This window comes from Pseudomonas sp. SK, from assembly GCF_012975065.1.
GTDB lineage: Bacteria > Pseudomonadota > Gammaproteobacteria > Pseudomonadales > Pseudomonadaceae > Aquipseudomonas > Aquipseudomonas anuradhapurensis.
The window spans coordinates 2,170,370-2,224,181 of record NZ_CP051857.1 but is presented as its reverse complement, the minus strand read 5'-3'; the positions used below and the strand labels follow the sequence as shown (position 1 = coordinate 2,224,181).

58 protein-coding genes and 1 pseudogene are annotated in these 53,812 nt (G+C 63.1%); 33 read left to right on the top strand and 26 right to left on the bottom strand.

The features are described 5' to 3' along the window. Positions 1-5: 5 nt before the first annotated feature. Genes HG549_RS10250 through HG549_RS10235 form a run of 4 tightly spaced genes read right to left on the bottom strand, consistent with a single transcriptional unit; the run spans position 6 to position 6,083 of the window. On the bottom strand, positions 6-1,232 hold the full coding sequence (locus tag HG549_RS10250; protein WP_170029380.1) for a hybrid sensor histidine kinase/response regulator: 1,227 nt from the start codon (positions 1,230-1,232) through the stop codon (positions 6-8). Further along, on the bottom strand, positions 1,226-1,801 hold the full coding sequence (locus tag HG549_RS10245) for a chemotaxis protein CheB (RefSeq protein WP_170029379.1): 576 nt from the start codon (positions 1,799-1,801) through the stop codon (positions 1,226-1,228). Before HG549_RS10245 ends, HG549_RS10250 begins: the two co-directional genes overlap by 7 nt. Continuing rightward, a complete protein-coding gene (locus tag HG549_RS10240) occupies positions 1,798-2,619 on the bottom strand; it encodes a protein-glutamate O-methyltransferase CheR (RefSeq protein WP_170029378.1) in 822 nt (273 codons plus the stop codon). Before HG549_RS10240 ends, HG549_RS10245 begins: the two co-directional genes overlap by 4 nt. Then, on the bottom strand, positions 2,616-6,083 hold the full coding sequence (locus HG549_RS10235) for a response regulator (RefSeq protein WP_170029377.1): 3,468 nt from the start codon (positions 6,081-6,083) through the stop codon (positions 2,616-2,618). The genes HG549_RS10240 and HG549_RS10235 overlap by 4 nt, the downstream gene beginning before the upstream one ends. A gap of 248 nt (positions 6,084-6,331) precedes the next feature. Here HG549_RS10235 and HG549_RS10230 point away from each other — a divergent pair, with 248 nt between their 5' ends. Further along, positions 6,332-6,682, top strand: a complete 351-nt coding sequence (locus HG549_RS10230; protein WP_170029376.1) for a response regulator — start codon at positions 6,332-6,334, stop codon at positions 6,680-6,682. Between the two features lie 70 nt (positions 6,683-6,752). On the opposite strand, the gene cobF is transcribed toward HG549_RS10230, so the two are convergent. Beyond that, on the bottom strand, positions 6,753-7,502 hold the full coding sequence (cobF, locus tag HG549_RS10225; RefSeq protein WP_170029375.1) for a precorrin-6A synthase (deacetylating): 750 nt from the start codon (positions 7,500-7,502) through the stop codon (positions 6,753-6,755). 67 nt (positions 7,503-7,569) lie between these two features. Next, positions 7,570-8,859: an OprD family porin gene (locus HG549_RS10220; protein WP_170029374.1), complete on the bottom strand. Its 1,290-nt coding sequence runs from the start codon at positions 8,857-8,859 to the stop codon at positions 7,570-7,572. 360 nt (positions 8,860-9,219) lie between these two features. On the opposite strand from HG549_RS10220, the gene HG549_RS10215 reads away from it, so the two are divergent. The 3 genes from HG549_RS10215 to HG549_RS10205 all read left to right on the top strand — a co-directional run bounded on the left by HG549_RS10215 (position 9,220) and on the right by HG549_RS10205 (position 10,670). Beyond that, positions 9,220-9,579, top strand: coding sequence for a histone-like nucleoid-structuring protein, MvaT/MvaU family (locus tag HG549_RS10215; protein ID WP_170034136.1), 360 nt, complete (start codon positions 9,220-9,222; stop codon positions 9,577-9,579). Positions 9,580-9,804: 225 nt separating this feature from the next. Next, positions 9,805-10,332 (top strand): lactoylglutathione lyase, encoded by a 528-nt coding sequence (gloA, locus tag HG549_RS10210; protein ID WP_170029373.1) that lies wholly within the window; start codon positions 9,805-9,807, stop codon positions 10,330-10,332. Between the two features lie 95 nt (positions 10,333-10,427). After that, on the top strand, positions 10,428-10,670 hold the full coding sequence (locus tag HG549_RS10205) for a hypothetical protein (protein ID WP_170029372.1): 243 nt from the start codon (positions 10,428-10,430) through the stop codon (positions 10,668-10,670). 64 nt (positions 10,671-10,734) lie between these two features. On the opposite strand, the gene HG549_RS10200 is transcribed toward HG549_RS10205, so the two are convergent. Then, positions 10,735-11,556 (bottom strand): shikimate 5-dehydrogenase, encoded by an 822-nt coding sequence (locus HG549_RS10200; protein WP_170029371.1) that lies wholly within the window; start codon positions 11,554-11,556, stop codon positions 10,735-10,737. Between the two features lie 162 nt (positions 11,557-11,718). Between HG549_RS10200 and HG549_RS10195 the strand changes: the two genes are divergently transcribed. From HG549_RS10195 to HG549_RS10185, 3 genes are all read left to right on the top strand, one after another. Further along, positions 11,719-12,054, top strand: a complete 336-nt coding sequence (locus tag HG549_RS10195; protein WP_170029370.1) for a hypothetical protein — start codon at positions 11,719-11,721, stop codon at positions 12,052-12,054. Positions 12,055-12,147: 93 nt separating this feature from the next. Beyond that, on the top strand, positions 12,148-12,330 hold the full coding sequence (locus tag HG549_RS10190; protein WP_170029369.1) for a hypothetical protein: 183 nt from the start codon (positions 12,148-12,150) through the stop codon (positions 12,328-12,330). Between the two features lie 193 nt (positions 12,331-12,523). Then, positions 12,524-13,342, top strand: a complete 819-nt coding sequence (locus HG549_RS10185) for a LexA family transcriptional regulator (protein ID WP_170034134.1) — start codon at positions 12,524-12,526, stop codon at positions 13,340-13,342. A 37-nt stretch (positions 13,343-13,379) separates the two neighbouring features. Here HG549_RS10185 and HG549_RS10180 read toward each other — a convergent pair whose 3' ends face one another. Further along, positions 13,380-13,691: a DUF1654 domain-containing protein gene (locus HG549_RS10180; RefSeq protein WP_170029368.1), complete on the bottom strand. Its 312-nt coding sequence runs from the start codon at positions 13,689-13,691 to the stop codon at positions 13,380-13,382. A 248-nt stretch (positions 13,692-13,939) separates the two neighbouring features. Here HG549_RS10180 and HG549_RS10175 point away from each other — a divergent pair, with 248 nt between their 5' ends. From HG549_RS10175 to HG549_RS10165, 3 genes are all read left to right on the top strand, one after another. Beyond that, positions 13,940-14,614: a polysaccharide lyase family 7 protein gene (locus HG549_RS10175; RefSeq protein WP_170029367.1), complete on the top strand. Its 675-nt coding sequence runs from the start codon at positions 13,940-13,942 to the stop codon at positions 14,612-14,614. A gap of 169 nt (positions 14,615-14,783) precedes the next feature. Beyond that, entirely contained in the window at positions 14,784-16,478 is a 1,695-nt protein-coding gene (locus HG549_RS10170) for a DUF2599 domain-containing protein (RefSeq protein ID WP_170029366.1), read from the top strand. A gap of 105 nt (positions 16,479-16,583) precedes the next feature. Next, complete coding sequence (locus HG549_RS10165; RefSeq protein WP_170029365.1) at positions 16,584-17,822, top strand: DUF2599 domain-containing protein; 1,239 nt, start codon at positions 16,584-16,586, stop codon at positions 17,820-17,822. Between the two features lie 103 nt (positions 17,823-17,925). On the opposite strand, the gene HG549_RS10160 is transcribed toward HG549_RS10165, so the two are convergent. Further along, positions 17,926-18,990, bottom strand: coding sequence for an SDR family oxidoreductase (locus HG549_RS10160; protein WP_170029364.1), 1,065 nt, complete (start codon positions 18,988-18,990; stop codon positions 17,926-17,928). Between the two features lie 72 nt (positions 18,991-19,062). Here HG549_RS10160 and HG549_RS10155 point away from each other — a divergent pair, with 72 nt between their 5' ends. Beyond that, the gene (locus HG549_RS10155; RefSeq protein ID WP_170029363.1) at positions 19,063-19,467 is read left to right on the top strand and encodes a MerR family transcriptional regulator; all 405 of its coding nucleotides are present in this window, start codon (positions 19,063-19,065) and stop codon (positions 19,465-19,467) included. Positions 19,468-19,508: 41 nt separating this feature from the next. Here the strand turns inward: HG549_RS10155 and HG549_RS10150 are convergent, their stop codons facing one another. Then, positions 19,509-19,877: a hypothetical protein gene (locus HG549_RS10150; protein WP_170029362.1), complete on the bottom strand. Its 369-nt coding sequence runs from the start codon at positions 19,875-19,877 to the stop codon at positions 19,509-19,511. A 306-nt stretch (positions 19,878-20,183) separates the two neighbouring features. On the opposite strand from HG549_RS10150, the gene pbpG reads away from it, so the two are divergent. Next, positions 20,184-21,110, top strand: coding sequence for a D-alanyl-D-alanine endopeptidase (gene pbpG / locus HG549_RS10145; RefSeq protein WP_170029361.1), 927 nt, complete (start codon positions 20,184-20,186; stop codon positions 21,108-21,110). A gap of 169 nt (positions 21,111-21,279) precedes the next feature. Here the strand turns inward: pbpG and HG549_RS10140 are convergent, their stop codons facing one another. Both HG549_RS10140 and HG549_RS10135 read right to left on the bottom strand, forming a co-directional pair. Then, positions 21,280-21,735: a transposase gene (locus tag HG549_RS10140; protein WP_170029360.1), complete on the bottom strand. Its 456-nt coding sequence runs from the start codon at positions 21,733-21,735 to the stop codon at positions 21,280-21,282. A gap of 357 nt (positions 21,736-22,092) precedes the next feature. Then, positions 22,093-22,530 (bottom strand): hypothetical protein, encoded by a 438-nt coding sequence (locus HG549_RS10135; protein WP_170029359.1) that lies wholly within the window; start codon positions 22,528-22,530, stop codon positions 22,093-22,095. Positions 22,531-22,733: 203 nt separating this feature from the next. Here HG549_RS10135 and HG549_RS10130 point away from each other — a divergent pair, with 203 nt between their 5' ends. The 9 genes from HG549_RS10130 (at position 22,734) to HG549_RS10090 (ending at position 30,276) form a co-directional block, all read left to right on the top strand. Continuing rightward, positions 22,734-24,068: a lysine N(6)-hydroxylase/L-ornithine N(5)-oxygenase family protein gene (locus HG549_RS10130; RefSeq protein ID WP_170029358.1), complete on the top strand. Its 1,335-nt coding sequence runs from the start codon at positions 22,734-22,736 to the stop codon at positions 24,066-24,068. Positions 24,069-24,241: 173 nt separating this feature from the next. Then, on the top strand, positions 24,242-25,435 hold the full coding sequence (locus HG549_RS10125) for a PepSY domain-containing protein (protein ID WP_170029357.1): 1,194 nt from the start codon (positions 24,242-24,244) through the stop codon (positions 25,433-25,435). After that, positions 25,432-25,971: a thiamine pyrophosphate-binding protein gene (locus HG549_RS10120; RefSeq protein ID WP_170029356.1), complete on the top strand. Its 540-nt coding sequence runs from the start codon at positions 25,432-25,434 to the stop codon at positions 25,969-25,971. Before HG549_RS10125 ends, HG549_RS10120 begins: the two co-directional genes overlap by 4 nt. Further along, positions 25,968-26,288 carry a hypothetical protein gene (locus HG549_RS10115; RefSeq protein WP_170029355.1) on the top strand — a complete coding sequence of 107 codons (321 nt, stop codon included), beginning with the start codon at positions 25,968-25,970 and terminating at the stop codon, positions 26,286-26,288. Before HG549_RS10120 ends, HG549_RS10115 begins: the two co-directional genes overlap by 4 nt. Further along, the gene (locus HG549_RS10110) at positions 26,285-26,854 is read left to right on the top strand and encodes a DUF6162 family protein (protein ID WP_170029354.1); all 570 of its coding nucleotides are present in this window, start codon (positions 26,285-26,287) and stop codon (positions 26,852-26,854) included. The genes HG549_RS10115 and HG549_RS10110 overlap by 4 nt, the downstream gene beginning before the upstream one ends. 17 nt (positions 26,855-26,871) lie before the next feature. Further along, complete coding sequence (locus tag HG549_RS10105) at positions 26,872-27,774, top strand: metal ABC transporter substrate-binding protein (protein WP_170029353.1); 903 nt, start codon at positions 26,872-26,874, stop codon at positions 27,772-27,774. Continuing rightward, positions 27,771-28,517: a metal ABC transporter ATP-binding protein gene (locus HG549_RS10100; RefSeq protein WP_170029352.1), complete on the top strand. Its 747-nt coding sequence runs from the start codon at positions 27,771-27,773 to the stop codon at positions 28,515-28,517. The genes HG549_RS10105 and HG549_RS10100 overlap by 4 nt, the downstream gene beginning before the upstream one ends. After that, positions 28,517-29,416: a metal ABC transporter permease gene (locus tag HG549_RS10095; protein ID WP_170029351.1), complete on the top strand. Its 900-nt coding sequence runs from the start codon at positions 28,517-28,519 to the stop codon at positions 29,414-29,416. Before HG549_RS10100 ends, HG549_RS10095 begins: the two co-directional genes overlap by 1 nt. Then, positions 29,413-30,276 (top strand): metal ABC transporter solute-binding protein, Zn/Mn family, encoded by an 864-nt coding sequence (locus tag HG549_RS10090; protein WP_170029350.1) that lies wholly within the window; start codon positions 29,413-29,415, stop codon positions 30,274-30,276. Before HG549_RS10095 ends, HG549_RS10090 begins: the two co-directional genes overlap by 4 nt. Before the next feature lie 63 nt (positions 30,277-30,339). On the opposite strand, the gene HG549_RS10085 is transcribed toward HG549_RS10090, so the two are convergent. From HG549_RS10085 to HG549_RS10060, 6 genes are all read right to left on the bottom strand, one after another. Further along, positions 30,340-31,392, bottom strand: a complete 1,053-nt coding sequence (locus tag HG549_RS10085; RefSeq protein ID WP_170029349.1) for a DUF1615 domain-containing protein — start codon at positions 31,390-31,392, stop codon at positions 30,340-30,342. Positions 31,393-31,418: 26 nt separating this feature from the next. After that, positions 31,419-31,970: a hydrolase gene (locus HG549_RS10080; RefSeq protein WP_170029348.1), complete on the bottom strand. Its 552-nt coding sequence runs from the start codon at positions 31,968-31,970 to the stop codon at positions 31,419-31,421. 57 nt (positions 31,971-32,027) lie between these two features. Continuing rightward, complete coding sequence (locus tag HG549_RS10075) at positions 32,028-32,747, bottom strand: thioesterase II family protein (RefSeq protein WP_170029347.1); 720 nt, start codon at positions 32,745-32,747, stop codon at positions 32,028-32,030. After that, positions 32,744-32,965, bottom strand: a complete 222-nt coding sequence (locus HG549_RS10070; RefSeq protein WP_003256222.1) for an MbtH family protein — start codon at positions 32,963-32,965, stop codon at positions 32,744-32,746. The genes HG549_RS10075 and HG549_RS10070 overlap by 4 nt, the downstream gene beginning before the upstream one ends. A 252-nt stretch (positions 32,966-33,217) precedes the next feature. Next, positions 33,218-33,619 (bottom strand): hypothetical protein, encoded by a 402-nt coding sequence (locus HG549_RS10065; protein WP_170029346.1) that lies wholly within the window; start codon positions 33,617-33,619, stop codon positions 33,218-33,220. A 37-nt stretch (positions 33,620-33,656) separates the two neighbouring features. Further along, positions 33,657-34,541: a LysR family transcriptional regulator gene (locus HG549_RS10060; RefSeq protein ID WP_170029345.1), complete on the bottom strand. Its 885-nt coding sequence runs from the start codon at positions 34,539-34,541 to the stop codon at positions 33,657-33,659. A 146-nt stretch (positions 34,542-34,687) separates the two neighbouring features. Here HG549_RS10060 and HG549_RS10055 point away from each other — a divergent pair, with 146 nt between their 5' ends. Further along, entirely contained in the window at positions 34,688-35,707 is a 1,020-nt protein-coding gene (locus tag HG549_RS10055) for an alpha/beta hydrolase (RefSeq protein ID WP_170029344.1), read from the top strand. 40 nt (positions 35,708-35,747) lie between these two features. Here the strand turns inward: HG549_RS10055 and HG549_RS10050 are convergent, their stop codons facing one another. Next, positions 35,748-36,140: a hypothetical protein gene (locus HG549_RS10050; protein WP_256666102.1), complete on the bottom strand. Its 393-nt coding sequence runs from the start codon at positions 36,138-36,140 to the stop codon at positions 35,748-35,750. Then, positions 36,121-37,179 carry a polymorphic toxin type 44 domain-containing protein gene (locus tag HG549_RS10045; RefSeq protein ID WP_170029343.1) on the bottom strand — a complete coding sequence of 353 codons (1,059 nt, stop codon included), beginning with the start codon at positions 37,177-37,179 and terminating at the stop codon, positions 36,121-36,123. Before HG549_RS10045 ends, HG549_RS10050 begins: the two co-directional genes overlap by 20 nt. Before the next feature lie 245 nt (positions 37,180-37,424). Here HG549_RS10045 and HG549_RS10040 point away from each other — a divergent pair. Continuing rightward, positions 37,425-38,142, top strand: a pseudogene (locus tag HG549_RS10040) (pirin family protein). 53 nt (positions 38,143-38,195) lie between these two features. Here HG549_RS10040 and HG549_RS10035 read toward each other — a convergent pair. After that, positions 38,196-38,489 (bottom strand): DUF1330 domain-containing protein, encoded by a 294-nt coding sequence (locus HG549_RS10035; protein ID WP_170029342.1) that lies wholly within the window; start codon positions 38,487-38,489, stop codon positions 38,196-38,198. 78 nt (positions 38,490-38,567) lie between these two features. On the opposite strand from HG549_RS10035, the gene ribBA reads away from it, so the two are divergent. The 7 genes from ribBA (at position 38,568) to HG549_RS10000 (ending at position 47,112) form a co-directional block, all read left to right on the top strand. Continuing rightward, on the top strand, positions 38,568-39,689 hold the full coding sequence (ribBA, locus tag HG549_RS10030; protein ID WP_170029341.1) for a bifunctional 3,4-dihydroxy-2-butanone-4-phosphate synthase/GTP cyclohydrolase II: 1,122 nt from the start codon (positions 38,568-38,570) through the stop codon (positions 39,687-39,689). 334 nt (positions 39,690-40,023) lie between these two features. Continuing rightward, a complete protein-coding gene (locus HG549_RS10025; RefSeq protein ID WP_170029340.1) occupies positions 40,024-41,049 on the top strand; it encodes a polyamine ABC transporter substrate-binding protein in 1,026 nt (341 codons plus the stop codon). Then, positions 41,046-41,963, top strand: coding sequence for an ABC transporter permease (locus HG549_RS10020; protein ID WP_170029339.1), 918 nt, complete (start codon positions 41,046-41,048; stop codon positions 41,961-41,963). Before HG549_RS10025 ends, HG549_RS10020 begins: the two co-directional genes overlap by 4 nt. Positions 41,964-41,969: 6 nt before the next feature. Next, on the top strand, positions 41,970-42,779 hold the full coding sequence (locus HG549_RS10015) for an ABC transporter permease (protein ID WP_170029338.1): 810 nt from the start codon (positions 41,970-41,972) through the stop codon (positions 42,777-42,779). A gap of 19 nt (positions 42,780-42,798) precedes the next feature. After that, a complete protein-coding gene (locus tag HG549_RS10010) occupies positions 42,799-43,947 on the top strand; it encodes an ABC transporter ATP-binding protein (protein ID WP_170029337.1) in 1,149 nt (382 codons plus the stop codon). Between the two features lie 619 nt (positions 43,948-44,566). After that, positions 44,567-45,868 (top strand): substrate-binding domain-containing protein, encoded by a 1,302-nt coding sequence (locus HG549_RS10005; protein WP_170029336.1) that lies wholly within the window; start codon positions 44,567-44,569, stop codon positions 45,866-45,868. Between the two features lie 179 nt (positions 45,869-46,047). Beyond that, positions 46,048-47,112: a TerC family protein gene (locus HG549_RS10000; protein ID WP_170029335.1), complete on the top strand. Its 1,065-nt coding sequence runs from the start codon at positions 46,048-46,050 to the stop codon at positions 47,110-47,112. 46 nt (positions 47,113-47,158) lie between these two features. Here the strand turns inward: HG549_RS10000 and HG549_RS09995 are convergent, their stop codons facing one another. Then, entirely contained in the window at positions 47,159-47,527 is a 369-nt protein-coding gene (locus HG549_RS09995) for a histone-like nucleoid-structuring protein, MvaT/MvaU family (RefSeq protein ID WP_170029334.1), read from the bottom strand. A gap of 170 nt (positions 47,528-47,697) precedes the next feature. Between HG549_RS09995 and HG549_RS09990 the strand changes: the two genes are divergently transcribed. Continuing rightward, on the top strand, positions 47,698-48,492 hold the full coding sequence (locus HG549_RS09990; RefSeq protein ID WP_372241551.1) for an OBAP family protein: 795 nt from the start codon (positions 47,698-47,700) through the stop codon (positions 48,490-48,492). On the opposite strand, the gene HG549_RS09985 is transcribed toward HG549_RS09990, so the two are convergent. After that, entirely contained in the window at positions 48,489-49,712 is a 1,224-nt protein-coding gene (locus tag HG549_RS09985; RefSeq protein WP_170029333.1) for an acyl-CoA dehydrogenase, read from the bottom strand. The genes HG549_RS09990 and HG549_RS09985 overlap by 4 nt on opposite strands. A 139-nt stretch (positions 49,713-49,851) precedes the next feature. Here HG549_RS09985 and HG549_RS09980 point away from each other — a divergent pair, with 139 nt between their 5' ends. Together HG549_RS09980 and HG549_RS09975 are read left to right on the top strand one after the other, a co-directional pair. Then, complete coding sequence (locus HG549_RS09980) at positions 49,852-50,778, top strand: LysR family transcriptional regulator (protein WP_170029332.1); 927 nt, start codon at positions 49,852-49,854, stop codon at positions 50,776-50,778. A gap of 194 nt (positions 50,779-50,972) precedes the next feature. Further along, the gene (locus tag HG549_RS09975) at positions 50,973-52,127 is read left to right on the top strand and encodes a cysteine desulfurase family protein (RefSeq protein WP_170029331.1); all 1,155 of its coding nucleotides are present in this window, start codon (positions 50,973-50,975) and stop codon (positions 52,125-52,127) included. 7 nt (positions 52,128-52,134) lie between these two features. Here the strand turns inward: HG549_RS09975 and HG549_RS09970 are convergent, their stop codons facing one another. The 3 genes from HG549_RS09970 to nfsB all read right to left on the bottom strand — a co-directional run bounded on the left by HG549_RS09970 (position 52,135) and on the right by nfsB (position 53,800). Next, the gene (locus HG549_RS09970) at positions 52,135-52,572 is read right to left on the bottom strand and encodes an RES family NAD+ phosphorylase (protein ID WP_170029330.1); all 438 of its coding nucleotides are present in this window, start codon (positions 52,570-52,572) and stop codon (positions 52,135-52,137) included. Then, positions 52,569-53,018 (bottom strand): antitoxin Xre/MbcA/ParS toxin-binding domain-containing protein, encoded by a 450-nt coding sequence (locus HG549_RS09965; protein ID WP_170029329.1) that lies wholly within the window; start codon positions 53,016-53,018, stop codon positions 52,569-52,571. The genes HG549_RS09970 and HG549_RS09965 overlap by 4 nt, the downstream gene beginning before the upstream one ends. A 128-nt stretch (positions 53,019-53,146) precedes the next feature. Then, positions 53,147-53,800: an oxygen-insensitive NAD(P)H nitroreductase gene (gene nfsB, locus HG549_RS09960; protein ID WP_170029328.1), complete on the bottom strand. Its 654-nt coding sequence runs from the start codon at positions 53,798-53,800 to the stop codon at positions 53,147-53,149. Between the last annotated feature and the right edge of the window lie 12 nt (positions 53,801-53,812).

The window sequence follows — 53,812 nt, the reverse complement described above, 5'->3', positions numbered from 1 at the left end:
CAGGCTCATGCAGAGGTTGCCCGCGCCTGGTCGTTTTGTTGTTCGCAGGCTGCCAGCGGCAACTGCAGGGTGAACGTGGCACCCTTGCCCTCTTCGCTGTCGAGCAGGATACGCCCGCCATGGGCCTGGACGATCTGCTCCGATATGTACAGCCCCAGGCCCAGGCCACCACTGGCCTGCTGGGTAGCCACCCGCTCGAACTGCTGGAAAATGCGCTGCTGGTTGGCCGCGCCAATGCCGATGCCGTGGTCCTGCACCTGTACGCAGGCCAGGCCATCTTCCTCGAACACGCGCACCTGCACCGGTTTGCGCTCACCGTAGCGCAAGGCATTGGACAGCAGGTTGGCCAGCACCTGCTCGATGCGAAACTCGTCCCATTCACCGTGCAGCGGCTCGCAGCGTTGCAGTTCGATGTGGGTATCCAGGGCACTGGCCTGGGCCGCAAAGTTCTCCACCAGGCCACGCACCAGCTGGCCCAGGTCGAACGCCTTGGGCCGCAGCGACAGTTTGCCGGTACGAATGCGCGATACATCGAGCATGTCCTCGACCAGGCGGATCAGGCTGTTGATCTGCCGCTCGTCGCGCTCGACCATGGCCTGCAGCTTGTCGCTGCTGAACGCGGCAAGGTTGCCGCGCGACAGGTGCAGCTTGCGCAGCTGGGTTTCGAGGATCAGCCCGTTGAGCGGGGTGCGCACCTCATGCGACACGATCGACATGAAGTCATCGCGCATGCGCACGGCATGCTCCAGCTCGGCCCGCGCGGTCTGCAACTGCGCCAGCAGCATTTCCTGCTCCTGGCGGCTGCGTTCCAGCGCCTGCAACTGGCGGTCGAGCACCTTGCGCTGGCGGTACAGGTCGACGAACACCGACACCTTGCTCTTCACCGCCAGGGTGTCGAGCGGTTTGTGCAGGAAGTCCACCGCACCGCTTTCATAGCCCTTGAAGGCGTAGTTCATCTCACGCCCGGCGGCAGTGACGAAGACGATGGGGATGTTGCGGGTCTTTTCCGTACCGCGCATCAGCTCGGCCAGCTCGAAGCCGTTCATGCCGGGCATCTGCACATCGAGGATGGCCAGGGCGAACTCATGTTCGAGCAACAGCGACAACGCGACTTCGGCAGACTGGGCCTGGTGCACCTCGCGATCTTCGCCCTGGATCAAGGCGTCGAGGGCCAGCAGGTTTTCCGGCAGGTCATCGACGATCAGCAGTTTGGCGGTGGTGTGGCTTAGCATGCGCTGGATTCCAGGGCAGCGAGCAACTGCTCGATACCACTCAAAGTAAGGATATGGTCGGGCTGGTGCAGGGCCAGGGCAGCCTCCGGCATCAGCGCAACCTGTGCATCGCGAGGGTCCTGGACGATGGTCCGGCCCCCGCTGTTCTTGATATAGGCAAGCCCTGCGGCACCATCTTCATTGGCACCGGTGAGCAGCACGCCAAGCAGGCCGGCACCGTAGGCGTCGGCGGCTGACATGAACAGGAAGTCGATTGCCGGTCGGGAGAAATGCACCGGCGGCTCCTGGCTGAGCGACAAGGTGAAATCGCGTTCCACCGACAGGTGATAACCCGGCCCGGCCACATAGATCTGCCCAGGCCGCAGCAGCTGCTTGTCGCGCGCCTCGCACACTGGCCGATGCAGACGGCGTTGCAGCACTTCGGCCAGCTGGCTGTGGCGGTCATCCGGCAGGTGCAGCACACAGACCACCGGCAGGGCAAAGCCGGCCGGCAACGCGCCGAGCACCTTGAACAGGGCCGTCACCCCGCCTGCCGAGGCGCCGATCACCACCGCGTGCACGCCGTTCATGATTTACGGTAGATCCGTTCGGGCTTGACCAGCGGCTCGAAGCGCTCGGCATAGGCGGAAAAATCCACCGACTCCTTGCTGCCCAACACCAGGAAGCCGCGGTGGCACAGCGACTCGTGGAACAGCCCCAGGGCGCGGTCCTGCAGTACCTTGTCGAAGTAGATCAGGACGTTGCGGCACGACACCAGCTGGGTTTCGGAAAACACGCTGTCGGTGGCCAGGCTATGGTCGGCGAAGGTTACGTTTTCGCGCAGCGAGCTGTCCATGATGGCATTGCCGTAGGCCGCCGTGTAGTAGTCGGAAAAGTCCCGCCGGCCACCGGCCAGGCGGTAGTTTTCAGCGTATTCGTACATGCTCTGCATCGAGTAGATGCCCTGCTTGGCCTTGTCCAGCGAATGCGGGTTGATGTCGGTGGCGTAGATGATGGTGCGCTCCAGCAACCCTTCCTCGCGCAGCAGGATGGCCATCGAATAGACCTCCTCGCCGGTACTGCAGCCGGCAATCCAGACCTTGATCGACGGCCAGGTGCGCAGCAGCGGCACCACCTCGTTGCGCAGCGCCAGGAAGTGCTCCGGGTCGCGGAACATCTCGCTGACCGGGATCGTCAGGTACTGCAGCAACTGCATGAACATGCCGGGGTCGTGCAGCACTCGCTCCTGCAGTGCCGATACCGTCAGGCAATCGAACTGGCGCAGCGCATGCAGGATCCGGCGCTTGATCGAAGCGCCGGAATAGTTGCGGAAATCGTAGCTGTACTTGAGGTAGATGGCCTCGATCAGCAAGCGGATTTCGATGTCGGTGTTACGTTCGCTAGTCAAATTCGCTCCAGTTGCGGCAGCCAGACACGGATCAGCGAGAACAGACGGTCCAGGTCGATCGGTTTGGCCAGGTAATCGTTGGCGCCAGCCTGCAGGCAACGCTGCTGGTCATCCTTCATCGCCTTGGCGGTCACGGCGATGATCGGCAACTTGCGCCACCGCGCTTGCTGGCGGATCAGGCGGGTGGCCTCGAAGCCATCCATTTCCGGCATCATCACGTCCATCAGCACCAGGTCGATGTCATCATGCTGTTCCAGGCGCTCGATGGCTTCACGCCCGTTGCGACCGATCTCGACGATCGCGCCCTTGTGTTCCAGCGCGCTGGTGAGGGCAAAGATGTTGCGCACGTCGTCGTCCACCAGCAACACCTTGCGGCCCTCGAACACCTTGTCGCGGCTGCGCGCAGTCTTGAGCATGCGCTGGCGTTCGTTGGACAACTGCGACTCGACCTTGTGCAGAAACAGCGTCACTTCGTCGAGCAGGCGTTCCGGCGAGCGCGCACCCTTGATGATGATCGAGCGCGAATACTTGAGCAGGTCGGCTTCCTCTTCACGGGTCAGGTTGCGCCCGGTGTACACGATCACCGGCGGGAAGGCGCGGATGTCCTCGGCGGTCATGCGCTTGAGCAGCTCGTTGCCGAGCATGTCCGGCAGCTTGAGGTCGATGATCATGCAGTCGTAGATGTTCTCGCGCAGCAGCGCCAGGGCATCCTTGGCCATGGCCACAGCGGTGATCTCGACATCCTCATCGCCGATCAGCCGGGCAATGCTTTCGCGCTGCAGGTCGTCGTCTTCCACCAGCAGGATGTGCTTGAGCTTCTGGGTCAGCTTGGCTTCCAGGCGAGCGAACACTTCCTTGAGTTCCTCGCGGCTGGTGGGCTTGACCGCATAGCCGACGGCGCCCATGTGCATGGCCGCCTCGACCCGGTCTTCCACGGAAATGATATGCACCGGGATGTGCCGGGTACTGGCCTGCTCCTTCAGGCGTTGCAGCACGGTGAGGCCGGAATGGTCGGGCAGGCGCATGTCCAGCAGGATGGCATCGGGAATGTACTGCATGGCCAGCTCGAAGCCCTCGTCGGCGCCCTGCGCGACCAGGCAGCTGTAACCCAGCTCGTGGGCCAGGTCGAACAGGATCCGGGCGAAGTTCGGTTCATCCTCGATCACCAGGATGCAGCGGTTGGCGAACGGCGCGCGCTCGCGGTCGTCGGCAAACGCCGGGGCCGGGCGTTGTGGCTTGGTCGCCACGGGTGTCGGCGCAGCCGGTGGCAAGGCATCGACCGCCGGGCGCAGGGCGAGCGGTTCGGCGGTCTGTGCCTCACGCTCGTAGCGCTCCGGCAGGATCAGGCTGAACACGCTGCCCTGGCCGAGGCTGCTGTCGACGCTGATCTGCCCTCCCAGCAAATGCGCCAGGTCGCGGGAAATCGACAGCCCCAGGCCGGTGCCGCCATAACGCCGGTTGCTGGTGCCATCGACCTGATGGAAGGCACCGAAGATTGCCTGCTGCTGGTCGGCGGCAATACCGATGCCGCTATCCCGCACGGCAAAGATGATGCCGCTGTCGGGCTGGTAGCCGATGTTCAGGCTGACCTGGCCGCGCTCGGTGAACTTGATCGCGTTGGACAGCAGGTTCTTGAGGATCTGCTCCAGGCGCTGGCGGTCGGTGAACAGGGTGGCCGGCACCTGGGCGTCGGTGGTCACCTCGAAGGCCAGGCCCTTGTGCGCGGCCAACGGCTCGAACATGCCGCGCAGGCCTTCGACCAGGCGCTCCAACTGGGTGGTTTCCGGGCGCACTTCCAGCTTGCCGGCCTCGACCTTGGCGATGTCGAGGATGTCGTTGATCAGGTTGAGCAAGTCGTTGCCGGCCGAGTAGATGGATTCGGCGAACTTGACCTGTTCCTCGCTGAGGTTGCCTGCGACGTTCTCGGCCAGCAGCTTGGCCAGGATCAGCGAACTGTTCAGCGGTGTGCGCAGCTCGTGGGACATGTTGGCGAGGAACTCGGACTTGTACTTGCTCGAACGCTGCAACTCTTCGGCGCGCGCCTGCAGTTGTTCCTGGGCGTGGAGCAGTTCATCGTTCTTGCGGTCCAGCGCCTCGGTGCGCTCGGACAACTGCTCGTTGGTCTGCTCCAGCTCCGCCTGCTGGGTTTCCAGGTGGGCCTGGGACTCCTTGAGCACGCGGGATTGTTCCTCCAGCTCTTCGTTGGCGGTTTTCAGCTCTTCCTGCTGCACCTGCAGCTCTTCGTTCAGTTGCTGGGTTTCGGCCAGCACTTCCTGCAGGCGCTGGCGGTAGCGGGCGCTGTCGATCGAGATACCGATGTTGCCACCAAGCCGTTGCAGCAGTTCCTCGTCACGTGGGAGCAATGGCCGCAGGAAGCCCAGCTCGAGTACGCCATTGACCTGCGAGCCCTCGCCAGCCGGCATCAGCACTGCGCTGAGCGGCAAGCCCCGGCCCAGGCCGGAGCTGAGGTGGAAATAGCCTTCTGGCAAGTTGTCCAGGCGCAGCAGGCGCCCCTCGCGCACGGCCTGGGCCAGCAAACCTTCGTGATCGCCCAGCACCTGCTCGCGGGCCTGTTCTTCGGCATCCAGGCCGTAACAGGCCACCCGCACCAGGTGGCCATGCTCGTCGCGCACGTACATGGCCCCGACCACGCTGCCCAGGTAGCCAGCAAAAAAGCGCAGGATATTGTCACCCAGCATGGACAGGGTCAGCTGGCCCAGTACCTGCTCGGCCAGCTGGGTCTGGCCGTTGCGCAGCCAGGCCTGGTGCTCCAGGTGCTCGGTGGCGCGTTGCTGGGCGTGCAGGTTGGCATCGTAGCTGGCCGACAGCGCCAGCAGGTCACGCCGCCCCAGGTAGGCGAGCAAGGCGCTCAGGCCGACGATGAACAACACGAACGACAGCATGACCGTCACCGTGACACTGCTGACCCGCTCGTTACGGGCCATGCGCAGCTGCTGCTCGGCACTGATCAGGGCATCGAACTCTTTGCGGATCTCATCGGTCAGGCGCTTGCCGCGACCACTGCCGATCGTCGCGCGGTAGTCGCCCTGGCTGCGGCGCTGGGCAATCAGTTCGCTGCCAAAGGCGTTCCAGGCCTGTTGCAAGGCGATCAAGCGGTCAATGCGCTCGACCTGCTGCGGGTTGTCCTCGACCATGCTGCGCAGGCCCTGCAGGCTGCCGAAAATACGCGGTTTGGCCACCTCATAAGGATCGAGAAAAGTCTCGTCGCCGGTGATCAGGAAGCCGCGCATACCGGTCTCCATGTCGATCGACAGCTTGACCGTCTCGTTGGCATTGCCGATGACCCGGTCGGTGTGCTCGACCCACTGCATGGCCGAAAGCAGGTAGTTGATCACCACGACAAAGGCCAAGGCCCCCAACAGGCCCACCCCCAAAGGGAGGCCGACGTTGCGGGTCAACAACTTGCGGAAGCTGCGCTGGTCCATCGAGGCTGCTTGAATCATGTGAAAACGCCCGAGCAAGAAAAGTCCATGAAGAGTGTGGCCGATCAATCGTTGTTGTTATCTGCCACTGCACCGTCCTGTTAAGCGAGTCTAACCAGCTTTAGCGGGTCTGGCAGGGCATTTAGCCAGTATTTGAAGGTGGTGTGCGCCAATCGTTCCATCTGATTGCATGGACCGGTATCCTCGGGAACTTCTGCTGCCACCCGGTGCACAGATTAAAGACATTCCATTTGTACAGGATCAGAACCATGCACCTTCTGGTAGTCGAAGACGACGACATCGTCCGCATGCTGATGGTCGAAGTGCTCGACGAGTCAGGCTATAAGGTCATTCAGGCGGAAAACGCCAGCGCGGCGCTGCGCATCCTCGAAAACCCGGACCAGCCGCTGGCGCTGATGATGACCGACGTGGGGCTGCCGGACATGCGCGGCGAGGCGTTGGCGGCCAAGGCGCGCGAACTGCGGCCGACGCTGCCGGTGTTGTTCGCCAGCGGCTATGCCGAAAGCGTCGATGTACCAGAAGGCATGTACCTGATCAGCAAGCCGTTCAGCATCGACCAGTTGCGCGATCAGGTGATGGCCATCGTGGGCCCGGCTTGAGGTGAGCGCACCCGGCGTTGCAGGCTTGCGCGCAGGCCGCATGGTCTCCAGCTGATGCGGTAGCCGTACCTCACAACTCCCTGCGCAACAGGTAGGTATCCATGATCCAGCCCTTGCGCCCGCGCTGCCGTTCGCGCACCTCGAGGATCTGTGCCTTCACCGCCTGCAACGGCCCGGCAATCAGCACTTCATCTTCGGTCCCCAGATACGCGCCCCAGTAGATCACCAATGCCGGGTCATCGAGCTGGGCAAATGCGCACTGGCCATCGAGCATCACCACCACATTGTCGACACGCCCCTGCGTCGCCAGGCATCGCCCTGGCAGCACCGTCAGCGGTTCACCAATGCGGTTGAGCGGCACCTGGTGACGCGCAGCCAGGGCCTGCACGCTGCTGATGCCGGGAATTACCCGCAGGCGCAGCGCTACGCCGCGCTCGCGGACCAGGTCGAGAATGCGCAAGGTACTGTCATACAAGCCCGGCTCACCCCACAGCAGGAAGGCGCCCACCTCCCCGGCGCCGAGCTCCTGGTCGATCAGTTGCGCGTACAGGGCCGCACGCTGGCGGTGCCAATGCTGTACCGCACCCAGGTAGCCATCGGCGTGCACCGCGCGCGCAGGGTCGGCCACCTGCACCAGGCGGTAGCCCCCCTCGGGCCGGTAACGTTGCAGGATGGCCTTGCGCAGTTGCACCAGCTCATCCTTGTCGCGGCCCTTGTCGAGCACGAAGAACACGCTGGCCTGGCGCAACGCATCGACCGCCTCATAGGTGATCTGACGCGGATCGCCGGGGCCGATGCCGATCAACAACAGGTCTTTCATTGCCCTGCCCTTTGCGTGGACCAGCAGCCATTGTCAGGCGGCTGCCGGTATTTGGCAAAGCAAGCGATCAGAACAGCGAGAAGTTGTAGCTGACGATAACCCGAGTCTCGTCCATGTCACGCGCCCAACGTTCATAGTTGCTGCGGTAAGTGGAATTGCGCAGGCGTACGCTGACATCCTTGAACGTGCCAGTTTGCACCTGGTACTTGAGTTCGCTGTCGCGTTCCCATTCCTTGCCTTCGGCCATACTGCCCGGCACCTTGATACTGTCGCCATTGATGTAACGGGTGAAGAAGGTCAGGCCGGGCACACCCAGGGCTTTGAAGTCATAGTCATAACGCACCTGCCAGGAGCGTTCCTGGGCGGCGGCGAAATCGTTGACCTGGGCATAGTTGACCAGGTATGGGTTGCTGCCATCCAGGTACGGCATGGCGCTGTCGCCATACATACGCTGCCAGCCGGCACTGAGCTTGTGGCCGCCCAGGCTGTAGCCGAGCATGCCGCTGAACGCGCGGTGGTCGATTTCGCCCGCGCGCGCATTGCCGATGTCGTCACTCTTGATCACCCGCAGGTCGGCCGACAGGCTGCCCACCGCCAGCGGCTGGCTGGCCACCAGGCCGAGGAAATGCTGGCGGTAGATGTTGTCCAGCCTGGCCACCTGGTACTGGGCACTGAGCCGCTCGTTAAAACGGTAATCGACACCGGCCAGGTCGAAGTGGTCGGCTTCGATATCACAGGCATAACGCTTGTTCTTGCAATGCACGCGAATATCCTGGCGGTCAGTGGAATCGCGCGCGGTGTACTGGTTCAGGCGTGCCAGGGTGAACTTCAGGTCGCGCAACTCTTCGGAAGTCAGCATGGCGCCATGGAACATGGTCGGCAGCAGACGACCGTCGTTGTATTTGAGCAGCGGCACATCCGGCATCATCGACCCGTACTTGAGTACGGTATTGGACAGCTTGGCCTTGGCGGCCAGGCCCAACTTCGCGTACTGGTCGGCCGAGTGCCGCGGGTCGTGGCCAGAAGACGGCAACAGGCCGCTGTTACTGTCCGCCGGGCTGGAATCCAGTTTGAAACCGAACATGCCCAGTGCATCCACGCCAAACCCTATCGGCCCTTGGCTAAAACCGGACTGCACATTGAGGATGAAGCCTTGTGCCCATTCTTCGCGCTTGGACGCACCCTGGCTGGAACTGCTGTGGCCGTCACGAAAGTCTCGGTTGAAATAGACATTGCGTGCTTCAACCTTGGCACTGCTGTCTTCAAGAAAACCAGCGGCTTGGGCATTGGCACCGGCACACAACAGGAACAGGCCGGCAACACGACGCCCGGGGGCGCGGGGAAAAGGGGCAAACATGCGGGGAAACATCCAGAATCAAGGCGAGTAAATAACCGGTGGCACAGGCTGGCCACGGTATAGCGGCGCGGCCGAAGAATACCCGGCCATCATCAGAAATGATCGCGCAACCGCTCTACAACGCACCATTGGACCATGGTCTAAGCGCCGGACAGGGCCACCGTGAAGAAAAAGCCAAATAACGCACGGGGCACCGGGAAAGTTCCCCGCTTACTTCAAAAAAAGTTAGCAGTTTACCCGGTACCCGTGAATGACTACACTCGATATCAGCGAACAACAGAACCTACCCGTGTGGCCGGCGTTTTTATTTCTTCAATGTTCGTCACGCCCTGCCACCGCCGACGTACAGGAGTGATTACAGTGTCCAGACTTGCAGAGTTTCGTGCTGCCGAAAAAGCGCTCCAGGAACAGATGGCGCAACTGGAAGCGTTGAAAAAGGATGCCGGCCTCAAACGCGAAATCGAATTCGAGCAGAAACTAGTCGGCCTGATGAAAAGCTATGACAAGAGCCTGCGCGATATCATCGCCATCCTCGACCCGAAGGCCGCGCCCCGGGCGCCCAGTGCCGCGCCCAAACAACAACGCCGCCCACGCGTCGTGAAGGTTTACACCAACCCGCACACCGGCGAGCGAATCGAAACCAAAGGCGGTAATCACCGTGGCCTCAAGGCCTGGAAAGAGCAGTACGGAGCCGCCACGGTAGAAAGCTGGGTACGCTGATGAAACGTCCACGCAGACTTCACACTTTTTTCACAACGGCTGGCTCAGTATCGAGACAGCTAAAGGACTAGCGACCCCATCACGCGCCCGCACATGCGGGCCTCTAATTCCAGCGCCCTGCCTTGTGCAGGGCGCTTTCATTTGCGCAATCGGCGCACTGCCGTATCATGGCCAGCCTGTCTGTTTTGCCGGTGCCCTGCGCCCGGCCTTGCCTCAGGAGTTCCCATGAGCCTGCACGATCTGCAAACCCTGCCTGGCGTCACCGCCCAACCGGACGCTGCCACTGCTCAGTTCGTCTTCAACCACACCATGCTACGGGTCAAGGACATCGAAAAGTCCCTGGACTTCTACACCCGCGTGCTGGGCTTCCGCCTGGTGGACAAGCGCGACTTCCCCGAAGCGGCCTTCAGCCTGTACTTCCTGGCCTTGGTCGACCCGGCGCAGATCCCGGCCGATGACGCCGAACGCCACCAGTGGATGAAGTCGATCCCCGGCGTGCTGGAGCTGACCCACAACCACGGTACCGAGAACGATGCCGCGTTCGCCTACCACAACGGCAACACCGACCCGCGCGGTTTTGGCCATATCTGCGTTTCGGTACCGGACGTGCGCGCCGCCTGTGCGCGCTTCGAGGCCCTGGGCGTAGCGTTCCAGAAACGCCTGCAGGATGGCCGCATGAACCACCTGGCCTTCATCAAGGACCCGGACGGTTACTGGGTCGAAGTCATCCAGCCGAGCGAACTCAAGGGCTGAGTTCCTCGCGCTGCGCTCGTCGGGCCGGGAACTCCTGGCCCCTTGCTGTGGTATATGGAGGTAACTGCTTCACATGCCACAGCGAGGTAAGGACGATGCAATCTCTTCACTGTGAATACCGCCAGCACACCATCACCGCCAGCGTGATGCCACACCCCGACTCTCCCCTGCCCTATGCCGCCGGATGCCGGATTACCGACCCAGAAGGGCATACCAGCAAGCGCATGGCGATGCCGATGAAGTTCTTCTCCGACCTGGAGAATGCACAACATGTGTCGCTGGCCCATGGCCGGGCGCTGGTCGACCAGCAACTGGATGAAGGGCACAAGGTGTTCTGATCCTGGTTGGTGCTGTCTTGGCCCTTTCGCCGGCTTACCCGCGAAGGGGCCAGGACAGGCGCAATCAGATATCCCGGGCGTAAGCCACCGCCGCCTCCACCTGCGCCGGCGTCGGTCGCACACCGGTGTACAGCACGAACTGCTCCAGCGCCTGCAGCGCAATCACCTCCAGCCCGGTGATTACCGGTTTACCCAGCGCCTGCGCGCGCCGGATCAATGGTGTCTGCGCCGGCATCGCCACCACGTCGAACACCCGCTCGGCCGCAGCGATGGCGTTTTCGGAAAACGCCAGCTGCTCGGCTTGCGCACCACCTGCCATGCCGATTGGCGTCACGTTGATCAACATCGGTGGGCACAGGTCCTCCAGCTCAGCCACCCAGCGATAGCCACAGACATCCGCCAACTGCCGCCCGGCCTGCTCGTTGCGCGCAACGATGATGCCCTCGGCAAACCCGGCATCGCGCAGCGCACTGGCAACGGCTTTGGCCATGCCACCGCTGCCGCGCAGGGCAAACGCCGTGCGCGGGTCGACCTGGTGCTGCGCCAGCAACTGGCGTACCGCCAGGTAGTCGGTGTTGTACGCCTTCAGATGGCCGTTGGTATTGACCAGGGTATTGACTGACTCGATGGCCGCCGCGGAGGGGTCGACCTCGTCGACCAACGCCATGCAGGCCTCCTTGTACGGCATCGATACGCCGCAGCCGCGGATGCCCAGGGCGCGGATGCCCGCCACTGCTGCCGGCAGGTCATCGGTGCGCATGGCCTTGTAGTAGAAATCCAGGCCCAGCTGCTGGTACAGGTGATTATGGAAGCGCACCCCGAAGGTACCGGGGCGGCCGGCCAGGGAGATGCACAACACGGTATCTCTGCTGGGACTTGTCGACATAACCTGCTCCTTTGTCATAACTGAAACGTTTGTGCAGCGTAACAGAGGCAACCACTGGTCGTCCCTTACACAACCTTTACCGTTTCCCTGTGCTCAGCCGAGCAAGAGTGGGGTCATAGTTAACAGGACCCCACGCTCGGGGTGTCCTTGCGAGGTTGCTTTATGAACCGCCACATTCCTTCAGTCGCCCTGCTGGTCGGTGCCCTGGCCATCAGCGGGCCCGCTGCCGCCCATGGTGGCCATGGCGGCGGTGGTTGGTATGGCCCGGGCCCGCTGCTAGGTGCCGCCGTGGTTGGCGCGGTGGTCGGGGCAACCGTTTATGGCGGGCGCGAGCGTACCGTGTATGTCGAGCGCCAGCCGGTCTACTACGCACCGCCGCCGGTGTACATGCAACCGCCACCACCACCGGTGTACTACCAACCGTACTATGCGCCACCGCCGGGCTACCGCAGCTACTACGGCCCGCCACCGGTGTATTACGGCCCGCCACGCTGGTGAGGGTTGATAGAACTAATGACCACTATCGAGGAAGTTGATTTCAAAGCGCCTCGGCTGCTGCGTATGGTGAAGCCATGTTTACAGGAGGTCCCCATGGCCACTATTCAGATCATGTCCGTTGTCGGCAGTGCCGTCCCCGCTGCGTTGCGTGAACAAGGCCTGCTGGCCTGCTGGTACCTGGTGCGCAACGGCGAAGCCGTTAGTGGCCCGATGCCGAGCCGGGCCTCGGCCCAGGCGCTGATCGAACAGCTGCAACCAGGCACCCTGGTCGCCTGACCCGTATTTGTTGTGCGTTGCTCCCTACGCCTTTCTGGCCCGCCTATTGGCGGGTCTTTTTTTTCCATCGACGCAGGCCGGCTGGCTGTTGTTGCAGGCCTGAATCGGTTTAGCCTGGCGCTAGCCACGGCAGAGAAAATATTTACCTTCAAACCTATTTAGCAACGAGCTAAACACTGGCATGCTTCGCCTCATGGACATCTACGAAATCCGCAAGCACAACCTGGTCAAGCTGATCGGCAACCAGAGAAAAGGCTCCTGTGCAGAACGCTGGGGCATGGCCCCTGCACACCTCAGCCAGATCCTCTCGAACAAGACAGCGAAAAACCTGGGTGATGACGTGGCGCGCAGAATCGAAGGTATCGAGGGCTTGCCCCGCGGGTGGTTCGACACCATGGCGGCAGTTGAGCAGGTACAGGCCGACCTTGCCGACAGCAGGCTGTCCGCAGCTGAGCTGGTCAAGCAGATGCTGGCCAGAAGCGGCAAAGGCATTCCCGAAGAAACCCGGCAACGGCTGCTGGCTGCTGCGGAGGAACCGGTAAAGGCCACGCTGGTCAAGGCTGACCTGGCTCAGCCCGGCCTGGTGGGTGACGAGGTATGGATCGCCCACTATGACGTGCGGGCGGCCATGGGCGGCGGGCAGGTCCCCCACGACTACCCGGAGATGTTCAAGGACGTCCGCGTCAGCCCAAGCCACCTGCGCGAGCTGGGCGTGGAATTCAGCGACCATCACCACCTGAAGATGGTGACCGGCTGGGGCCAGTCGATGGAGCCGACCATCAGGCACCGCGACCCGCTGATCGTGGACGTCAGCATCCGTGAGTTCGTCGGCGATGGCATCTACCTGTTCTGCTGGGGTGACCACCTCTATATCAAGCGGCTGCAGATCGCCGATGAAGAGCATTTCGAAATGATTTCCGACAACTCGCGCCACAAGGACCGCATGGTCCGTCAAGAGGAAACCTACATCCAGGCCAGGGTGCTGCTGGTGTGGAATGCGCACCTGGTATGACGCCAAGCCCGCCTCCTGGCGGGCTTTTTTCTGCAACTCAGAACGGTGCAGCCTCACCCGCCTGCTGCTCTACGGCAAGATCGTCGCGCGCCCCCACGCTGCTACGCGCCCAACGCAGCGTGACACTGTCGTCATCGTTGAAGGCAAGGTCCAACTCAGGCGTTTCGGCCAGCAGGCCCAGCACTTCCTGCCACTCAGCCTCACCATCCGTATCCAGGCGATGGACCACAACCCAACGCTGGGTCTGGGCCAGCGGGTGGTTGATCATCGCTGACACCCGCAGGCTAAGCCGCTCTAACCCGGTCATTTGCTGGCGCTGCTGCAGCGTCGGTTTCATGTGCTTGGACATAGGCTCACTCCAATACCTGTATTTTTGTACAGTATCCGGGTAAAGCATAGCCCACTGCAAAAACCAGCGTAAAGCCCGTTTCCAGGAAAAACCTGACCTGGAGAAGATTTGCCGACGAGCGAAATTAATTTAGCCAAAAGCTATTGACATGAATTTAGCGCACGGCTAATTTTTTTACCGACAGCGGCGCAATAGTCGCTGCCAGCCCCATGGGCACAACCCGTTATCGATTATCAAGGAGTACCTCCATGAGCGTAGACATCAGCAATCTCATCCTTTCCGTTCCGGTGGCCGAATCCTCCACCAGCCTGGTCGCCGACGAGCTCACCGGCAGCGAAGCAATCGCCCAGTATCCAGAATATGTATCCGTGCTGGCCGACGGTTCGGTGCAGCTGTCTGCCCCAACCAAAGGCGCGTCGAGCAAAAGCACCCACCGGACGCGCTGCGAGTGGTCGGAGCCAACCTACTGGACGCTGGCCGGTGCGCCAAACCACTGGAATCGTCAAGTGATGACCCTGACCAAGGTCAACTGGGCGCAGAAGGTGGTCGTGGCGCAGATGCACGTGTACGGCGACGACAGCCCGCCGGTAAAGGTGTTCTGGAGAAAAGGCGATATCACCCTGGGGTTCCGGCAGACCTACAACCAGACCGATCCGGTGAACTCGACAGTGCTCAGGGGCGTACCACTGGGGGCGAAGTTTTCCGTGAGCATCCACGCCACCGCCCAGGGCACCGTCAACGTCACTGCCAGTTGCAACGGGGTGACCGGCAGCTCCGGCGACCTGCCGTTCGACAGCAGCTGGGCGGCGCACCAGTTCGAGTTCCATGGCGGCGTCTACAACCAGGTCGATTACACCGATACGACGCCAGCCGATGATGGCTCGATCTGCATCATCAGCGATCTGTCACTGGTCCATGCCTGAACTTGGCTAGCCGAAAGACGTCCCGATGCCCTGTGCCTGGCGCAGGCAGCACGGGACGTTCTGCGATGAGGTCGGCGTTGTCTGGCAAGCGCATTTGACCGCAAAGAGCCGGCTAACTACGCTGCGGCTACAAGCGTGAACCATTTTTGTGCGACAAGGAGTGTCGGCAATGTACCCGCATGTTCGTTCCCTATTTCTCATCGCCTGTGCCCTGCCCTTCACCCTTAGTGCGCTGGCCGCCCAGGCGCCGCTCGATCCGCAGGAAACCGTCAAGCGCATCAACCGCAACTACAACACCATCAATAACCATTGCCAGGAAGCCGACACCGGCGCCGCACGCGGCCACTACTACTGCAGCGGTGTGACCTTGCGCATGGTCAATGACGGGCCGTTCAACCCCTGGGACTACAGCCCCTATGCGGTCAAGATCGGCGCCACCTCCTATAGCTGGCTGCGCAAGGACCTGAGCACGCGCATTCTCATCCACCCGGCCGGTTTCATCCTGCGCCTGCCCACCGACGCGGTGGCCTTGAAACTGCCGGTGAAGGAGCAGGGTTGGACCTGCATCTACGCCTTCGACGGCGGCACCGGGCCAGAACGCAAATGGTACGGCTGCGGCTTCTTCGACAACCGCGAACCGCCGCGCGCCGCCCAGGGCACCCTGACCAACCGTAATGCCGCGCTGGCCTATGGCACCTGCGCGGAAGCCGGGGTCGCCACCGCCGAGCAGTGGGCACAGAAATACACCGGCGTGTTGAAGGGCCCCATCCAGTACAACCAGTGCTCCTGGAACGCGGAAAAACCGAGTGACTGGAACGCCATGATCAAGGTCCACGAATCGCGCCTGAACCCCACCCGCAAGGACCCCTTCGCCTACAGCGCCCAAGTTACCGAGTTCATGCTCAAGAATGCTTCGGCGAGCAACGATGGCAGCGAGAACATGCAGCACATCGACGCCTTCATCTACAACGTCAACAGCACGCAGAACTTCGCCACCCGCGGTGACGTGGCACCGCCAAAACCGGAAAATGGCCTGAACAGTGCGCGCAACTTCCAGAAGAAACTCCAGGCGCAGGGCTACAGTGTGCCGATCCTGCGGCTGGACTTCAGCAAACCGCCAGAGCAACGCTTCAGCTATGTCGCCGCCGACCAGGCAATCGACCTGTCCGCCGCCGGTGACGGGCAACCGGCGCCAGTGCCAGCCGCGCCGCGCTATATCGCCGCGACCAGCTGGGCCGAGCGCTTCGATCCCGGCAGCAAGAAGAACGAATGGACACTCAACGTCATCCCCACTGCCGAGGGCAAGGCGATCCAGGCCAGCGACCAGGACAGGTTGTACCGGGAATTGTTCGAACTGCGCGGCGCGGACAGCCAGTGGCGCGACAATGAAAAGTCCCCAGGCAGCATGCGCCAGCAACTGGCCTGCCTGGTGCGTAACTACCCGGCCAAGACCGAGTGGAACCTGGAGCCGTTCCGCCCTGCCGTCCCCCCCGAGGCAGCGGCCAAGGCCGGTTGCAATCCTGTGCCAGCGCAAGCGCCCAGTTACATCGCTTCTGCCGATTGGATCAAGCGCTACGACCCCGGCACGCGCCGGCAGGAATGGACCCTGAGCGTGATACCGACCCCGGCGGGGCGCGCCTTGCCCGATGCGCAAGTCGGCGCGCTGTACGACCAGCTGTTCACCCTCAGAGGTGCCGACGGCCAATGGCGCGAGAATGAGACTTCTGCCGGGAGCATGCGCCAGCAATTGAGCTGCGTGCTGGTCAACTACCGGGGCAAGACGCCCTGGAACCTGGAGCCGTTCCGGCCAAGGCTATCCGACAGCGAAACCCGCGCCGCAGGTTGCAACCCGGTCCCGCGCTGACCACTCGACCGTTTGACTGTTCACCTGGCAAGCAAGGAGGTGCAGCCGTACCCGAATGAAGTTGGACCGCAGGTTGTTTTTTGGCTAATCAGGGAGATACAAGCCATGCAAAAACGTTTGAACAGGATTGTCCCGCTACTGACCTTGCCGTTGTTTCTGCACATCACGTCGGCCAACGCCGAGTCCTGCGAAGAGACCCTGAGGCAGGTGGAAAGCCTCTACAACAAAACCGTCGACAGCTGCGGCAACGACCCAGCATCCGACTGTTCCGGCCTGTTGATCAGGGGTACCCACCGCGCCGACCCGGCGAAGGGCCAGCAATGGGACGTATGGAACCCAAGCCCCAAGGCGCGGGAGCTGGGGACCTTTGCCGCCTCCTGGATGCGTGCCGACGGCATCAGCTATGAAGACCCGGGCATGAGCACGCAGAACGGCTACATCATCAAGCCGATCGACCTGGTGCGCGCCCCCGAGACGCCGGTGCATGTGTACTGTGCCTTCCCCAACGACGCCTGGACCGATTTCCGTGATGACCGGGGCTGCGGCAATAACCGCAATACCAGCCAGACCGAGGCCGTTTGCCAGGCCATGGCCCCGCCCATCACCAACGCCAGTGCCTGGGTCGCCCATTTCACCCGGTTCAACAACGACCGCCTGCAGGACCAGCTGCAATGTGGCTTCAACATGCGCAACCCGATGAGCAGCCAGGACCGGGTCAATGCGTTCCGCAACTTCATGGGCGCCCGACGTGTCATCAACACCCGGGAGTTCCAGACCCAGACCGAGCTGCGCCTGGGCAACCCGAAAGATGATGAATTGCCGATCCTGGCGTTTTTCTACAGTGATCAGCGCGGCCTGAACGATGCCCTGGCCAACCAGCGCGACTACAAGAACAAGACCGGCAAGGACCGCAACATCGTCAAGATCAACTTCCCGCGCACGCCCAACGGCAAGGCCAGCTTCTCCTGCACCCAGGCAGCGCCGCTGCCCACGCAGCGGTTCTGCGACAGGTACATTGAGTCCAGCACCTGGGTGCAGCGGCCGGATCCGAAACTGGGGCCGGACACCTGGTCGCTGCAGGTCGTGCCCACCGCGTGCGGCCGGGCGATCAAGGACGACCAGACCGACCGGATGTTCGCCGAGCTGTACAACAAGCACAAGGACGATGCGCAATGGCGGCGCTACAGCGTCAACGGTGGCTCGCTACGTCGCCAGCTGGTGTGCCACCTGGCAGCAAGCTATGACAACAAACCGGTCAGGGACAAACCTGAATGGAACCTTGAGCCGGCGCGCCCGTACGTCGACCAGGCCACGGCCGTAGCGCAGTACTGCAACCCGTATTGAACCGCTGGCCCGGACCTGCCGGTACTGACCGCTATCGGCGGGTTCCAGGCCTTGGTTTTCATGGCATGCGCCAGCTTGACGAGCATGCCCCTAGGGGGTTGGCTCAGCCGGGCAAGTGAGCCATGACGTAGCGCACCGTCCGTTCCAGTGTCTGTGCCATGTCAGGATGCGTTAACCGATACTTGCGCTCCAGGTGCTCGCTCTCGCTCATGTCGAAGCGTTGCGTCTGGATGAAGTTCAATGACTCCGCGCGGATCTCCAAACGGGCGGCCAGCCCGGGAATCGTCGCTAGCCAGCGGAGCAACCCGATCGCGACATGGCGCTGGGGTGGCTTGACCCCCAGCGTTTGCGCCAACTCCTTGAGCAGCCCCTGCAGGTTGGGCGTCTGCTCATGCAGCGCCAGCACCTGTCGGTTGGCCAGCAAAGGGTCGAACGCGACGCAGGTCATCAGCGTCACCAGGTAATCGACGCTGACCATTGGCAACCAGTGCTGGGGGGAACCTGGCAGAGCCTTGAAACGGCCTTGCGCCAGATTGCGAATGAGTTCGACCAGCGGCTGGCCTGCCAGGATGTGCCCACTCTCGCTGTGGCCACACACCGTTGCCGGATGCACCATGGTGTAATCCGCGTGTGCTTCCTGCATGTGGCGGATGACCGCGAAATGCGCTTCGAGCTTGCTGCCTTCGTAGCCACCCACGCGGCGATAGACTGCGCGCCAGTCAGTGCTTCCGGGGCAGTCGTAATCAACCCCGATACCGTCGAGGAAGGCGAGGTTCTGTACCATGTAGCCGCCCACCATCAGCAGGCGGGCGTGCAAGCTCGCCGCCAGCCTGGCGACCCTCAGCGCGCCTTGCACATTGACCGCGCGGGCACGTTCCATCGTCAGCCCCCAGGAGAACTCTGCGGCCAGGTGGAAAACCACCGAGACGCAGGACACGCTCTGCCTGTCTGCCTCGCTGAGCCCAAGCCCGTCCCTGCTGATATCGCCCGCAACGGCATGCAGATTCGCCGGGTTACCGCCCAGCTGGCCGACCTGCTCCCTGAGACGCGCGAGGTGGCCCGGGTTGCGCATCAGCACCCAGGTCTTGTGCCCAGTCGCAGAAAGCCGGGCCAACAGATGTTGCCCGACAAACCCGCTACCGCCTGTAACGAAGCATTCCACAGCCATGACCGAATCCTTGTTTGCATGATCGGCGCAGGCTAAGGTATAGAGCCTGGTCTACAGTCAAGGAATTTCGCTGTGAATGTTGGAGAGTTGGAGCGCCGCAGTGGCATCGGCCGTCACGCATTGCGCTATTACGAAAAGCTCGGGCTTATCGGCGCCCATCGACGGGCCAACAACTACCGCAGTTACAGCGAACAGACCGTTGCTGACCTGCAGTTCATCCAGCTTGCCCAGAGCATGGGGTTTTCACTCGCGGCGATCGGCGACATTTTGGCTGCCAAGCGCGGCAACACCATCGATTGCGCACAAGGCGCAGCCTTGATCGCGGAAAAAATGGCCGAAATCCAGGCGAAGATCATCGACCTGCAAGCCGCCTATGCGTCTCTCGATACGGAACGTAAAAAGCTTGAAGCCAGTGCCATCGCCAAGGGGCTGATGCTGCCGCACCTTGCTCTACAGGGGGCTGCCTCCAGGCAATAAAAAACCCAGCGCAAAGGCTGGGTTCAGGCGTTAGCACTTGCTTATTGGGAAACGCTTCGGCTGTGATGCCAGTACAGGTATGCCAAGCCTACTGGAGCGATGAAAATCGCCATTGACCAGCAAAGCGCCATGGTGAAAACCTTGACCGACAACATGAACAGCGCGTTCACGAAAAAGACGTTATTACCCATGATGAAGCCCACGACGCTTTCGTAGACGAAACGAGAGTACGGGTATAACAAGGTCGAGACGACTGCCATCAGCAGCAGGCCGGGTTTGCCGGTCAGGCCGGTGGGACTATTGGCAGCGAAGCCCAGAATCAACGCCGCGAAAAGCGCGCCGAAGAAAAGCTGGCGGATGTAATAGCTCGGTGTCAAACCGCCAAACGTCATTGCAATGATGCGCCGCATAAGATCCCTCTCAGGCTGGTAACAAAGGCGCAGACTTTACCAGTTACAGAATTCACGGGCAAAGCGGCAAATGGCAACCCGAATTTGATTAGCCAAGGTGGCTGATGGTGCTTCCGAGCGTGCAGAAACTGACTCTCGCCTTATCTTGCCGCGGCACAGGATCGGTACAGGATTAAATTTCCTTCACCTTGCGCCCTTTAGTCATAAGGCATTCGACAGCATTTCAGCCATACTCCAGAATGCAGCGGTTTTTGGGGGAAAACCCTTGCACAGCCAACGACATACCAACTTTTAGTGAGCCTGAACGTGAAAACATCCCTGTCCATCCTCAGCCTGCTGCTGTTGCTCACAGGTACCGCGACCCTCCCGTCGACCGCTGCTGCACAATCCCCGGCCCAGGTTCAACGTGACCCGTCCAAGCTGCACCTGGCTTCAGGCAGCGCTCTGCTGATCGATCTGAACAGCAACCAGGAGTTGTATTCGAACCACGCCGACCGCGTGGTGCCGATCGCCTCGGTGACCAAGCTGATGACCGCCATGGTAGTGCTCGACGCCAAGCAGCCCATGGATGAAATGCTCACCATGACCATCGCCAACAACCCGGAAATGAAAGGCGTGTATTCGCGGGTGCGCCTGGGCAGCCAGCTGGACCGCCGCGAGACCTTGCTGATTACCCTGATGTCGTCGGAAAACCGTGCGGCCAATACCCTGGCCAACCATTACCCGGGTGGCTACCCGGCGTTCATCAAGGCGATGAATGCCAAGGCCCGTAGCCTGGGCATGGCGCACACCCGCTACGTCGAACCGACCGGCCTGTCGACGCAGAACGTGTCCACCGCCCGCGACCTGGCCAAGCTGCTGATGGCCTCGCGCAAGTACCCGATGCTGAGCGAGCTGTCGACCACGCGCGAGAAGACCGTGGCCTTCCGCAAGCCCAACTACACGCTGGGCTTCCGCAATACCGACCATTTGGTGAACAAGAGCAATTGGGACATCAAGCTGACCAAGACCGGCTTCACCAATGAGGCCGGGCACTGCCTGGTGCTGTTGACCCGCATGGACAACCGCCCGGTGGCCATGGTCATCCTCGATGCGTTTGGCAAGTACACCCACTTCGCCGATGCCAGCCGCATGCGCCAGTGGCTGGAAACCGGTGCCGCCAAGCCAGCGCCGGCGGTGGCCATGCAGTACAAGGCAGAGCGGCAGAACAAAGGGCGCCTGGCGGCGGAATGACGGCGCTTGGTGACAGCGCTGGTTGAGCCAAGGGCGCGGGTGTTCGTCGCAAGAGGGACAGCGCCCATCAGATCGAGCGCCGCCCGCGCGGCGCATCGCGGATGAATCCGCTCCTACATTTGTTGCAACGTGCCGAACCTATCAGGCCATGGTTGTCAGCCTTTGGGGATCAGATCCAGATTGCGTCCCAATGCGGGTAGTCTGCGATTCTGTTCACCAAGCCTGCTCTAAGCGGATTGGCAACGATGTACCTGGCGGCCTTGACCACATCTTCGTCCCTGCGTAAGGCGCGGTCATGATAACCGGCTTGCCAGACAGGCGCCGTAATGCTTCCGGTCTTTCGCAAACCGTGGCTCGACCTCGCTTTGAAGCGGCGCATCAGTGTGCTCAGGGTTATTTCTTTCAGTTCGATCAGCCAGTGGACATGGTCAGGCATGACAACCCAGGCCAGTGAATGGCAGCTGTTCTCCTTCTCTACCACACGCAGATTGCGAATCACGATGCGAGCGTATTGAAAATTCAGGAACAGCGGGCGCCGGTTTCGGGTGACGGTGGTGAGCATGTAGAATCTACCGGGTTCTGAGCACCTTCCGCGGCGCAGCAGGCAACCTTTCGGGGAATGCATGACGGTCATCCATGAATGTGCGATTCCCGTTTCAGCCTAGAATTTTCTGCAAAAGGCGGTGAAGCAATATGGTTTGCAGATGTGTCCCCCGACAGGCGACCATGGCGTAACAGGTTCGGCACGTTGCAACAAATGTAGGAGCGGATTTATCCGCGATGCGCCGCGCGGGCGGCGCTCGATCTGATAGGCGCTGCAACTCTCCCGACGTACACCTGGTGGCCCTGACCCGCCCGTAAGCCGGGAACATCAACCTCCCTGAACATTCCCGGATGCCTGGGCGGGCCTCATCGCGGATAAATCCGCTCCTACAACAGCCTCGCGTGAGAAGCCCTGGCCAGGCGGGCGCCGTATCCTGCGTCAGGCCTGGGTACTGACCATCCCACCCGCACTGCTGCCACCGGTGGTCTGCAATGCTTCGAGCAACTGGGCGGTAGCCTGCAGGATTTCACCATTGAGCGTGGAGATACTCGCCTGCCTGGCACTCACGGCGGCCAGTTTGGCCGTTTCTTCCATCGGCTGAGCCATCAACAGGGCCAATTGTTTCTGCTCGTCGGCCAACTGCTTCTGCAGGCGCTTGATCATCTCGCGCAATTGCTTGATATGCGCAGGTTCAGCACTGTCGCTGCTGCTCTCGGCACCTTGGGCTTTGCTGTCAGCGCTGACTTTTGACAGGTCGACCTGAGTGCTGGCTGCCCCGCCCTCTTCGTTCTTCTGCACATCCTGGCTGGCGACCGCCGAGGTGCTGCCCGACACTTGGCCCACGGTGCCGACGCTGATTGCTGCAATGGCGCTCATGTGTTTCTCCCTGCAAGAAAAAATGGGTCCTTGATCTGATCTGCCTATCGGCCGCAAGGCGCAGGTCTTTAGCCCCGGCTTGTTACCAAGCAGCCGGCCGCCGGTAAATTCCCGAGCGTTTGGCTCGTTCCAACCCATGTACCTACGCAGGCGCCGGCTCATCCCGGCGAGCGTCCACCTTCGACCACTATGGAATCGCAGCCATGAGCCAGTCTGCCCCCCCGGAAACTGTCAAGGACTTGATCGGCGTGGGCTTCGGCCCTTCCAACCTGGCCCTGGCCATCGCCCTGGAAGAACTCGCCGAGTCCCAGGGCCATGCCCTCGATGCGCTGTTCATCGACAAGCAGCAGGACTACCGCTGGCACGGCGAAACCCTGGCGACCCAGAGCGAGCTGCAGATCTCGTTCCTCAAGGACCTGGTATCGCTGCGCAACCCCACCAGCCCCTACAGTTTCGTCAACTACCTGCACCAGAAGCAGCGCCTGGCCGACTTCATCAACCTCGGCACCTTCTATCCCTGCCGCCTCGAATACAACGACTACCTGCGCTGGGCCGCCGAGCACTTCGCTACCCAGGCGGTGTATGGCGAGGAGGTGCTGCGCATCGAGCCGGAAGTGCAGGCGGGCCGGGTCGAACACCTGCGCCTGGTGTCGCGTGACATACAAGGGCGCGAATACAGCCGCCGTACCCGTTCGGTGGTGGTCGGTAGCGGCGGCACGCCGAAAATACCGGAGAAGTTCGCCGCCTTTGGCGACGACCCGCGGGTATTCCACCATTCCCGTTACCTCAGCAGCCTGAACCAGCTGCCGTGCACCGCCGGCACACCGATGCGCATCGCCGTGATCGGTTCAGGCCAGAGCGCCGCCGAGGCGTTCATCGACCTCAACGACAGCTACCCATCGGTCAAGGTCGACATGATTCTGCGCGGCTCGGCGCTCAAGCCCGCCGATGACAGCCCGTTCGTCAACGAGATCTTCGCGCCGGGCTACACCGACCTGGTCTACAACGAACCGGCCGACCAGCGCAGCAAGCTGCTCGGCGAATACCACAACACCAACTACTCGGTGGTCGACCTCAACCTGATCGAGCGCATCTACGGCATCCTCTACCGGCAGAAAGTGGCGCACCAGTACCGCCACAACGTGCTGTGCAGGCGCCAGGTGGAAACGGTGCTGGCCACCGGCGAAGGGCTGGAGCTGACCCTGCGCGACCTTGCCACCGGCCAGCAGCAAACCCACCGCTATGACGCCGTGATCCTTGCCACCGGCTACGAGCGCCGCTCGCACCGTGACCTGCTGGCACCGCTGGCCGGCTACCTTGACGATTTTGCGGTCGATCGCAACTACCGTGTGCTGGCCAGCCCCGACCTGCAGGCCTCGGTGTACCTGCAAGGCTTCTGCGAAAACAGCCATGGCCTGAGCGACACCCTGCTCTCGGTGCTGCCGACACGCGCGGCAGAGATCGGCCGCGCGCTGTACCGAGACCTGGCGCAGCTGCACGGCAAACCGCAGGCGGCGGTCGCCCTGACCCGCGCCTGAACCGCTGCTTACCACTGCCTGGCCGGCCCGGCGCAATACGCGCAGGCCGGCCTTGGTGTTTCTGAAACATTTTCTTGCATTTAAAACGGCAGGATTCTGATTCTCATTCGTCCTTATCAGTACAGCCTCTTTGGCTGGGCACACGCTCGACCACCCTTGCAGAAGACTGTCCGATGGCCAAAACCGCGAAAAAATCGAAATCCAGGCTTTGGTTCCTGGTCCACAGCTGGCTCGCCCTGCCGATCTGGTTCTTTGTGCTGATCGTCTGTTTCACCGGCATGCTCGCCGTGGTCAGCCAGGAAATCGTCTGGCTGGCCAATCCGGACGTACGCGCCAACAAGCCCGATGGCGAGGTCGAACGCCTGACTTTCCAGCAAGTGCTGGATGCGTTGCACAGGGCCGAGCCGGACATGCTGGTGGAGCGCCTGAGCCAACCCGACGGTTCGCACTTTGCCGTCAAGGCCGATGTCACCCTGGCGGACGGCAGCCGCCCGACGTTGTACGTAAACCCCTACACCGGCGCAATCCAGGGCAAGACGCCCGACTTCGACTTCGAGGCCTTCACCCGTGCCCTGCACGGCTGGTGGCTGGTGCCATTCACCAATGGCTTCAGCTGGGGCTGGTACCTGGTGTCGCTGCTCGGCCTGCCCATGCTGGCGTCGCTGGTCACCGGCCTGGTGGTGTACAAGAAATTTTGGAAAGGCTTCTTCAAGCCGCTGCGCATCGGCCATGGCTCGCGGATTTTCTGGGGCGACCTGCACCGCCTGGCCGGGGTCTGGTCGATCTGGTTCATTGCGGTCATCTCCATCACCGGTACCTGGTTTCTGATCCAGGCGATCCTGTTCGACAACCACATCACCATTTCCAGCCGCCCGGTGGTGCCGGTGATCGCCCGCGAGGACGTGCCGCAAAGCAGGGATGGCAGCCCGGCACCGCGCATCGACCTGGATGAAGCCGCGCGTATTGCCGGCCTGGCGATCCCGGGGCTGGAGATCAGTTTCATCACCCTGCCAGCCACCGCCTACAGCCATGTCACGCTGGCCGGGCCGGGCTGGTACCCGCTGATGTTCCAGAGTGCTTCGGTGAACCCTTATACGCGCAAGGTCGACAGCCAGTTCCTGCTCAGCGACCGCTCGGCGCTGGAGTTCGTCACCGAATCCATGCGCCCGCTGCATACCGGCGATTTCGGCGGCCTGCCGATCAAGCTGGTGTGGTTCTTCTTCGGTTTGATCCTCACCCTGATGGTGTTCAGCGGCTTGCTGATCTGGACCAGGCGCACCGCCCAGGCCACCGCCGCCGCACTCAAGCGCAGCGAACGCGCGCCGCACCCGGCCCGCCCTGGCAGCGCCGTGGAGGTACGCCCATGAGCAAGGCACACGCGCTGCCCGGCAGCCCGCTGAAGCAGCTGTGGCTGAAGTGGCGCTTTCACCTGAATGTCCTGCTGATTCTCATCCCGCTGGGCTTCATGCCGAAGTACTTCGCCGACGCCAAGCTGTTCCGTGGCGAAGCCGGCCTTGGCGCCAATGTGATCAGCGACATCCAGGTCGGCCCCTACCGCCTCGACCTGGCCGAACTGCGTGACGAGGCCCCCCGCGCCGACGGCCCGGCCGGGTACTTCAAGGTATTCAACGCCTCGTTGTGCAAGGCCTGTATCAAGGAGGTCAAGGCCGCCTACCTGCGCATCGGCAAACCGCGCAGCCTGCGCACCGCCGGCACCATTTTCTTTGGTGCGCCGTACCACATGGGCACGTCGCTGCCCATCCCGCCCCGCACCCGCGCAGACGCGCAGGTCTGGATCACCCTGGAAGGCTGGGACGGCAGCCTGCACCAGGCGTCAGTCCCGCTGGCCCAGGCATCACCCGCCACCGTGGCCTGGCTCGAGAACCAAGGAGGCAAGAAATGAGACACCTGTTGCGCATCCTCGCCCTGCCTGTGCTGGTGCTGGGCGCTGGCCCCGCCCTGGCACACAACCCGATGTGCGAATGCGAAGGACTGGCCGATGGCCAGGTCAAGTGCACCGGGGGCTTCTCGGACGGCAGCGCTGCCCCCGGGGTGACGCTGGATGTAATCGGCTACGACGAACAGGTACTGGTCGGCGGCAAGCTCGGTGAGGACTCGACGCTGACCTTCAAGCGCCCGGACGGCGAGTTCTATGTGCTGTTCGATGCTGGCCCCGGGCATGTGGTGGAAGTCGACCACGCCGACATCGTCCAGCCATGAGCCGCTGCCAAGTGATCCGCCCGGCCGGTGCCGGGCACGAAACCCTCTACGTGCTGCTGGTCAGCCTGCTGATCGTGGCGCTCGCCGCCAGCGTGGTGCTGGTGCGCGGTGAGCGCGAGGACGAACAGGCCATCGCCAGCCACCAGATCGATGCCCGGCGCGACCTCACCGCCGCCGAGCAAGGCCTGTACACCGACCTGCGGGTGGCCTTCGACGAAATCCGCCTGCTGCGTGAAGAAACCGCCGCCGTCCCCAGCGTGAGCGCCCTGGCCGAGGAAGGCCTGCCACCGTTCGTGGCCGACACCGGCAGCCAGCGCCGCGGCAGCCATCAGTGGTCGTGGCTGCAGGCCGGTGCCTACCTGGGTCGCAGCCAGGCCCCGGAAGTAGCCGGCAGCCTGCTATTGATCGTGCCGAGCGACAGCGCTGGCGAGGCGGATGTCTGGCTACGCCGCGACACCATCGCTGTGCCGCCAGGCGACCTCAGCCAGGCCGCACTGATCGCGGCCGGCTGGCGGCAGGTGGTCAGCCATTACGACGCCGGGGTCACCCGCGAACACCGTCACTGAACCCAAGGACTCCGCCCATGTTCCGCTCCGCCCTCGCCCTGCTCCTGGCACTTGCCCTGCCGACACCGGCCCTGGCCGATAACGGCAAGCCGCTGCGCATCGGCATCACCCTGCACCCCTACTACAGTTATGTGCGCAACATCGTCGGCGACAAGGCCGAAGTGGTGCCGTTGATCCCGGCAGGTTTCAACCCGCATGCCTACGAACCCCGGGCGCAAGACATCAAGCGCATCGGCACGCTGGATGTGGTGGTGCTCAACGGCGTCGGCCATGACGATTTTGCCGAGCGCATGATCGCCGCCAGCGAGAAGCCCGCTATCCCGACCATCGAGGCCAACCAGAACGTACCGTTGCTGGCGGCCACCGGCATTGCCGCCCGTGGTGCCGGCAAGGTGGTCAACCCGCACACCTTCCTGTCGATCAGCACCAGCATCGCCCAGGTCAACAATATCGCTCGCGAGCTGGGCAAGCTCGATCCGGACAACGCCCGGCTGTACACGCAAAATGCCCGTGCCTACGCCAAGCGCCTGCGCACCCTGCGGGCCGAAGCCCTGGCCAAGGTCACCGAAGCGCCCGGCGCCAGTTTCCGGGTGGCGACCATCCATGCCGCCTACGACTACCTGGTGCGCGACTTCGGCCTGGAGGTGACGGCCGTGGTCGAGCCAGCCCATGGCATCGAGCCCAGCCCGGCCCAGTTGAAGAAAACCATCGACCAGCTGAAGGCCCTGGATGTGCGAGTGATCTTCTCGGAAATGGACTTCCCGTCGGCCTATGTCGACACCATCCAGCGTGAATCCGGCGTGCGCCTTTATCCGCTCACGCACATCTCCTATGGCGAATACACCCAGGACAAGTACGAAGTGGAAATGCAGCGCAACCTCGACACCGTCGTGCGCGCCATCCAGGAGAACCGCACATGACCGCCGCGGCCAACCTGCTGGCGGCCTGCGGGCCACGCATAGAGTTCGCCGGTATCGACCTGAGGCTGGGCGGCACCCGTATCCTCGACCAGGTCAGCTTCAGCGTGGCCGCCGGCAGCGTGCACGCCATCGTCGGCCCCAACGGCGCTGGCAAGAGCTCGTTGATCAAGACCCTGCTCGGGCAGATGCCGCACCAGGGCCAGTTGACCTTGCACTGGCCCGGAGAACACCAGGTGATCGGTTACGTGCCACAGGCGCTGGAGTTCGACCGTGGCCTGCCAATGACCGTGGACGACTTCATGGCCGCGCTGTGCCAGCGCCGCCCGGCCTTCCTCGGCCTGTCGCGGCAAGTGCAGCCGGCCATCGACGCGGCCCTGGCGCGGGTCGGCATGCTCGACAAGCGCAAGCGGCGCATGGGCGCGCTGTCGGGTGGCGAACGCCAGCGCGTGCTGCTGGCGCAGGGCCTGGTCCCGACGCCGCAGTTGCTGGTGCTGGACGAGCCGATGTCGGCCCTTGATGAAGCCGGTATCCAGGTGTTCGAACAGTTGCTGCGCAGCTGGCGCCAGGCCGGTACCACCGTGCTGTGGATCGAGCACGACCTGCAGGCCGTGCTGCGCCTGAGCGACCGGGTGACCGGCCTGAACCGCCAGGTGCTGTTCGATGCCCCGCCGGCCCAGGCGCTGACCCCGGAGCGCCTGCTGGGGCTGTTCTCCGTTCACCCGCGCAGCGAGGGGCGTGCCTGATGAGTGTTGAATCCTTGCGCCTGCTGGTCCAGGGCTGGGCCACGGCCGGCTACCTGCCCGAGGCACTGGCCTACGGTTTCGTGGTCAACGCCTTGCTGGCAGGCCTGATGATCGGCCCGGTACTGGGCGGCCTGGGTACCCTGGTGGTGGTCAAGCGCTTCGCGTTCTTCTCCGAGGCGGTCGGCCATGCCGCGCTGACCGGCGTGGCCATCGGCATTCTGCTGGGCGAACCCTACACAGGCCCGTACGGCAGCCTGTTCGGCTACTGCCTGCTGTTTGGCCTGCTGCTCAACTTCCTGCGCAACCGTACCGGGCTATCGCCGGACACGCTGATCGGCGTGTTCCTCTCGGTGTCGTTGGCACTCGGCGCCAGCCTGCTGCTGATGCTGGCGGGCAAGATCAATGTGCATATCCTGGAAAATGTCTTGTTCGGCTCGGTGCTGACCGTGAGCGGCCAGGACCTGCTGGTGCTGGGCATCGTCGCGCTGCTGGTGCTGGCCCTGGCCGTGCCCCTGTACAACCGCATCATGTTGGCCAGCTTCAACCCGCAGCTGGCGGCGGTGCGCGGGGTGGCGGTGAAGACCCTGGACTACTTGTTCGTGGTGCTGGTGACCTTGGTGACGGTAGCGGCGGTCAAGGTGATCGGGGCGATCCTGGTCGGGGCACTGCTGGTGATCCCGGCCGCCGCTGCGCGCCTGGTAAGCCAGTCGCTCAAGGGCTTTTTCTTCCTCTCGGTGCTGATCGCCACCCTGAGTACGCTGCTCGGCATCCTGCTGCCGATCGTCTTCGACCTGCCGGTGCCGTCGGGTGCCGCGATCATCCTGGTGGCCGGCATCTGCTTTGCCCTGGCTGCGCTGGCCCGCGCCCTCGTCCCCCACCTGCAAGGAAACCCGGCATGAACCTTAAACGCCTGACCCTGGCGCTGGCCCTGGCCGGCTTGCCATCGCTGTGTTTCGCCACCCAGGTGCTGACCAGCCTGCCGGTCACTCACAGCCTGGCCAGTACTCTGCTCGACGGCACTGCGGTACAGCTCACCCGCGCGGCGCCGGCCAACCTGCCGGCCAGCCGTCAGCCCGCGTATTTCAGCGGACGTGGTGGTACCAACCTGCATGAGGCCGCGCAGCAGGCCGATGCGGTGATCGGCGTGCGTTCGATCTGGCGTGACGACCCGCTGTACCCGATGGCCCGGCGCAGTAATATCCGTATTGTCGAAATCGACGCCGCACGGCCGCTGGACGGCGCGCTGCCAGGCATTGCCGTCACCGGTGACGATGCCTATGGCGCCTACCCGTGGCTGAACCCGAGCAACCTTGGGCGCATGGCCGACGTAATGGCCAACGACCTGGGACGGCTGGCGCCGGAAGCCAAGACGACGATCCAGGGCAACCTGGCCAGGCTCAAGCGCCAGTTGCTGGAACTTGCCGCCAGCAGCCAGACGCGCCTGGCCAAGGCCGACAACCTGACCGTGGTGAACCTGTCGGAGCGCCTGGGCTACCTGGCCAGTGGGCTGAACCTGGATGTGCTGGAGCAACCGCTGCCGGCCGCATGGGATGCCGCCGCGCTGCAGGCGCTGGAGCAGAACCTGAAGACCCAGGAGGTGGCAGTGGTGCTGGACCACCGCCAGCCGGAGCCGGCGGTGGTCGAGGTGATCAGGGCCGCCGGGGCGAAGCTGGTGGTGGTGGAAAGCGACCCTGAAGATGCCTTTGCCGGACTGGAGGCCAGTGTCGACCAGGTGGTGGGCGCACTGAGCGGAGGCTGAAGTGGCCTGTGCCGGCCTGTTCGCGAGTAGAACTGCGCACAGGCTGGCACAGGCGAGCCCCTGCTAACGCTTCATGCAGCGCTGATAGCGCTCATCTACCCGCCCGGCAAACCACGCCGTGGTCAGCTTGCGGGTGATCTTCGGGCTCTTCAGCTCGATCCCCGGCAACACCGCCCGTGGCAGCGGTTTGCCCGCCGCAGCATCGGCCAGGGCGAATACCCCGCGGTACAGGTCGCTGTCCTCGAATGCCAGGCGGTCGCCCTGCTCAAGCTGGCGGCGAATCTGCGGGTTGCGCAACCCGAGTCGGGTACCAAGCTTGCGCGCCGCTTGTTCGGTGGCCCCCGGCATGATCGAGCCCGGTGCAACCAGGTCCCCGTCGAGCGCCAGTGTCACCCCGCTCGCCTTGCTCAGTGCTGCCTGGAAGGCCGCGTTGCGGCTGGCGTACCAGCCCGCATTGAAATCGGCGAAGCGATACAGCTGGCGTTCGTAGTTCGCCGGGTAACCCAGCAAGTGGGCGATGCCGAAATACATGCCGCCACGCCGGGTGAACACCTCCTGGCGGATGCTGCCGGTGTAGCTGTAGGGGTAATCGCGCGCATGCTGTTCGGCAAAGTCGATGCTGACCTGCATCGGCCCGCCGGTATGCACCGGGTTCAACCCATCGAGCAAGGTCTTGCCCAGCGGCACACGGGCGATGACCTCGTCGTACAGTTCGCTCAGCTGCTTCTCGCTGCGCACCGCCTGCAACCGCTGCTGGTAGCTCTTGCCATTGGCCGAAGGGGTCTTCAGCGCCCCATCGACCAGCAGCCTGGGAATATGCAGGCGTGCGGCACGGCGGTCGATTTCCTGGCGGGCAATGCGCCCCAGGTTGGGCACCTGCGGGTCGGCGTTGAAGGTCGACTCCTGCTCGGTCACGGCCAGCACCGCGCACAGGTTGCTCTTGCTCGGGGCAATGCGCTGGGTTTCGAATGCCTGCTGAATGTCCCTGGCCCAGCCCTCGCGGTCCCTGGCCTGGGCGGGCAGCAACCGCAGCAGTTGCGCGCGGACCTTGGCCGGGTCTGCTTCGGGTGCTTGCTCACGGCGCCCGGCGCAACCTTGCAGCAGCGCCAGGGCCATCAGCCCGATCGCCAGTATCCGGCCGTTCAGGGCTGTTCACCGACCAGGTAGGTCTTGCTGATGTGGCGGAACAGCGGGTGCCCGGCACTGCCCATCAGCTCGAACAACACCATCTCGCGGGTCACCACCTGAGCGCCCGCCGCACGCATGCGCGCCAGGCCGGCGGCCTTGCTCGCCGGGGTGCGGCTGTCGCAGGCGTCCTCGACCACGTACACCTGCTTGCCCAGCGCCAGCAGGCCGAGCACGGTCTGCAGCACGCAGACGTGGGTTTCCATGCCACAGACGATCACTTGCTCACGCGCCAGCAGGCTGGCTGGCAGACAGGCGGCGGCCACGCAGGAAAAGTGGCTTTTCTCCACCACCTCGGCGGCGGGCGCCACGGCCAGCAGCTCGGCCAGGGTATGCCCCAGGCCCTTGGGATACTGTTCGGAAATCACCGTCGGCAGCTCCAGCTCGGCAGTTGCGGCCAGCAACCAGCGGGCCCGTGCGCGGGTGCCTGCAGGGTCGCTCATGGCGCCGATGAGCTTCTCCTGGATGTCGACGACCAGCAGCGTCGCCTTGTGTGGATCGATCAGCATTGCCTGCCCCTTGCCTGGAAAAAGGCCTAGCCTCCCCCAGGCAAGCGGTGACGTCAATCAGGCGGAAAGCCGGAGCGGTTCGAGCGATGCGACCAGCGCAGTGAGCACCTGGTCTTCCTGTTCGTGAATGAAGAAGTGCCCCCCCGGGAACATCTGCAGTGAGAATGGCCCATGGGTTTCCTGGCGCCAGGCCTGCAGTTGCTCGTCGCTGGCGCGGTCGTCCACGCCACCCAATACGTGCAGCGGGCACTGCAACGCCGCGCGCTGGCGGTAGGCGTAGGTGCCGCAGAGCAGGAAATCGGCGCGCAGGATGGGCAAGGTCAGGCTCATCAGCTCGGCGTTGGCCAGCACTTCCTCGGGCGTGCCCTGCAGTTCGCGCAATTCGCTGATCAGCTCGGCGTCGCCCTTGGGTTCGCGCCAATTGTTGCGCTCGTAGTCCTCGCGACGGGTCGGCGCAGCGGTTCCACACGCGAACAGGGCCAGCGGCGGCGGGCAACCCAGCGCTTGCAGCTCATGGCTCAGCTCGAAGGCCAGCAGCGCGCCCAGGCTGTGGCCAAGCAGCGCATAAGGGGCACTGGCCGCCAGGCGTTGCTCGGCAGCCAGTTGCCGGGCCAGGGCCTGCAGGTCGGTGTGCAGTGGCTCGGCCATGCGCGCACCGCGCCCGGGCAGTTCGACCGGGCGCACCTGCAGCCACGCTGGCAGCTTGCGCCGCCAGCGGCTGTAGACCATGGCGCTGGCGCCGGAGTACGGCAGGCACAGCAGGTTCAGCGCGGTCACTGGGCAGCGGCTTCGGCCATTTTCTGGCGCAGGCTCAGCGGGCGCATGTCGGTCCAGACTTCGTCGATGTAGGCCAGGCAGTCTTTCTTCAGGCCGCTCTTGCCAACGGCGCGCCAGCCGTTGGGGATGGCCTTGTAGTCGGGCCAGATCGAGTACTGCTCTTCGTGGTTGACCACTACCTGGAACTGGATATCGTCGCGGTCGAAAACGGAAGTCATTGCCTGTCTCCTTGAGTGATGAATGCCCCTGCGCGCGTGGCGCAGGGGAGCTTTGTAGTAGACGTGGCACGCGGTGAAAAAATTAGCGGCCTGGCACGTGTAGGAGCGGCCTTGCGTCGCGATCGGGCGCGCAGCGGCCGCATTCCAGGTCATCCTGACCTGCCAGAACACTGTCGGTTGCAGATATAGCGGCCGCTGCGCGCCCGATCGCGACGCAAGGCCGCTCCTACAAGGACCATGCCTGGCTGGCCCTCAGGTTTCCCGCAGCAAATCATGGCTATCGAGCAGACGGAAGGCAACCTGCGGGTTGCGCTCCAGCCCTCGGCGGATCGCCGCCGGAATCGACTGCCGGGTCTTGCGGCACAGCCCAGGCTGGTCATCCAGTTCGATGACGATGCCACGCATGGTCCGCACTTCGTTGTAACCGGGAGCGATGTGCACGCGGATGCCGAGGTTTTCGTACATTCGTTGCTGCAGGCGTTGCAGGTCTTCCAGGTCCTTGAGGTTTTCCAGGCGTTCGAGCAGGCGCTTTTCCTCCTGACGGGTCAGCAGGAGGATGCGCTGGGCAGCCTGCGGGTGGTCGACCAGCTGTTCGCGGCCGCAATCACAGGCGCCAGGGGGGCAAGGCTGGCGCAAAGGGGGTGCTGTGCTCATGCCAGCAAGCATAGCCCGTAGCAGGCTCTGCAGGTTGTCACAGCTGCACCAACCGCTCGCGCAGGAAGGCCACAAAGCCTTGCACCGGCCGCGCCACCTGCCGGTGCTGTGGGTAGACCGCCGACAGCTGCAACGCCGGCGGGCGCCACTCATCCAGCACGGTCACCAGCCGCCCATCGGCCAACGCCTGCGCAACGATAAAGGTTGGCAGGTAAGTCACACCCATGCCGGCAATCGCGGCATCCCTGAGCAACTCGCCGTTGTTCGCCCGCATGCGCCCGGTCACCTGCAGCGCCTGGGCCTTGCCACCCTGGTGGAACTGCCATTGCACCTGCCGCGCATGCCCGTAAGGCAGGCATTCGTGCCCGGCCAGCTCGCCCGGGCGGCTTGGTACGCCCCGCGCTTGCAGGTACGCCGGGCTTGCGCAGTAAACCCGCTCGACACTCGCAATACGCCGCGCAATCAGGCTGGAGTCCTCCAGCACGCCAATCCGCAGCGCCAGGTCATAGCCCTCGCCGATCAGGTCCACGGCGCGGTCGCTCAAGTCCACCTCCACATCGACCTGCGGGTGCAATTGCAGGAACTCGGTCAGCAGGCAGCCCAGGTGGGCCATGGCGAACGACAGCGGCGCGCTCAGGCGCAAGGTGCCGCGCAAGGCCTGGGCCTGGCCGCTGATGTCATGCTCCACCTGCTGCACCTCGCCCAGCAGGCGCAGCGCCGACTGGTAATAGTGCTGGCCCAGCGGGGTGGCATCCAGGCGCCGCGTGGAGCGGTTGAGCAGGCGCACACCCAGGCGCTCTTCAAGCTGCATCAGCCGCCGGCTGACCGATTGCTTGGACATGCCCAGGCGCTCGGCAGCGGCAGTGAAACTGCCGGCTTCCATCACTTGGGCAAAGATGCGCATGTCTTCGTAAGGGTTCATTGTCTCGCTCTTGGTGACAGTCAAACGCTTTATAGCGGCTTTTTCCCATCAGTGCATCTCCCTAATCTACGCACAGGTCGCAACGATGGCCCGCCAGGCCAGGCAAGACGCCCATTACCAACACTTGCATAGAAAAGGATTCGCTCATGAACATTGTCCACAAAACCCTCGCCGCTTCCCTGCTCGCGCTGTCCGTTTCCAGCGCTTTCGCTGCCGGCAGCCCGGGTGTCGAAAGCCACACCCAGGCGTTCCTCGACGCGTTGCAACAAGGTGGCGGCAAGCCACTGGAACAGCTCAGCCCGAAAGACGCCCGTGCCGTGCTGACCGGCGCCCAGGCTTCGGTCAAGGTCGACCTCTCCGGCATCGAGGTGAAGCAACGCACCATCCAGGCCGATGGCCAGTCGATCACGCTGCAAGTGGTACGCCCGGCCAATGTGCAGGGTGAGCTGCCGGTGTTCATGTTCTTCCACGGCGGCGGCTGGGTGCTCGGCGACTTCCCGACCCACCAGCGGCTGATCCGCGACCTGGTGGTCGGCTCCGGTGCAGTGGCCGTGTATGTCGACTACACCCCGTCGCCGGAAGCGCATTATCCGACGACGATCAACCAGGCCTACGCTGCGACCCGCTGGGTGGCCGAGCATGGCAAGGAAATCGGCGTGGACGGCAAGCGCCTGGCCGTGGCCGGTAACAGCGTCGGCGGCAACATGGCGGCGGTGGTTGCGCTCAAGGCCAAAGAAGCCGGTACCCCGGCGCTGCGCTTCCAGCTGTTGTTGTGGCCGGTCACCGATGCCAGCTTCGAGACTGCTTCCTACAAGCAGTTTGCCGAGGGGCACTTCCTGACCACCGGGATGATGAAATGGTTCTGGGACAACTACACCACCGATGCCAAGGCACGGGAGCAGATCTACGCCTCGCCGCTGCGTGCCAGCAGCGAGCAGCTCAAGGGCTTGCCGCCGGCACTGGTGCAGACGGCCGAGTTCGACGTGCTGCGCGATGAAGGTGAAGCGTATGCCCGCAAGCTGAATGCCGCTGGCGTGACTGTGACCTCGGTACGGTACAACGGGATGATTCATGACTATGGCTTGCTCAACCCGCTGAGCCAGGTGCCGGCTGTAAAGGCGGCAATGCGTCAGGCGGGCACCGAACTTAAAGTGCACCTGCAGTAAATCGATGACTAGAAGACCCGCCCAGGCGGGTCTTTTGCTTCTATGGCGGAAATGGCCCGCAGGCTTCGATGAATCTGCTATCGGTGCGGCTATCTATGGCACCGTCCGGCCCGATGTAGATATGGATCCTGGGCCACCTGGGCTTGGCCCGAATGCAGTGCCATTTGCCTCGGTTGTTCCAATCGAGTTGCATGAAGAATTGGTTGTTGGGGAAGATATGCCCGGTGCCGCCGGTGGTTTCACCTGGGTAGATTTCGCCTTTTGAAATGTTATCTTGAACATTCAAGATATAGCCAAGACGCCCCTGCCCCTTATCAGTAAAATGAAAACTCACGCGCGGAGTGGCAACATACCAAAAGACGATTGGGGTGAGCATTAGCGCGACCACCCAGCGCCAGAAATACCGTTTCGGTTTATTTACAGCGGTGATCACGTACGCTACCTCCCCAGCTAGACAGTGGCAATGCTAGTACCTCATCCATAAGCACCTTTGCCGTAATCCCACCGTTTGGTTGCTGCTTATACAGTTTGATGCCAATACTGATAGAGACACGATCGCCTATATCATCCCAAGCGCGCATCCCGTCGATGTCTGCGTAGCGACGAGGCCCATCGTGTTCATCCCAATCCCAAACCTTCCGAATGCTGTCTGATGCAATCTGCTCAAGCCCGGCACCGTCCAGAAGGACGCCTTCAGACAGGCCACCAGCCCGCCCTACATAGCCGTAGTGGATGTTCGACCAGATATCGTAGAAGTAGTCAACCTCACCTTGTTTTTGCCAAACCCCACTGAAGTGTTGCCTGATGGCCTTCTTGTGATCCCATGGCCTGTCCTGACCAACTCGCTCTGCCCAAAGCGCCATCGCGGCAGCAGTGTTCCCAACCTTCATTGATTGAAATTCAGGCGAAAAAAGACGCGCATACCAAGGAAGCTCCAGAAATTTTGCACGCTCCTCTGTTGCATCAAAACTGGTTAGCTTCTTCATGTTCAGTACGGATGGATGTGTGATGTTGCGATTCATTTCCTCGGCGATATAGCTTGCCACCTGCTCCATCATGTCAGGGTCTGTGCAAGTGGAAGGCTTGGCCGCTACCAGCGCAGATTTGTCAGGCGGGATTGAACCGGCGGGTCCTGATGTTACCGCTTGGCGTACTTGCTGTGCCCCCCGGGAGCCTGCCGCTTCGCCAGGTTCTCCAGTGGCAATTACACGGTTTGTTCCCGCTGGGCAGCCGCAGGCTACCAAAGCTCCATCAACCACTGCCGGACGACCATGGATGACGAAATTGCTCGCACCTTCCACCAGCGTTCCTACTTCACCGCAGGTAGGACATGGGGTGGTCTTGTCCTGCAACCTCAGCGCTTCACGCCCATCGCCTTTGAATCCGTGGCCACTGGCCAGGCATACGGCTCCTGTAGTGGTCCGGTCTCCATCCCAGGCCTGGTTCCTGCCGTTGATCCTGAAACGTGCCATGTGAAACTCCTTGAGTGAAAGCCGGGAGGCTAGCACCCGCTAGAGCATGAAAATCACGCAGGAACAGACCAAGAATGGTCCTACAAAGTACATCGAGATGCCCTACACGCCGCTACACCAATAGTCACTTTAAAAGAGACAATCTTTCACCATTACGCTGGTTTTTACCTCCTGAGCTGACAGTTAAGCTTCTCCCATCTACTAGCCAACCCGATCACGGTGCCGGCTTTTCCAGGAGAATGACCATGCTTACCGTACGCAACGCCAAAGACCGCGGCCTGGCCTTCCATGGCTGGCTGAAATCCTTCCATACCTTCTCCTTCGGCCTATCGCAACCCGGACGAGCAAGGTTTCTCCGACCTGCTGGTGATCAACGATCGCGTCATCGCCGGCAAGGGCTTCGGCGAGCACCCGCACCGTGACATGGAGATTTTCTCCTACGTGCTCGAAGGCGCGCTGGAGCACAAGGACACCCTGGGCACCGGCTCGGTAATACGCCCCGGTGACGTGCAACTGATGAGCGCCGGCCATGGCGTGGCGCACAGCGAGTTCAACCACAGCCAGGTGCAGCCGGTGCACTTTTTGCAGATCTGGATCGTGCCGAACGTGCAAGGCGCCACGCCGCGTTACCAGCAGCAGCACTTCAGCGCCGAGGAAAAGCGCGGCAAGCTGCGCCTGATCATATCGCCGGAGGGTGCCGAAGGATCTTTGCAGGTGCGCCAGGATGCGCGGGTGTATGCCGGGTTGTTCGACGGTGACGAGCGCGCCACGCTGACCTTGCCGGAACATCGCCATGCCTATGTGCACGTGGCCCGGGGCAGCATCGCGCTGAATGGCCAGGTGCTCGGTGAAGGCGATGGGGTACGGGTAAGGCAGGAACAGGTGCTGGAACTGAGTCATGGGGTGGATGCCGGGGTACTGGTGTTTGACCTGCGGCCGCACGAGCTGCCGGGCATGCCTTGACGCAGGTCCGCCCTCTTCGCGGGTTGAACCGCGAAGAGGGCATCAGGCAACACTCAAGGTTCGAACCCTTCGACGATGATCACTTCGGCTTTCGCCACCCCCTGGCGATGGCTGCACGCCTCCTGGTACAGCGCGGACCGGTAACACGCCAACGCCTGCTCGTACGAATCGAACTCGATCACCACGCTACGCTGAGGGGTAGGCCGCCCTTCCAGCGCCTCGCTGCGCCCGCCACGGGCCAGAAAGCGGCCGCCGAACGCCTGGAAGGCAGCCGGGGCGCGCTGGGTGTACTGCTGGTATTGCTCGGGGTCGGTCACGTCCACATGGGCGATCCAGTAGGCCTTCATGCGCTGCTCTCCTGTTACGGCGATATTTATGTATGATGGTATACCATAATAATCACCCTATAACCGTGAGCGTGCAACATGGCATTCAACACCATCGAGGAACTTCTCGAGGATTACCGGCAGGGCAAGATGGTCCTGCTGGTGGATGACGAGGACCGGGAAAACGAAGGCGACCTGCTGATCGCCGCCGAGCGTTGCGACGCCCAGGCCGTCAACTTCATGGCCCGCGAAGCGCGTGGCCTGATCTGCCTGACCCTGACCGAAGAACATTGTCAGCGCCTGGGCCTGGAACAGATGGTACCGGCCAACGGCAGCGTGTTCAGCACCGCTTTCACCGTGTCGATCGAAGCGGCCAGCGGCGTGACCACCGGCATTTCCGCCGCTGATCGGGCGCGCACCGTGGCCGCCGCCATGGCCCCCGGCGCCCGCCCCGAGGACCTGGTGCAACCGGGGCACATCTTCCCCCTGCGCGCCCGCGAAGGCGGCGTGCTGACCCGCGCCGGCCACACCGAAGCCGGCTGCGACCTGGCGCGCCTGGCCGGTTTCACCCCGGCTTCGGTGATCGTCGAAGTGCTCAACGACGACGGCACCATGGCCCGCCGCCCCGACCTGGAAGTATTCGCCGCCCGGCATGGCATCAAGATCGGCACCATCGCCGACCTGATCCACTACCGCCTGAGTACCGAACAGACCATCAAGCGTATCGGCGAACGCGAACTGCCGACCGTGCATGGCAGCTTCCGCCTGGTCACCTATGAGGACCGCATCGAAGGGGGTGTGCACATGGCCATGGTCATGGGCAACATCCGCCGCGAACAGCCGACCCTGGTGCGGGTACATGTGATCGACCCGCTGCGCGATCTGGTCGGTGCCGAATACGCCGGGCCGCCCAACTGGACGCTGTGGGCGGCGCTGCAGAAGGTGGCCGAGGAAGGCGCGGGTGTGGTGGTGATCCTGGCCAACCATGAGTCCTCCCAGGCCTTGCTCGAACGCGTACCGCAGCTCACCCACCCGGTGCGGCCTTACCAGCGAGGGCAATCGAAGGTGTACTCCGAGGTCGGCACCGGGGCGCAGATTCTGCAGGACCTCGGTGTCGGCAAGCTGCGTCATCTGGGCCCTCCACTGAAGTATGCCGGGCTGGCTGGGTACGAGCTGGAGGTGGTGCAGAGCATCCCCTTCGAGACTGGCCTGATGGGCTGATACGGAGCCTTGTAGGAGCGGCCTTGTGTCGCGAAAGGGCTGCGAAGCAGCCCCAGGGTTTCAGCGCAGATGCACAAATTGCTGGGGCTGCTTCGCAGCCCTTTCGCGACACAAGGCCGCTCCTACACGGGATGGAGTGATGGCCGGTAGCCCCATAACGCTTGCCAATAGTTTGGAATACCATAATATGATATCCCGTAGACCTTAAATCTGTCGGCCGGCTCCTACAATTACAAACGGCCTTCAGACACCTTGTTTTAGCGGCTCCCCGAACACGATTGGCGGGCGCACCACAAGCCCCGCCTCGAATAACAAAAGCAACGAGGGCGTAACCATGCTGTTGAGCAAACGTGTAACCGCAGTGCTGTCCGCCAGCCTGCTGACCCTGGCCTGCCAGGCCACCCAGGCTGCCGACAGCCTGAACTTCGTCAGCTGGGGCGGTACCACCCAGGACGCCCAAAAGGAAGCGTGGGCCGTACCTTTCAGCAAGGCCACCGGCATCAAGGTGGTCCAGGACGGCCCCACCGACTACGGCAAGCTCAAGGCCATGGTCGAAAGCGGCAACGTGCAGTGGGACGTGGTCGATGTCGAAGCCGACTTCGCCCTGCGGGCTGCCAGCGAGGGCCTGCTCGAGCCCCTCGATTTCAACCAGATCAAACGCGACAAGATCGACCCGCGCTTCGTCTCCGACCACGGCGTCGGTTCGTTCTTCTTCTCCTTTGTGCTCGGCTACAACGAAGGCAAGCTGGGCGCCAACAAACCGCTGGACTGGACGGCGTTGTTCGATACCAAGACCTACCCCGGCAAACGCGCCCTGTACAAATGGCCCAGCCCTGGCGTGCTGGAACTGGCCCTGCTGGCCGATGGCGTAGCCCCCGACAAGCTCTACCCGCTGGACCTGGACCGCGCCTTCAAGAAGCTCGACACCATCAAGCAGGACATCGTCTGGTGGGGCGGTGGCGCCCAGTCGCAGCAGCTGCTGGCCTCGGGTGAAGCTTCGCTCGGCCAGTTCTGGAATGGCCGCGTCTACGCCCTGCAGCAGGACGGTGCGCCGGTGGGCGTGAGCTGGAAGCAGAACCTGGTCATGGCCGACTTTCTCGTGGTGCCCAAGGGCGCCAGGAACAAGGACGCAGCGATGAAGTTCCTGGCCAACGCCAGCAGCGCCGAAGGCCAGGCCGAGTTCGCCAACAAGACCGCCTATGCGCCGGTGAACGTCGACAGCGTGGCCAAGCTGGACAAGGACCTTGCACAAAACCTGCCCACCGCCTACGCCCAGGACCAGGTCACCCTCGACTTCGCCTACTGGGCCAAGAACGGCCAGGCCATCGCAGCCCGCTGGAATGAGTGGTTGGTCAAATGAAAGTCGCCATCAACGCCCTGCATAGCCCACAAGGTGCCCCCACGGGCACCGGCGCACCGGGCGCGGCCGCGCGCCGCGTCAGCCTGAGCCAGCGCTGGAAAGGCAGCCGCAACCTGCTGCCGGCCCTGCTGTTCCTTGGCCTGTTCTTCTTCGCCCCGCTGGCCGGCCTGTTGCTGCGCGGGGTGCTGGAGCCGACGCCGGGTCTGGGCAATTACGAGCAGCTGTTCGCCAACTCGGCCTATGCGCGGGTGCTGTTCAACACCTTCTCGGTGGCCGGCGTGGTCACCCTGATCAGCGTGCTGCTGGGTTTCCCGCTGGCCTGGGCAATCACCCTGGTGCCCAAAGGCTGGGGCCGCTGGCTGCTGAACATCGTGCTGCTGTCGATGTGGACCAGCCTGCTGGCGCGCACCTACTCGTGGCTGGTGCTGCTGCAGAGTTCGGGGGTGATCAACAAGGCGTTGATGGCCATGGGCATCATCGATGCGCCGCTGGAAATGGTGCATAACCTGACCGGCGTGGTGATCGGCATGAGCTACATCATGATCCCGTTCATCGTGCTGCCGCTGCAGGCCACCATGCACGCCATCGACCCGATGGTGCTGCAGGCCGGCTCGATCTGCGGCGCCAGCCCGTGGACCAATTTCTGGAAGGTGTTCCTGCCGCTGTGCCGCTCGGGGCTGTTCTCCGGGGCGCTGATGGTGTTCGTGATGTCGCTCGGTTACTACGTCACCCCCGCCCTGCTGGGCGGTGCGCAGAACATGATGCTGCCCGAATTCATCATCCAGCAGGTGCAGTCCTTCCTCAACTGGGGCCTGGCCAGCGCCGCCGCCGCACTGCTGGTGGTCATCACCCTGGTGCTCTTCTACCTGTACCTGAAGCTGCAGCCGGAATCCCCGGTTGGCAACGCGAGGTAAACCGCCATGCTCCTGTCTCCCAATGCCATGGGCCGCCCGCTACGTACCGGCCTGTACCTGACCACTGGAGTGATCGCGGCCTTCCTGCTGCTGCCGGTGGTGTTCATCGTGCTGCTGTCGTTCGGCTCGTCGCAGTGGCTGGTGTTCCCGCCGCCGGGCTGGACCTTCAAATGGTATGGCCAGTTCTTCTCCAACCCGGAGTGGATGGACGCTGCGCTGGCCAGCCTCAAGGTGGCCCTGCTGACTACCGTGGCAGCGGTGCTGCTGGGCCTGCCTACCGCGTTCGCCCTGGTGCGTGGCCGTTTCCCTGGCCGTGAGCTGCTGTACGGGCTGTTCACCATGCCGATGATCGTGCCGCTGGTGATCATCGCGGTGGCGGTGTACGCGCTGTTCCTCAAGCTTGGCTACACCGGCACGCTGTTCGCCTTCGTGGTCAGCCACGTGATCGTCGCCCTGCCCTTCACCATCATCTCGATCATCAACTCGCTGAAGCTGTTCGACCAGTCGATCGAGGACGCCGCGGTGATCTGCGGCGCCTCGCGCCTGCAGGCGATCTTCAAGGTGACCTTCCCGGCGATTCGCCCGGGCATGATCGCCGGCGGCCTGTTCGCCTTCCTGGTGTCGTGGGATGAAGTGGTGCTGAGCGTGATGATGGCCAGCCCCGACCTGCAGACCCTGCCGGTGAAGATGTGGACCACCTTGCGCCAGGACCTCAGCCCGGTCATTGCCGTGGCCTCGACCCTGCTGATCGGCCTGTCGCTGCTTGTCATGTTCATTGCCGCCGCGTTGCGCCGGCGCACCGAAGTCAACGCCTGAGCGCGCGGAGAAAACAATAATGAGTGCAGTGATGAAAGAAAACGTGCCAGGCAAGACCCTGGTCAGCCTGCGCGGCCTGAACAAGCATTACGGCGACTTCACCGCCGTCGATAATCTCGACCTGGACATCCAGGATGGCGAGTTCCTCACCTTTCTTGGCTCCAGCGGTTCGGGCAAATCCACCACCCTGTCGATGCTGGCCGGTTTCGAAACGCCCAGCAGCGGCGAAATCCTGGTCGACGGCCAGTCGCTGGTCAACGTGCCACCGCACAAGCGCGACATCGGCATGGTGTTCCAGCGCTATTCGCTGTTCCCGCACCTGAACGTGCGCGACAACATCGGCTTTCCGCTGGCCATTCGCAAGCTGAGCGCCGCCGAGACCAGCAAGCGCGTCGACGCCATGCTCAAGCTGGTGCAACTGGAGCAGTTCGCCCACCGCAAGCCGTCGCAGATGTCTGGCGGCCAGCAGCAACGCGTGGCGATTGCCCGGGCGCTGGTGTACGAGCCACGCATTCTGCTGATGGACGAGCCCCTGGGTGCGCTGGACAAGAAGCTGCGCGAAGACCTGCAGGACGAACTGCGTCAGCTGCATCGACGCCTGGGCATCACCATCGTCTACGTCACCCATGACCAGGAAGAAGCCATGCGCCTGTCGCAGCGCATCGCCATTTTCAGCCACGGCAAGATCGTCGGCCTGGGCACCGGTTACGACCTGTACCAGAACCCGCCGAATGCCTTTGTCGCCTCGTTCCTTGGCAATTCCAATTTCCTGCGGATCCAGGCCAGCAGCAACGGCGCAGGCAGCTTCGAAGGGCAGCCGGTGTCGATCCGCCTGACGCCGGGCCTGGCCGCGTCGCAGCAGGCGCTGATCATGGTGCGCCCGGAAAAGGCCCTGGCCCTGACTGCCGAGCAGGCCGCACGCGAGCCGCTGCCGGCGGGCTGGAACGAGGTCAGCGCCAAGGTTGGCGAGGTATTGTTCCTGGGCGAAAGCCAGACCTGCCATGTGGTCACTGCCGGCGGCACCGAGCTGACCGTGAAGGCGCTGTCGGCTGCGGGCATGCCGATGCAGCCGGGCGATACCGTGAAGGTGCGCTGGGCGGTGGCGGATGCCTGCATCTACACCGAATGGGCCGAGAGCGATTTGAGCAAATCCGCCGGGGCGCATTGAAATAACCGGCAAGGCCGGTGCCAGCACCGCGTCGCCTGCTTCGCGGATAAATCCGCTCCTATAGTTGGCGCTATTGCTGTAGGAGCGGCTTCAGCCGCGATCACCGGCACAGCCGGTGCCAGCCACCGCGTCGCCTGCTTCGCGGATAAATCCGCTCCTACAGTTGGCGTTATTGCTGTAGGAGCGGCTTCAGCCGCGATCACCGGCACAACCGGTGTCAGCCACCGCGCCGCCTGCTTCGCGGATAAATCCGCTCCTACAGTTGGCGTTATTCCTGTAGGAGCGGCTTCAGCCGCGATCACCGGCACAGCCGGTGCCAGCCACCGCGCCGCCTGCTTCGCGGATAAATCCGCTCCTACAGTTGGCGTTATTCCTGTAGGAGCGGATTTATCCGCGATCACCGGCACAGCCGGTGCCAGCCACCGCGTTGCCTGCTTCGCGGATAAATCCGCTCCGACACGGGTTCGCGCTGACGCCGTACCTGTGATCGACAAGCTGCACAGCAGCCCCGGTAATGCTGGGTGGCAGACATCAGCAAGTATCGCCTACCAGCTGTCACATTATCATCACGCCACTGTCGTAATCTGCCGGCCAACTCTATGCCACAGGGCTAACCGGCATGCCCCGTCTGCTTGTCTTGCTGCTTTCCCTGCTTGCGCTGACGGCCCAGGCCGAGCACCTGCGGGTGCAGGGTTCCAACACCATCGGCGCAGCGCTGCTGCCGGCGTTGGTCCAGGCGCAATTGCGCACCCGGCAAGCCACTGCGATCGAACAACACCCCGGGCAACTCGCCAATGAAACCGTGATCACCGCGCGTGATGCCCAAGGGCAGCCGATACGCGTCGATATCGCCGCCCACGGTTCCAGTACCGGCTTCGCCGCTCTGGGCCGTGGCGAGGCCGACCTGGCTGCCGCTTCACGGCCCATCAACGACAGCGAAGCGGACCAGCTGCGCGCCCTCGGCGACCTGCGCGCTGCTGCCGCCGAACAAGTCATCGGCCTCGATGGCGTCGCGGTCATCGTCCACCCCGACAACCCGCTACCCCAACTCACTACAGCGCAATTGGCACAGGTCTTCTCCGGCCAGATCCAGCGCTGGGAGCAACTGGGCATTGCCGGTGGCGCCATCCATCTTTACGCCCGTGACGACCGCTCCGGCACCTACGAAACCTTCAAGGCGCTGGTACTGGAGCCGCAGCATCGGACGCTGTCGGCCACGGCCAGGCGCTTCGAGTCCAGCGACGAGCTGGCCGCGCAAATCAGCGCCGACCGCCAGGCCATCGGCTTCAGCAGCCTGTCGGCCGTGCACCGCGCCAAGGTACTGGCGGTGGCTGAAGGCGACGCACCGGCCATGCTCCCCGAGCGCGCGCTGGTGGCCAGCGAAGACTACCCACTGTCGCGGCGCCTGTACTTCTACCTGCCGGCTAAGCCGAAACCGCAGGCCAAGGCCCTGGCAGACTTCGCCCAGAGCCCGGCCGGCCAGGCGATCGTCGCCCAGCAGGGTTTCGTCTCGCAGCAGATCAATGCCCAGCCTGTCGCGCCGCTGGCCGACATGCCACCGCGCTATCGCGCCCTGGCCCAGCAAGCGCAGCGGCTGAGCGTGAACTTCCGCTTCCAGGAGGGCAGCGCCAGCCTCGACAGCAAGGCGTTGCGCGACGTGCAGCGGGTGGCCGAGTACCTGCGCCAGGCCGGCAAGCTGAACGGCAAGGCGGTGCTGGTGGGGTTTGGCGACCCCAAGGAAACGCCCGGGCGTGCCGCCCTGCTCTCCCGCCTGCGCGCCCAGGCGGTGCGCCGCGAGCTGGCGCGCGATGGTGTCGAGGTACTGCAGGTGATGGGAATGGGCGATGAACTACCGGTGGCAGGCAACGAACTGGAGCAAGGGCGCCTGCGCAACCGCCGGGTCGAGGTGTGGGTGAACTGACGCAGCTGCGGGTCGACGCTCCACAGGTCCCGGCAAAAAAATGTAACAGCTCCCCATTCGGCATCCCCGGCAATCAGGTCTAGGCTCAAGAGCATGTGATACCGGGCCCCTCTGACGGCTGCCAGGCCGCCATGTCGGATCACTGTTGCCATGCAACGTCGACATTCAAGGAGGGGCTCATGACGGCTCTACACACCTTCCTCACCACCCCGTTTCTCGGCACCAGCGCCTGGTTGTGGCTGCTGTTCGTGGCCATCGTCGTCGGCCTGCTGGTACTCGACCTTGGCGTGCTGCATCGCCACGACCGGGAAATCGAAATGCGCGAAAGCCTGTTGCTGTATTCAGGCTATTTCAGCGTCGGCGTGCTGTTCGGCATCGGGGTTTGGTACTACCTGGGGGCGCAACCGGCGCTGGAGTTCTATACCGGGTTCCTGGTCGAGCAGTCGCTATCGATGGACAACGTGTTCGTCATGGCGATGATCTTCAGCTACTTCGCCATCCCCCGCCGCTACCAGCACCGCGTGCTGTTCTGGGGCATCCTCGGCGTGGTCGTGCTGCGGGCGATCATGATCGGTGTAGGCGCGGCGCTGGTGCAGAACTTTGCCTGGGTGTTGTATATCTTCGGCGCCTTCCTGCTGTTTACCGGGGTGAAGATGGCGCTGTCGAAGGAAGACCATCGGCCGGACCTGGCCAACAACCCGATCCTGAAGTTCGTGCGGCGGCACCTGCGGGTCACCGAACAGATTCACGGCGCGCATTTCTTCATACGCCAGGCCCCGCCTGGCCAGAGCAAGGCGCTGCGCCATGCCACCCCGCTGTTCCTGGCGCTGGTGCTGATCGAACTGGCCGACCTGGTGTTCGCCGTCGACAGCGTGCCGGCGATCTTCGCGATTACCCAGGACCCGTTCATCGTCTATACCTCGAACATCTTCGCCATCCTGGGGTTGCGCTCGCTGTATTTCGCCCTGGCGGCGCTGATGCACCGCTTCGTTTACCTCAAGTACGCGCTGGCGATGGTGCTGATCTTCATTGGCTGCAAGATTTTCTACCACGGCATGGTGGGCAAGGTGCCGGCGTTGCTGTCGTTGGGGGTGACGTTCGGGCTGTTGCTGGGTGGCGTGGTGGTTTCACTGGTCAAGACGCGCGGGGGAAAACCGGAAACCAGGGATGCTGCATGCCAACAGCCACTGAAGGTTGATTCTACAGCCAACCAAAAAGAGGAAGACCCGCAAATGCGGGTCTGATTTCCAGCTAGTCAGACTTAAGCAATAACTCTCCTGCCTGGGCACACTAACGAACCAGCCAGCTCTCGACTTCTTCAGCGCCATGTTCAGCTTTCCACGCCTTCATCTTCGCGTGGTTGCCGCCCTTGGTTTCAATCATTTCACCCGTATGCGGGTTCTTGTACTGTTTCACCTGGCGCGCGCGACGCCTGGCTTTCGGCGCAATCGCGGGCTGAGCCGGGCGGCGACCGCCTTGCGGGTCCAGCAGGCTGATGATGTCGCGCAGGCTGAACTCATACTTGGCCAACAAGTTGCGCAGTTTGGTTTCAAACTCGATTTCTCTTTGCAGCTCGGGGCTGCCTTTCATGGCTTCCAGTTCGGCAAGTTGAGCAGCCAGTTTCTGTTCCAGCTGGCGGAATTCTGCGAGACGGGACATGGGGGGTACCTTCCTCAGGACGGCCTGGGTTGCGAGGTTGACAACGAATTAGTGCAGCCGGGCGAGAACTAAGTTCCAGGCCATTGCGCCAGCAGTACCGCCCGTCCCGTACATTCAATGTTATGCACCAACCGACGGTCTTCTGCCCACACCCCATGGAGACCGATTACATGAAGTTCACCACATGCTGCCTGAGCCTTTCAGTCGCCTGTCTCGCCCTTTGGGGCTGCTCGACACCCCGAACAGTATCGCCTGTCGACGCACCCGGCAGCCCCGAGTCCGCAACCACCCAACTACTGGAGGCAGGCGCAGCGCTGTTGCAGGACAAGCCCCCCATCGAAGCGCTGAATGCCTATCTGGATGGCTTCCACTTCTACAATGGCCACCCCGAGATCCAGATGGAAGCCCACCATTACTGCTCGCTGCTGAACGAAGATGTGATTCAGTGCGTGATCTACGACGGCAATACCCGTAGCGCCAAGATCATGGGCATCGAGTACATCATCGACCGGAAACTGTTCATACACTTGCCGGCAAAGGAAAAAGCCATGTGGCACAGTCACGGCTATGAAGTATCGTCCGGCCAGTTGGTCGCGCCGGGCATCCCCGCACCGGCAGAACATGCGCTGATGCAGCGCCTGGCGCATACCTATGGAAAAACCTGGCATACCTGGCACACCGACCAGGACAAGGCGCTGCCGCTCGGGGTCCCGCAATTGATGATGGGCTTTACCGCCGATGGCCAGGCCAACCCGGCCATGGTCGAGCAGCGCAACCGGCGCCTGGGCATCGATACGGTCAAAAGCAGGGCGCAACGGGCCGACATCGCGATACCGGCAACAGACTCGCAGGCCAACGGCTGGCAACGGGGCGATGTGATTCAGCTCGTCGACCCGACCGGCGCCCACCTCCACCGCCCAACCAAGGCGACACCGGAAAACACCAACAGCCGTTCCAGCCGCTAACCATGCCCCTTGCGCGCCGGCATGTATTTACCGATTTCATACTTGCCAATCGCCGCCCGGTGCACCTCGTCCGGCCCGTCGGCCAGGCGCAGGGTACGCTGCATGGCATACATGTAGGCCAGCGGGAAGTCGCCGCTCACTCCTGCCCCGCCATGGATCTGGATCGCCCGGTCGATCACCTTCAACGCTACGTTCGGGGCGACGACCTTGATCTGCGCAATCTCGCTGCGAGCCACCTTGTTGCCGACCGTGTCCATCATGTACGCCGCTTTCAGCGTCAGCAGCCGGGCCATGTCGATTTCCATGCGCGAGTCGGCAATCTTGTCGACGTTGCCACCCAGTCGCGCCAGTGGCTGGCCGAAAGCGGTGCGCTCCACCGCGCGTTTGCACATCAGTTCCAGTGCTCGTTCGGCCATGCCGATCGAGCGCATGCAGTGGTGGATACGGCCCGGGCCAAGCCGCCCCTGGGCAATCTCGAAACCGCGGCCTTCGCCGAGGATGACGTTCTCGTACGGCACCCGCACGTTTTCGAAGAGCACTTCGGCGTGGCCGTGGGGCGCGTCGTCATAGCCGAACACCGGCAGCGGCCGAACGATCTTCACCCCGGGCGCATCGGTGGGCACCAGCACCATCGAATGCTGCTGGTGGCGTGGTCCCTGCGGGTCGGACAGGCCCATGAAGATCATTACCTTGCAGCGGGGATCGCAGGCGCCCGAAGTCCACCACTTGCGGCCATTGATCACCCATTCGTCACCGTCACGCACAGCCGTGGCCGCCATGTTGGTAGCGTCCGAGGACGCTACGTCCGGTTCGGTCATGGCGAATGCCGAACGGATCTCGCCGCGCAACAGCGGCTCCAGCCACTGCCGCTTCTGCGCATCGCTGCCATAACGCACCAGCACTTCCATGTTGCCGGTGTCCGGTGCCGAACAGTTGAACGGCTCTGGCCCGAGCAACGAGCGGCCCATGATCTCTGCCAGCGGGGCATATTCCAGGTTGCCAAGCCCGGCGCCATATTCCGATTCCGGCAGAAACAGGTTCCACAGCCCCTCGGCGCGGGCCCTGGCCTTGAGTTCCTCCATGATTGCGGTGGGCTGCCAGCGGTCGCCCTCGGCGACCTGCCGCTCGAACACCGCCTCGGCGGGGTAGACATGGGCGTCCATGAACGCGCTGACGCGCTCACGCAGTGCCTGGACCTTGGGCGAATAGGCGAAATCCATCGGGGCTACCTTCACGGTTCGAAGTACATGGGCAGAGCCTAGAGCAGCAGGCCCCCATCCACCTAGTCTATTTTCCGCGTGTATAAACATTCATAACCGATATATGATCGGCTGATAATTCCAACAAAGAGCGGCGCCCATGAACCTCAGCAAGGTCGACCTCAACCTGTTCATCGTGTTCGATGCCATCTACACCGAAGCCAACCTGACCCGCGCCGGGCAGATTGTCGGCATCACCCAGCCGGCGGTGTCCAACGCCCTTTCGCGGCTGCGCGAAACCTTCAATGACCCGCTGTTCGTGCGCACCGCGCAAGGCATGGTGCCTACGCCCATGGCGCAGAACATCATCGGCCCGGTGCGCAACGCCCTGGCGCTGCTGCGCACTTCGGTGCAGGAAAGCCGCATCTTCAACCCGCAACAGGCCAACAAGACCTTCCGCATCAGCATGACCGACCTGACCGAGGCGGTCATCCTGCCGCCGCTGTTCCAGCGCCTGCGCCGCCTGGCACCGGCGGTGCTGATCGAAAGTTTCCTGTGCAAGCGCCGCGAGACCACCAAGGAACTGGCCGCCGGGCGCCTGGACTTCGCCATCGACGCGCCCTTGAATACCGACCCGCAAGTACGCCACATCAAACTGATGCAGGATCGCTATGTCTGCGCCCTGCGCCAGGGCCATCCATTGGCAGACAGCAAACTGACCCTGGAAAGCTACCTGGGCATGACCCATATCCATATCTCCAGCCGCCGCAACGGCCTGGGTTATGTCGACCTGGCCCTGGGCAAGATGGGCGTGCAGCGCAAGGTTGCCTTGCGCTCGCAGCATTACCTGATGGCCTCGCAGGTGCTGCAGCAGACCGACATGGCAATGACCGTGCCCGAGCGCTTCGCCCGCCGCCATCAGTTGCGCTACCAGCCCCTGCCGGTGGAAGTACCGGCGCTGGAGACCCACCTGTACTGGCATGAAAGCACCGACCAGGACCCGGCCAACCGCTGGATGCGCGAACAGATCACCGAGTTGTGCGAGCGCGTCGTCGCCGAGGAAGAGAAGGCGCTGGCACCGGCCTGAAGGGGTAGCCAATTGGTTTTGGCTGAAATCTGAAGCAGCCAAGAGAAAAATTTCCTACAAACTCATCAGCAGCTAGAATTATCTGTTTGAAGATTTGGAAAAACGGCCACAAGAAGCGAAAACCATCGCGTACGTGGCGGGTACGCTTGCGCCAACGATCGCCGATTTCACGGCAGCACACACGGACCCGCCCAATGCCTAGCGCCCCGCTCTACTTCGACTACGCCGCCACCACTCCGGTCGACGACCGGGTCATCGAAACCATGCTCGCCTGCCTCGGCAGCCAGGCCAACTTTGGCAACCCGGCATCCACTGGCCATGCCTTCGGCCAGGCCGCCCGCCAGGCTGTCGAGCAGGCCCGTCAGCAAGTGGCCGAACGCGTCGGCGCGCAGGCTGACGCATTGGTCTGGACATCAGGCGCGACCGAGTCCAACAACCTGGCGCTCAAGGGCATCGCCCAAGGCCTCGGCCAGCCCGGGCACCTGATCACCAGCCAGTTGGAACACAAGGCCGTGCTCGACACCGTGGCCGAACTGGAGCGCCAGGGCTGGGCCGTTACCCGCCTGGCAGCGGATGCCGCCGGCCTGATCCAACCTGCAGCGGTGCAGGCGGCGTTGCGCGCCGACACGCGCCTGGTGTCGCTGATGGCGGTCAACAACGAGCTGGGTACGCTCACTGACGTTGCCGCGATTGGCCAACAGGTGCGCGCCCACGGTGCCCTGCTGCACGTGGATGCAGCGCAGGCGGTGGGCAAACTGGCCTTCGACCTGAGCGCGATGGCCGTGGACCTGATGTCGTTCTCGGCGCACAAAGTGTATGGCCCCAAAGGGATCGGTGCGCTCTACGTCGGGCCGCGCGCACGCCCGCTGATGTGCGCGCAGATGCACGGTGGCGGGCATGAACAGGGCTTGCGCTCTGGCACCCTGGCGACCCACCAGATTGTCGGCATGGGCAGCGCTTTTGCCTTGGCCGGCCAGCCGGGCGATAGCGAGTACCAGCGCCTCGAGCAGCTGGCCGGGCGCCTGCGCGAAGGCCTGTTGGCGCTGCCTGGGGTCACCCTCAATGGCTGCGCCCGGCAGCGTATTCCGCATACGCTGAACCTGTGCATCGACAACCCGCGTTTCAACAGTGCAGCACTGGCCAGTGAGCTGGCATTGTCGACCACCTCCGCCTGCAATTCGGCAAGCAAGGCGGCCTCGCACGTGCTGCTGGCATTGGGACTGGACGAAAACCGGGCACGCAACAGCGTGCGCCTGAGCATCGGCCGCTTCAGCACCGAGGCTGAAGTGGACACAGCGATCAAGGTATTTGCCAGGGTGCTGGCAGCGGCTTCGGCGGCATTCTGGTAAGCCCGCCCTAGAACAGCCGGCTGTCCGGGGTGAAGTCCTCGACGTCGAGCTTGGCACTGTGCGCCTGCGGGTGCCGCGGGTTGAACAGGTAATTGGTGGTTCTGGGCATGATCGCGCTGGGCACCGGCAGCAGCAATGCCGAACAGTCATCGAGGAAGCGGTTGCCCAGGCCGCGGGTAAGTTCGGTCTGCGTTGACCAACCGGGCTGCAAGGCTGGCAGTTGCGCTTGCGATACCGTGTCGGGCAACTCGATGCGCAGCAAGCGCATGGTGGTGGGGAAATCCTCGGGGTCGATCTCCAGGTGCACCAGCACCTCGAGCATGGCCCCGGCCGGGCTGGTGGCAGCATAGACCACCGGCCGACCGGCCTGGTGCCAGCGGCCGCTGACACGCAAACCGCCGGTTCCGCTCAGGTCCGCGTAGGCGCTGATCCGCCACAGGATCACAAGCCGAAGCCTTCAGCGATCTGCAGCAGCATCTCCTCGACCTGGGTAGTGCCTTGCTGGGTAGTGAGCATCTGCATCGGCGTCAGCCCCGAGAAGCGCTCCTTGGGCTTGGACAGCCAGCGCTTGGCCTTGGCCGCGTCGCCGAACACGGCTTCGGCCATGGCGGTGATATGCGCCGAGCGGAACAGCCGGTCGCTTTCCTCGACGGTCAGCGGCTGGTCACGCTCGATGCGGGACTTCAAGGTGCGTAGCGGAATGATCTGGTCGCGCTCCACTGGCGTGAACACGCCGAGCTCGGTCAGCTTTACCAGCCAGGTGGCGGCAAAACCATGGGTGATGCGCGTGTGGATCTCGAAATCACTGGCAAGCTCGGGGATTTCCAGCAGCGCATGCAGGCGCGCCCGGTACTCGTGGTAACCGTTGTCGCGAAGCACTTCGGCAAGCATGGCAAGCTCCTTTCCGGCATTTGCCGACAAGTATGCGGTATTTGCCGGAAACTTGCCAACCAGCATGCCGAGCGGTCGAGCGCGTGACCTTGATGGGTTGCCGGGGCCGCAGAGCGGCCCCGGCGATGTCACAGGAAGGTGAACACCTGCGAAGCCGGCAAGCGCGACTTGTTCAGCCCGGCATTGAAATCCGTCTCGCTGCGATAGCCCAGGCTGAGGATCACCACGCTGGTGAAGCCACGCTCGCGCAGGCCCAGTTCGGCATCGAGGATCTTGCTGTCGAAGCCCTCGATCGGTGTCGCGTCCAGGCCATGGGCCGCTGCCCCCAGCATGGCCGTACCGAACGCCAGGTAGGTTTGCTTTTCCATCCAGTGCTGCACGTCCTTCTGGTCAAAACGGTGCAGATCGACGTAATGCCGGCGGCTCTGGTTCTGCGCGGCGCGCGCCTGCTCATCGCGGAATCGGCCATCGGCGGCCTCCTGCTCGAGCAGGGCGTTCAGGTGAGCTTCGGTCATTTCGGTGCGGGTGCAGAACACGATCACGTGCGACGCATCGAGGATCTTCGGCGAATTGTAGGCATAGCGCTCGGCAGTGCTATTGGCCAGGCGGGCCTTGCCTTCGGCAGTGTCGGCGACGATGAAATGCCACGGCTGCGAGTTGACCGACGACGGGCTGTGGCGCAGTTGCTCGAGCAGGGCATCGACGGTGGCCTGGGGAATGCGGCGCGAGGCGTCGTAGGCTTTGGTGGTGTAGCGGCGCTTGGCCAGCGAGACGGTATCCATGCAGCAACTCCT

Excerpts from the sequence above, each read along its gene's own strand:
- nfsB (WP_170029328.1), bottom strand. The coding sequence starts at position 53,800 with ATGGATACCGTCTCGCTGGCCAAGCGCCGCTACACCACCAAAGCCTAC.
- HG549_RS10070 (WP_003256222.1), bottom strand. The coding sequence starts at position 32,965 with ATGACTTCCGTTTTCGACCGCGACGATATCCAGTTCCAGGTAGTGGTC.
- HG549_RS10120 (WP_170029356.1), top strand. The coding sequence starts at position 25,432 with ATGAGCAAGGCACACGCGCTGCCCGGCAGCCCGCTGAAGCAGCTGTGG.
- HG549_RS10165 (WP_170029365.1), top strand. The coding sequence starts at position 16,584 with ATGCAAAAACGTTTGAACAGGATTGTCCCGCTACTGACCTTGCCGTTG.
- HG549_RS10140 (WP_170029360.1), bottom strand. The coding sequence starts at position 21,735 with ATGCATTCCCCGAAAGGTTGCCTGCTGCGCCGCGGAAGGTGCTCAGAA.
- HG549_RS10025 (WP_170029340.1), top strand. The coding sequence starts at position 40,024 with ATGCTGTTGAGCAAACGTGTAACCGCAGTGCTGTCCGCCAGCCTGCTG.
- cobF (WP_170029375.1), bottom strand. The coding sequence starts at position 7,502 with ATGAAAGACCTGTTGTTGATCGGCATCGGCCCCGGCGATCCGCGTCAG.
- HG549_RS10220 (WP_170029374.1), bottom strand. The coding sequence starts at position 8,859 with ATGTTTGCCCCTTTTCCCCGCGCCCCCGGGCGTCGTGTTGCCGGCCTG.
- HG549_RS10080 (WP_170029348.1), bottom strand. The coding sequence starts at position 31,970 with ATGCTGATCGATCCACACAAGGCGACGCTGCTGGTCGTCGACATCCAG.
- HG549_RS10020 (WP_170029339.1), top strand. The coding sequence starts at position 41,046 with ATGAAAGTCGCCATCAACGCCCTGCATAGCCCACAAGGTGCCCCCACG.
- gloA (WP_170029373.1), top strand. The coding sequence starts at position 9,805 with ATGAGCCTGCACGATCTGCAAACCCTGCCTGGCGTCACCGCCCAACCG.
- HG549_RS10005 (WP_170029336.1), top strand. The coding sequence starts at position 44,567 with ATGCCCCGTCTGCTTGTCTTGCTGCTTTCCCTGCTTGCGCTGACGGCC.
- HG549_RS10085 (WP_170029349.1), bottom strand. The coding sequence starts at position 31,392 with ATGGCCCTGGCGCTGCTGCAAGGTTGCGCCGGGCGCCGTGAGCAAGCA.
- HG549_RS10175 (WP_170029367.1), top strand. The coding sequence starts at position 13,940 with ATGAGCGTAGACATCAGCAATCTCATCCTTTCCGTTCCGGTGGCCGAA.
- HG549_RS10110 (WP_170029354.1), top strand. The coding sequence starts at position 26,285 with ATGAGCCGCTGCCAAGTGATCCGCCCGGCCGGTGCCGGGCACGAAACC.
- HG549_RS10180 (WP_170029368.1), bottom strand. The coding sequence starts at position 13,691 with ATGTCCAAGCACATGAAACCGACGCTGCAGCAGCGCCAGCAAATGACC.
- HG549_RS09965 (WP_170029329.1), bottom strand. The coding sequence starts at position 53,018 with ATGCTTGCCGAAGTGCTTCGCGACAACGGTTACCACGAGTACCGGGCG.
- HG549_RS10250 (WP_170029380.1), bottom strand. The coding sequence starts at position 1,232 with ATGCTAAGCCACACCACCGCCAAACTGCTGATCGTCGATGACCTGCCG.
- HG549_RS10170 (WP_170029366.1), top strand. The coding sequence starts at position 14,784 with ATGTACCCGCATGTTCGTTCCCTATTTCTCATCGCCTGTGCCCTGCCC.
- HG549_RS10205 (WP_170029372.1), top strand. The coding sequence starts at position 10,428 with ATGCAATCTCTTCACTGTGAATACCGCCAGCACACCATCACCGCCAGC.
- HG549_RS10100 (WP_170029352.1), top strand. The coding sequence starts at position 27,771 with ATGACCGCCGCGGCCAACCTGCTGGCGGCCTGCGGGCCACGCATAGAG.
- HG549_RS10150 (WP_170029362.1), bottom strand. The coding sequence starts at position 19,877 with ATGCGGCGCATCATTGCAATGACGTTTGGCGGTTTGACACCGAGCTAT.
- HG549_RS09980 (WP_170029332.1), top strand. The coding sequence starts at position 49,852 with ATGAACCTCAGCAAGGTCGACCTCAACCTGTTCATCGTGTTCGATGCC.
- HG549_RS10090 (WP_170029350.1), top strand. The coding sequence starts at position 29,413 with ATGAACCTTAAACGCCTGACCCTGGCGCTGGCCCTGGCCGGCTTGCCA.
- HG549_RS10095 (WP_170029351.1), top strand. The coding sequence starts at position 28,517 with ATGAGTGTTGAATCCTTGCGCCTGCTGGTCCAGGGCTGGGCCACGGCC.
- HG549_RS10245 (WP_170029379.1), bottom strand. The coding sequence starts at position 1,801 with ATGAACGGCGTGCACGCGGTGGTGATCGGCGCCTCGGCAGGCGGGGTG.
- HG549_RS10125 (WP_170029357.1), top strand. The coding sequence starts at position 24,242 with ATGGCCAAAACCGCGAAAAAATCGAAATCCAGGCTTTGGTTCCTGGTC.
- HG549_RS10045 (WP_170029343.1), bottom strand. The coding sequence starts at position 37,179 with ATGGCACGTTTCAGGATCAACGGCAGGAACCAGGCCTGGGATGGAGAC.
- HG549_RS10010 (WP_170029337.1), top strand. The coding sequence starts at position 42,799 with ATGAGTGCAGTGATGAAAGAAAACGTGCCAGGCAAGACCCTGGTCAGC.
- HG549_RS09985 (WP_170029333.1), bottom strand. The coding sequence starts at position 49,712 with ATGGATTTCGCCTATTCGCCCAAGGTCCAGGCACTGCGTGAGCGCGTC.
- HG549_RS10235 (WP_170029377.1), bottom strand. The coding sequence starts at position 6,083 with ATGATTCAAGCAGCCTCGATGGACCAGCGCAGCTTCCGCAAGTTGTTG.
- HG549_RS10000 (WP_170029335.1), top strand. The coding sequence starts at position 46,048 with ATGACGGCTCTACACACCTTCCTCACCACCCCGTTTCTCGGCACCAGC.
- HG549_RS10190 (WP_170029369.1), top strand. The coding sequence starts at position 12,148 with ATGGCCACTATTCAGATCATGTCCGTTGTCGGCAGTGCCGTCCCCGCT.
- HG549_RS10230 (WP_170029376.1), top strand. The coding sequence starts at position 6,332 with ATGCACCTTCTGGTAGTCGAAGACGACGACATCGTCCGCATGCTGATG.
- HG549_RS10195 (WP_170029370.1), top strand. The coding sequence starts at position 11,719 with ATGAACCGCCACATTCCTTCAGTCGCCCTGCTGGTCGGTGCCCTGGCC.
- HG549_RS10130 (WP_170029358.1), top strand. The coding sequence starts at position 22,734 with ATGAGCCAGTCTGCCCCCCCGGAAACTGTCAAGGACTTGATCGGCGTG.
- HG549_RS10065 (WP_170029346.1), bottom strand. The coding sequence starts at position 33,619 with ATGAGCACAGCACCCCCTTTGCGCCAGCCTTGCCCCCCTGGCGCCTGT.
- HG549_RS10105 (WP_170029353.1), top strand. The coding sequence starts at position 26,872 with ATGTTCCGCTCCGCCCTCGCCCTGCTCCTGGCACTTGCCCTGCCGACA.
- HG549_RS10200 (WP_170029371.1), bottom strand. The coding sequence starts at position 11,556 with ATGTCGACAAGTCCCAGCAGAGATACCGTGTTGTGCATCTCCCTGGCC.
- HG549_RS10035 (WP_170029342.1), bottom strand. The coding sequence starts at position 38,489 with ATGAAGGCCTACTGGATCGCCCATGTGGACGTGACCGACCCCGAGCAA.
- HG549_RS10015 (WP_170029338.1), top strand. The coding sequence starts at position 41,970 with ATGCTCCTGTCTCCCAATGCCATGGGCCGCCCGCTACGTACCGGCCTG.
- HG549_RS09990 (WP_372241551.1), top strand. The coding sequence starts at position 47,698 with ATGAAGTTCACCACATGCTGCCTGAGCCTTTCAGTCGCCTGTCTCGCC.
- HG549_RS10060 (WP_170029345.1), bottom strand. The coding sequence starts at position 34,541 with ATGAACCCTTACGAAGACATGCGCATCTTTGCCCAAGTGATGGAAGCC.
- HG549_RS10135 (WP_170029359.1), bottom strand. The coding sequence starts at position 22,530 with ATGAGCGCCATTGCAGCAATCAGCGTCGGCACCGTGGGCCAAGTGTCG.
- ribBA (WP_170029341.1), top strand. The coding sequence starts at position 38,568 with ATGGCATTCAACACCATCGAGGAACTTCTCGAGGATTACCGGCAGGGC.
- HG549_RS10185 (WP_170034134.1), top strand. The coding sequence starts at position 12,524 with ATGGACATCTACGAAATCCGCAAGCACAACCTGGTCAAGCTGATCGGC.
- HG549_RS09975 (WP_170029331.1), top strand. The coding sequence starts at position 50,973 with ATGCCTAGCGCCCCGCTCTACTTCGACTACGCCGCCACCACTCCGGTC.
- HG549_RS10115 (WP_170029355.1), top strand. The coding sequence starts at position 25,968 with ATGAGACACCTGTTGCGCATCCTCGCCCTGCCTGTGCTGGTGCTGGGC.
- HG549_RS10160 (WP_170029364.1), bottom strand. The coding sequence starts at position 18,990 with ATGGCTGTGGAATGCTTCGTTACAGGCGGTAGCGGGTTTGTCGGGCAA.
- HG549_RS10055 (WP_170029344.1), top strand. The coding sequence starts at position 34,688 with ATGAACATTGTCCACAAAACCCTCGCCGCTTCCCTGCTCGCGCTGTCC.
- HG549_RS09995 (WP_170029334.1), bottom strand. The coding sequence starts at position 47,527 with ATGTCCCGTCTCGCAGAATTCCGCCAGCTGGAACAGAAACTGGCTGCT.